Genomic DNA, 57,671 nt, shown 5'->3' with positions numbered 1-57,671 from the left:
CGCCAAGTTCCGCTGGATCAGCCGGCAGGGCGTGAAGAACCTCAACGGCGCGCAGGTCGCGACCGCGTCGTGGAACTATCTGACCGACGATCTCTATGGCGAGATCGCGAAGGGCGATTTCCCCGTCTGGGATCTGATGGTCCAGACGATGAAGCCGTCCGAGTTCGCCAAGCTCGACTATAACCCGTTCGACGATACCAAGGAGTGGCTGGGCGTGCCGTTCCGCAAGATCGGCGAGATGACGCTCAACAAGGTGCCGACCAACTTTTTCGAGTTCACCGAACAGTCGGCGTTCGCGCCCGCCAACATGGTGCCGGGGATCGAGGCATCGCCCGATCGCATGCTCCAGGGGCGGCTGTTCTCCTATTCGGACACGCAGCGGCACCGGATCGGCGCGAACGTGATGCAGCTGCCGGTCAACCGGCCGCTCGCCAGTGTCGTCAACAACAACCAGGACGGCCAGCTCGATCACGCCACGCGGACCTCGGACGTGAACTATTTCCCGGCCGCGACCGCCGCGAAATCGACCGATGCCCGGTACCGCGCCTCGACCTATGCGGTGGATGCGATGGTCGACGCCAAGCCGATCGCGAAGACCAACAACTTTGCGCAGGCGGGTGCGTTCTACCGTGCGCTGAGCGCGCAGGATCGCGCCGATCTCGTCACCAACCTGGCGGGGGATCTCAACGTCGTGACGTCGGCTCGGACGAAGACGATCATGGTCAGCTATTTCTACCAGGCGGACCAGGATTTCGGCACGCGCCTCGCGACCGCGGTCAACGTGCCGATGGCGGACGTTTCGCGCGCCGTCGCGGACTATCGCGCCGCCAATCCGGCGCAGACCACGCGTCGCTAAAGCGGGGCAGGGGGCGCGGCGTGGTCCGTGTCCCCGACCTCGTCGATCAGGAAACGAGACTCACGATGCTGATATTCTTCGCCGCGTTCGCTAGCCTCGCGGCCCCGCAGGCCGCGCCTGCCACCATGCCGGTTGCGCTGCCATCGCCGGAGCGCCGCCAGCAATTGCTGTTCGACGCCGCCCGGCTAGGTCGCACCGACATGATCGATCCGCTCGTCAAGGCGGGTGCGGACATCAACGCCTATGACGATCGCGGTTTCACACCGGTGATCCTGGCCGCCTATAACGGGCAGGCGGCGACCGTCGATGCGCTGATCGCCAAGGGCGCGAACGCTTGCCGCCCGGATCGCGACCAGGGCAACACCGCGCAGATGGGCGTCGCCTTCAAGGGCGAGGACGCGATCGCCGCGCGCCTGCTGAAGGCCGGCTGCGACGTCAATGCGCGCAACACCGCCGGCCAGACCGCGCTGATGATGGCCTCGCTGTTCAACCGCACGCATCAGGTCGACATGCTGCTGGCAGCGGGTGCCGATCGCACGATCCAGGACGCCGCAGGGCGATCCGCCAGCTCGGTCGCGGCGGACCAGGGCAACGCGCTGATGGCGACACGCGTCAAGCGCTGAGCCGCCAAACCCTGCCGCACGTGCCACCGGCACGTGCGGTCTTGCGACGGGGCCGCGGTAGCTGACGGGTATCGACCTCGGGCATGCCGCCGTTGCGATCTCCGGTAACCACGCGCGTTGACAGGGACGCGTAAAGCGCCCCTGTCCGGATCAGTATTTCACGCGCAGGCGCGTGTAGTAGAAGCCGCCGTTGAACCCGAACGGGCCACCTCCACGGGGATAGACCTGACCGTCGGACGTGCCGCCGGTGAGCGGGTAGAGCTGTACCGTGCTGTTCGCGGCGAGCCGGTCGGGATGCTCGTCGGTGAAGTTCTGCGCGCCGATCGACAGCGTGAAATGCTCGGCGAAGGTGTAGCTCATCTCCAGATCGGTGACGAACTTGCCGCCGAAGACCTGGTTGGGCGTCGCCCCAGTCACGACGCCGTTGGTGACGATGTTGGTCACGCCGTAATCCTGCGCCGCGGTGAACGAACTGTAGTAATTCTCGCGGACGTTGAAGCTGAAATTGCCCAGCGCCCAATTGGCGTTGAAGACGATGCGATGCTTCGGCGCGAGGTTTTCCGCATCGATCAGGATCGGGAAGTTGATGACGCGGGCGTCATAGTCGGTGACCTTGGTCTTGTTGTAGTTATAGGCGAGCGTGAAATTGAGCTGCGCCTCGCTCAGCTTGGTGCGGTAGGTGCCGACGACGTCGACGCCGCGGGTCCGCGTCTTGAAGCCGTTGGTGAAATACTGCACCTGCCCGTCGATGCCGACGGCCTGCAGCGAAGGTTGCGCTGCGAGATCCGCGGCGGTGACGATGAACGGCGAGGTCAGGCCGATCCGGTTGCGCAGGTCGATCTGATACCCATCGACCGTGACCGTGAGACCGCGGACCGGCTCCAGGATGACGCCGAGGCCGTAGTTGGTCGATTTTTCCGGGGTCAGCGGCTCGGCCCCGTAATATTGCGCGGGTGCGCTGCCGACCGGATAGGTGCCGGCCTGGAACGCGTTGCCGCCGTTGAACGACGTCGTCACGATCGAGACGTTCGACTGGCCTGGCGACGGTGCGTGGAAGCCGGTGCCGACGCTGCCGCGAACCGAGAAGCCTTCGACGAACTTGTAGAGCGCGTTGACCTTGCCGACCCAGGCGCTGCCGAACGTGTTGTAATGCTCGTACCGGCCCGCCGCGCCGACCGTCAGCGCGTCGGTGATATCGGTTTCGAGGCCGACATAGGCGGCATAGGCCTTCTGGTCGAAACTGCCCGCGGTGGCCGGGCTGGTACCGGCATAGCCGCTGGCGCCGACGCCTTGCGCCGCGGTCGTGCCAGAGAAGGTGTACACCCCCGGCGCGGTCAGCGTGTAGAGTTGCTGCGCGACGGCATAGGGCCCCGCGCTATAGGATTGCAGGTCGCCCGCGGTCTGTTCGTAGGTTTCCTTGCGGAATTCGCCACCTGCCGAGATCGTCAGCGGCGCCGCCAGTCCGACCTCCGCCGCATAGGTGAAGTCGGCGTTGAAGTTCACCTCCTTCTGGATCAGGTCGCCGAAATCGAAGCTCGTCTGCGTCGCCGGCCCGTAGGAGAAGTTGGCCGAATTATACATCGACAGAGACAGCTTGTTGCGCGCCAGCGTGCCCGAGAGGTCGTAGGTGAAGTCGCCGCTCGTGCCCTTATAGCCCAGCACGCCATAGAGTTGCTGAGTCTTGCCGACGAAGCGCGGCGTGAAGCCCGCCGGATACAGCTGCCCGAACTTGAACGTGTTGCCGTCGCGCACGAAGCCGCCGCTCGGGCAGGTCGCGTTGCCGGCGGGGCAGGGGGTGAGGAAGAACGTGTTGTTGAACGCGCCGTTCGCGTTCTGATTGCGCACGACGCCGTTCGTGTCGACCGCGGTGCTGCTCACCGGGGCGCGATAGTTGAAGCTCTGGTTGCCCTTGCTCTCCGCAAAGTTGCCGAAGAAATACAGCTTGCTGTCGGGCGTGACGTTGATCGCCGCGTTCAGCACCGACTTGAAGCCATGCGAGGGCGAATTGCCCCAGATCTGCACCGGCAGCGGATAATTGGGCAGTTGCGATGCCAGCGCGGGGAAGTTCTGCGCGAAGTTCGCGGCCGACGGGCGAGTCCGGCCACGGCTGGTCTGTCCCTCGTCGACATATTCGCCGGTCGCGTTGATGAAGCCCCAGTCGCCCTTGATGCCGGCATTGCCCGCGATCTGGTAGCTTTCGCCGTCGCCCGCATAATATTGGCCGAGGCGCCCGACCAGTTCGATCCCCTGATCCTCTCGCAGGCCGTAGTTCAGCACGCCCGCGATCGCATCGGAGCCATATTGCGCGGTCGCGCCTTCGCGCAGCACCTGCAGATTGCCGATCGCGAGCGACGGGATCGCCGAAATGTCGGGCCCCTGCGCGCCGCGGCCGAGCCCGGTGTCGCTGCCGCCATAGACCTGCACCAGCGCCGATCGATTGTAGCGCTTGCCGTTGAGCATCACGAGCACCTGGTCGCCCGACAGCCCCCGCAGTGAAGGCGAGCGCACGAAGGTCGACGCGTCCGAGATCGAGTTTTGCCCGGCATAGAAGGAGGGGACGATGTTCTTGAGCGCATCGATCATGTTCGCAGCGGGCTGCGTCGTCAGGTCGGCCGAACTGATGATGTCGACCGGCGAGGGCGAGTTGGCGAGCGTCCGGTCGGTGCGTCGCGTGCCGAGGACGAGGATGTCGCCGGCCGGTTCGTCCTCGACGGGTGCGACGGCTTGCGGCGTCGTGTCTTGCGCCGGCGCCGGGACGGCGTCCTGCCCCGCACCTGCGACGGCGGCATAGGCTGGGGATCCGGACAGCAAGGCGACCGCCATTGCGACGGTTGAGGTCGTGTATTTCATTATCCTAAGCCCCTTTAAAAGTAGCCGTCAGGATCCGCCCCTAATGCGACCTCGCTTTGGACCGCCGATTGCGTTCGGCGTGGCTGCGAGTGTCTTTGTAATCGGTGGCGCGCGTGCGGCGCGGCTCGGGCTGCAGCCCAATGAGCCCAGCTGTCCGCGGCAAGGCGCGTGGCAGCGGGCGCTGCACGGAGAGATTTGTCGAACCGGCGGGGCGCGCGGCGGAGCGCACGCGGTCCAGACGCCGATGGATGAGATACCGATGGGTAAAATGGGGATTGCCGGCGGGAATTGCCGTGAGGGTCGCAGACCCGCGCATCAACCCGCCGCGACGCATCGTAGTGCCGGGACGGCGACGGGAAGACAGATGGCAAAGCGCAACTCGAACCCCCTTTTCCGGCATAGCGACGATGCGCTGCGATCCCCACCGAGGGATCACCCGGCGGGAAACAATATTGCAACAATTCGCCATAGTGGGGGTATTATTACAATCTAAAATGCGTCCGGACTGAACGGTTCTGATGTTTTGTTGCAATTTTGTCTCAAGCCGTGGCGCCCGGCAGGCTGCGCAGCCTAGCGCGCCATGCGGTGCGATCGCCTGGGCGCGCAACGAAAAGGGGCTTCCGTCCTGGGACAGAAACCCCTGCGTCACGCTTGCCTATTGCGGTCGCTCGGGGGCGCCGAACTTGGTCGCCCCCGTCAATCACCGCCCGGGTCAGCTGATATGCACGGCCTTGGTGATCAGATGCGCGGCGATGCCTTCGGGACCATCCTCGGATCCGTGGCCGCTTTCCTTCACCCCGCCGAACGGGCTGTCCGGATAGCTCAGCCGGACGTTGTTGATCGCGATCATGCCGGCTTCGATCGCATCACCCAGTATGTTCTGGCGACGACCATTCTCGGTGAAGCAATAGGCCGCCAGCCCGAACGGCAGACGGTTGGCCTCGGCGATCGCCTCGTCGTCGGTTCCGAAGCGGCTGAGCAGCGCGAGCGGCCCGAACGGCTCCTCGTTCATCGCGCGTGCCGACAGCGGCACGTCGGCCAGCACCGTCGGCTGGAAGAAGAAACCACCCTGGCCGCCATATTCGCCACCCGCGAGCAGCTTGGCGCCGTGGCTGGTCGCGTCGCCGACCAGCTCTGCGATCGCATCGGGGCGGCGAGCATTGGCCATCGGGCCCATCTGGCTGGCCGAATCCATGCCGTCGCCGATCTTCAGCCCGCGCGTCCGCTCGGCAAAGCCTGCCGCGAACCGGTCGTAGATGCCGTCCTGGACATGGAAACGAGTCGGCGCGACGCAGACTTGCCCGGCGTTGCGAAACTTGTGCGCGACCAGCGTGTCGAGCGTCTTGTCCAGATCGCAGTCGTCGAACACCAGCACCGGGCCGTGCCCACCCAGCTCCATCGTCGTGCGCATCATCGTATCCGCGGCGAGCTTCATCAGCGCCTTGCCGACCGGCACCGATCCGGTGAAGCTCAGCTTGCGCGTGATCGGCGAGGCGAGCAGCTGGCGCGACACCATGTCGGGCACGCCGAACACGCACTGCGCGACGTCGCCGGGCAGCCCCGCATCCTGGAAGCAGCGCATCACCTCGACCGCGCTGCCCGCGGTCTCCTCGGACGGCTTGATGATGATCGAGCATCCCGCCGCCACCGCGGGCGCGATCTTGCGCACGACGTTCATGATCGGGAAGTTCCATGCGCAAAACGCTGCGACCGGCCCGACCGGCTGGTGCAGCACCAGGCTGCGCGACCCCGACGGGCGCGACAGCACCCGGCCATAGATTCGCTGCGCTTCCGCCGCGTGGAAATCGAGCAGCGCGGCGGCGAACGCGACCTCGCCCTTCGCCTCGGCCTGGATCTTGCCCTGTTCGAGCGTCGCGATCCGCGCGATGTGGTCGCCGCGCTCGCGCAGCAACTGCGCGGTCCGGACCAGGATCGCCGCGCGCTTCTCGGGCGGCACCGCGCGCCACGCGACGAACCCGCGCTGCGACGCCTCGAGCGCGCGGTCGAGGTCTGCGGCGCTCGCGAGCGGCAGTGCCGCCTGGCCTTCGCCGGTCGCGGGGTTGAGCACGTCGCGCGTTTCGCGGCCTTCGCCGCTCAGCCACTCGCCGGCGATATAGAGGCCGAGCTTGGTATCATAGGCCGTCGTCATGGGTCGTCTCCGTGGTTGACGTTGGATCGGATGTCGTTGGCCGGGGTCGCTGCGATAAGCCCCGGCGCGCAGGCTCGGGATCGTGCGTGGCAATCTCCGGACCGGTCGAGCGCGGTGCCATCCGCAGGCTACAGCCCGAGGTCGGTAAGCCCTGGATGGTCCGCGGGGCGAACCCCGGTGCGATCCCAGTGGAACAGCCGGTCGCCCGGCGCGATCGCCACATCGTTGATGCTCGCATGCCGTTCGCGCATCAATCCATCGGCATCGAACGCCCAATTCTCGTTGCCATAGGATCGGAACCAGCGACCCGCGCCGTCCTGCCACTCATAGGCGAAGCGCACCGCGATCCGGTCGTCGGTGAACGCCCAGAGCTCCTTGATCAGCCGATACTCCTGCTCGCGCACCCACTTGTCAGTCAGGAACGCCTCGATCGCCGCGCGGCCGGTGAGGAAGACGTCGCGGTTCCGCCACACGCTGTCGGGCGTGTATGCAGTCGCGACCCGCGCCGGATCGCGACCGTTCCACCCATCCTCCGCCGCGCGTACCTTCTGCATCGCGGTTGCGGCGGTGAACGGGGGTAGTGGCGGCCGAGGATCGGTCATGACGGTTCCCTTTCTCTACAGGCGTCGCTGTATAACGCCTCGCATCGATCGAGCCACCGGTCGCGCGTGAACATCGCCTCCACGCGCGCACGCTGCGGCGCCCGGGGTGCGTGCCGTGCAGCAGCGATCGCCTCGGCGAGTGCCGCGACGTCACCGGTCGGCGCCAACCATCCCGCATCGCCGACGATCTCGCGCACCGCACCGGTGTCGAACGTCGCCACCGGCAGCCCGCACGCCATCGCCTCGACCGCGACCAGCCCGAACGGCTCGTCCCAGCAGGGCGTGAACACGAATACCGACGCCCGCCCGATCGCCGCGGCCAGCGCAGCCGCCTCCAGATGCCCGCCATAGCGGATCCTTCCGTCGAGCAGCGGCACGACGACGCCGTCCCAATAGGCGCGATCCTCGACCGGTCCGAACAGCGTCAGCGGGACCTGCGCGATCCTTGCCGCCTCGATCGCGAGATGCGGCGCCTTGTCGGGGGTCATTCGCCCGCACCACACCGCGCTGCCGTCGCCCTGCGCGACGAACGGCCAGGCGTCCGGCGCGATGCCGTTGTGCAGCACGGAGACCTCGGGCGGCGCGCCGTCCGGCCACCAGGCGTCGCGCTGGCGTGCCGAGGTGGTGGTCAGGCGGTGGTTCGGCGTCGCGCTCGCCTGCACGAACCAGCGCAGCGCATCGTAGGGCGGGACGTGGAGCGACGTCACGGTCGGCACCAGCGCGGTCCCCGCCGGCTCGAGCGGAAAGCGATGCAGGCTGTTATTGTGCACCACGTCGAAGCCGCCCGTAGCGATGCGGTCGCACGCCGCTGCATAACCGGCATCGAGATGCGCGATGAGTGGCGCGAAACCGCGATGCTCGGCGTCGGGGAAGGTCTTCTCGTAATGCTCGGCAATGACCGGCTGAATCGAAAACCGCGGATCGCTGTCGCCCGAGGCGAACAACACGATGTCGTGCCCGCGCGCCTGAAGCCCCGCGGCCAGATGCCAGCACTGAGACTCCATACCCCCGGCAAAGGGCTGCGCGATCGGCTGGCGGACATGGCAAAGGATCGCAATCCTCATTCGGCGGCTGCAGCTTTCTCGGTGGCTGCGAGCCGGTCTTCGAGCAAGCGGATGACGGTCGCGGTATTGGCATAGGGCTGGTGGCTCTGCTGCCCGGTCAGCGCGAGATCGGCCGCGTCAGGCCGCCGCAGGATGCGGATCGGCCGCCCCGGCGTCATGTCGATCAGGTCCATGAGGCGGAAGGCATGGAGCCAGTGGCCCATCGTCCGATAGCCCCATTTGCTCTCGAACAGCTCGGCGTTGCGCACGACGCTGTCGAGATGGTGGACCGGCGGCATGTGGTGGGGGTGGTATTGGTGATAGGCCAGCGCGCCCTTGACCCAGGCGATCGGGATGCCCGCCGCGTCGATCGCCTTGCCGAAATCGGTATCCTCACCGCCATAGCCGACATAGCGTTCGTCGAAACCGCCCAGCCCGAGGAACGTCGCGCGCCGCATCGCGAAGCTCAGCGACCAGAAGCAGCGATAGTCGGTGCAGATCTCGATGCCCTGGGGCGGGGGGCCGCGACGGTCGGAATGCTTGACCGAGACCTCGGCGAACCGGTCATACGACCAGTCGCCAGCGGTCGCACCGCCCGGCAGATACAGCACCTCGCCCATCAGCAACCCGTCGAACCCGGCGAGGAACCCGGCATAGTCCGCGACCAGAGTCGGCGTCGGGATGCAATCCATGTCGAGGAACACGATCACCTCGCCGGTCGCGACGCGGGTGGCGGCGTTGCGCGCCGATGCGAGCGGGAGCAGGTCGGCGACGATCTGGATCTGGCGGATCGGAAACGGCGCGTCGGGAAGCACGTAGAGCTCGTCCTGCATGACCGCGACGATCAGCTCGGTCGGCATCAGCGTCTGGCGCGTCAGGCCAAGCACGACGTTGACGAGATGGTCGGGGCGCCCCTTGCCGAGGGTGACGACGGAAACTTCGGTCATGGCGGTAGCTCTGCTTGAGTAGGATAGGGTGGCCTGCGCCACGGTAGGTCGGTGACCAGCACGACAGCGGCACGGGCGGTGGCCCGTCGGGTTTCGCAGTTGATCTGTTCGGCATCGAAAACGACGCGATGGCCGAGATGGTTGCGGCGGGACGCTGCAACGCGTGCGATACGCCGTTTGCCCGCCGGCAAGCGGCTATAGCGCTTTCGGTCGAGCGCGATCAGCGGCGGGGTGCGGCGGTGCTGGCGCGGACGATCAGCGTGTGGTCCAGCGTGACCTGTCGGGCCGTGCTGTCGCCGCCGCGCAGGATGTCGACGAGCAGCTCGACGGTGCGGCGGCCGATCATCCCCTTGGGCTGCGCGATCGTCGTCAGCGGCGGCTGGAAATAGCGCGCGAGCGGCAGGTCGTCGAACCCGATCACCGAGATTTCGCCCGGGCAGGACAGCCCCGCATCGCCGATCGCGCTGAGTGCCCCCATCGCCATCTCGTCGCTGAAGCAGAAGATCGCGGTGACGCCCTGCGCGATCAGGTCGCGCGTGTGGTCGATGGCGGACCCTGCGGAATAGTCGCCGACGGCGATGTGCAGCCTGTCGCGCAGGCCCGCGCGCTCCGCCGCGGCGATCGCGCCGGCGAGGCGGTCGCGGCTGATCGGGCTGATCTCGGGGCCGGTGACGACGCCGATCGACCGGTGACCCAGCCCGATCAGGTGGTCGATCGCATCCGCGCTCGCGGCGGCATTGTCGATATGCACGCTCGGGACGCCGAGATCGGCGCTGTATTCGCAGCCGTTGACGATCGGCGCGGCGGTCCCTTTGCGCGCCAGCAGCGGCGCGAGGCGAGCAGGCAGGCGGTGGCCGAGGAAGATCAGCCCGTCGACCTCGCGGCGCGAGAGCATGTCGGCATATTGATCCTCGACCTCGGGATCGTGCCGCGTGTCGCCGACGACGACCGAATAGCCCGCATCGCGCGCGGCTTCCTCGGCACCGCGGATGACAGTGGCGAAGAACGCGTTGGAGATGTCGGGGACGGTCAGCAGGATCTTGGCGGCGCGCAACGTCCGCAGGCTGCGCGCGGCGACGTTAGGGGTGTATCCCGACGATTGCACGATCGCGAGCACGCGCAACCGGGTCTCCTCCGACACCTGTTCGGGGCGGCTGAGCACACGCGACACGGTGGCGGTTGAGACGCCCGCTAGTGCGGCCACTTCGATGATCGTCGGCATCGAGCCGTCATGGATCGGCGCGTCGACCCTGTCGATCTATATCCGATGTAATCCTTTACATTCGTTTCGCGGCTCCGTAGCTTCGAGGCCGACAAGCAGTAAAACTGCGATCGGAGAGGAAATCGGATGGCCGTTGCAGATGATGGATCAAAGGCCATGACCGGGCCCCTGCTGACTGGCCGCCTGAGTGCCATGATGTTCATGCAGTTCTTCACCTGGGGCGCCTGGACCGTAACTTTGGGCCTCGTCATGCAGACCGTCGGGATCGGCAATCTGATCGGCAACGCCTTTTCGGTCGGGCCGATCGCGTCGATCGTCGGCTCGTTCCTGCTCGGCATGGCGGCGGCGCGCTACGTCAGCCCGCGGATGCTGATGGTGATCCTGCACCTCGTCGGCGGCGTGATCCTGTTCGCGCTGCCCTCGTTGATCACACCCGAGGCTGGCAGCGGGTTCGTCTGGCTGCTGCTCTGCTACATGATCCTCTACATGCCGACCGTCGGCCTGGCCAACACGATCGCGCTCAAAAGCTTCGGCGAGCGGACTGACAAGTTTCCGTTCGTCCGCGCGTTCGGGACGCTCGGCTGGATCACCGCCGGCCTCATCATTGGCTGGGCGGGCCTGTCGGCGAGCCCGGAGATCTTCCGCGTCGCGGCGGTCGTCTCGATCGCGCTGGGACTTTACAGCTTCACACTGCCCAACGTCGCCTCGGACGCGCCGCGCGACGAGAGCGTGCTCCGCCAAGTGTTCTGTGTCGAGGCGTTCGGGCTGCTCAAGCAGCGCTCGTTCCTGATCTTCATGACGTGCGCGACGCTCATCTCGATCCCGCTGGCGATGTATTACGCCTATGCCTCGCCCTATGTCGGTGCGACCGGGATCAGCAATGTCGGGGGGACGCTCGCAATCGGGCAAATGTCCGAACTCGTGTTCATGTTCTCGATGCCGTGGCTGTACCGCCGCTTTGGCGTGAAGCCGCTGCTGCTGGTCGGCATGGCGGCGTGGGCATTGCGCTACGCCTTGTTCGCGATCGGCGACGGCGGTGCGTCGCTCTGGGCGGTGTATCTCGGCGTGGCGCTGCACGGCGTGTGCTATGATTTCTTCTTCGTCGCCGGCGCGATCTACACGGGTACGATCGCGACCCCGAAGGGCGTCAACGCGCAAGCCCAGGGCATGCTGACTCTGTTCACTTACGGCGTCGGGATGCTGCTCGGGTCGCAGATCGGTGCGCTGCTCTACGCGCAGCTGCCCGCGTCGCCTACCATCGCCGACTGGCAGCATATGTGGTGGTATCCCGCGATCGCCGCCGCGGTGATCGCACTGCTGTTCCAGTTCACCTTTCGCGACGACACCAGGAAGATCGCAGCATGACCGGCATGAAGGGCCCCGGGATATTCCTCGCCCAGTTTCTTGGGGATGAGGCTCCGTTCGACACGCTCGACGGGCTGGCGAAATGGGCAGCCGGGCTCGGCTATGTCGGCGTGCAGATCCCATGCAATTCGCAGCTTATCGACCTGAAACTTGCCGCCGAGAGCATGACCTATTGCGATGAGCTTCGTGGCGGGTTGACCAGATACGGCATCGAAGTCACCGAATTGTCGACGCATCTGCAAGGCCAGCTCGTCGCGGTCCACCCCGCCTATGACACGCTGTTCGACGGCTTCGCGCCGCCCGAAGTCCACGGCAAGCCTGCCGAGCGGCAGCTATGGGCGGTCGAGCAGGTCAAGCTCGCCGCGCGCGCCAGCGCCAATCTCGGCCTGTCCGCGCATGCGACCTTCTCGGGCGCGCTGGCATGGCCCTATGTCTATCCCTGGCCGCAACGCCCCGCCGGGCTGATCGAGGAGGCCTTCGCCGAACTCGCGCGTCGCTGGACCCCGATCCTCGACGTGTTCGAGGAGGCGGGCGTCGATTGCGCGTTCGAAGTGCATCCGGGCGAGGACGTCCATGACGGCGCAACCTGGGAGCGGTTCCTCGCCGCGGTCGACAACCATCCGCGCGCGCGGCTGCTGTTCGATCCGTCGCACTTCGTGTTGCAGCAGCTCGATTATCTCGACTTCATCGACCGCTATCACGACCGGATTTCGTGCTTCCACGTCAAGGATGCCGAGTTCAACCCGACCGGGCGAACGGGCGTGTATGGCGGGTATGAGAACTGGGTCGACCGCGCGGGCCGGTTCCGCTCGCTGGGCGACGGGCAGGTCGACTTCTCCGCGATCTTTAGCAAGATGGCGCAATATGGCTATGACGGCTGGGCGGTGCTCGAATGGGAGTGCGCGCTCAAGCGGTCCGAGGACGGCGCCCGAGAAGGCGCACCGTTCATCCGCGATCACATGATCCGCCGGGGTGACCGCGCGTTCGACGACTTCGCCGCCAGCGGCGTCGACCGCGAGGCGATCCGCGCGCTGCTCGGGCTGTCGGGGGACCGGTCGTGAGGCGGCTGCGGCTTGGCATGGTCGGCGGCGGGGAGGGGGCGTTCATCGGCGCGGTCCACCGCATGGCGGCCGCGCTCGACGGCGACTGGGACGTGGTGGCGGGTGCGTTCAGCACCGATGGCGGGCGTAACGCGCGGACCGGGGAGCTGCTCGGGCTCGAGCCGCAGCGCGTCTATCCGTCGCTCGACGCGCTGATCGCACGCGAACGGTCATTGCCATCGGACCAGCGGATCGACGCGCTCGCGATCGTCACGCCCAACCATCTGCACGCGCCGATGGCGATCGCGGCGCTCGACGCCGGCTTCCACGTCTTCTGCGAAAAACCGATGGCAATGAGCGTCGTCGAGGCCGAGGCGATCGCCGCCGCCAAGGCGAGTGGGTGCCGGTTCGCGCTGGCGTTCACATATAGCGGCTATCCGCTGATCGAGGAGGCGCGCGCGCGGGTCGCACGCGGCGACTTCGGCGCGATCCGGCTCGTCCAGGTCGAATATCTGCAGGGCTGGCTCAGCCGAGCGATCGATACCGACGGCAACAAGCAGGCCGAATGGCGCACCGATCCCGCGCGCGCCGGGCTTGGCGGGTGCCTCGGCGACATCGGCACGCACGCATTCCAGCTTGCCGAGCATGTCTCGGGGCTGTCGGTGCACTCGGTGTCCGCCGATCTGACCACGCATGTCGAAGGCCGCCGGCTCGACGATGACGTAAGCGCATTACTCCGGTTCGAGGGCGGCGCGCGCGGCGTGCTCAAGGCGAGCCAGGTTGCGGCTGGCGAGGAGAACGGGCTGCGGCTGCGCATCCACGGCGAGCGCGGCGGGCTCGACTGGGCGCAGATGGAGCCCAACACGCTGACGCTACGCTGGCTCGATCGTCCGGCCGAGATCGTGCGGACCGGTGGCCCCGGACTGCACGACGGCGTGGCCGCGTTGACACGCACCCCCGCGGGGCATCCCGAGGGCTATATCGAGGCGTTCGCCAACCTGTACCGCGCCTTCGCCGCGGCGATCCGCGGCGATGACGATCGCTGGTGTCCGGGCGTGACCGATGGCCTGCGCACGATGCGCTTCATCGAGGCGGTGATCGCCAACGCGGGATCGGACCAGAAATGGACTTTAGTGACTCCGGGAGAGAATGAATGAAGCTGCTCATGGCTCTGGTTGCGGGAAGTATCGCGGCGGTTGCCGCGGTCACGGTGTCCGCGCCGACCACCGCCCAGTCGACCGCGACCTCGCCGCCCGCGTTCGCCGCGTGCCGCGCCTGCCACACCGTCGTGAAGGGCGGCCGCAACGGCATCGGCCCCAATCTCTACGGCGTGGTCGGTCGTGCCGCCGCAGCGGTACCCGGCTTCAACTATTCGCCCGCGATGAAGGCGTCGAAGCTGCGCTGGGACGAGCAGACGCTGAACGACTATCTCGCCGCGCCTCAGAAGAAGGTGCCCGGCACGCGCATGCCGATCGCCACCCCCGATCCGGCGAAGCGCGCGGCGATCATCGCGTATCTCAAGGCAGAGGGCTCGAAATGACGGTGATAGTCGCATGACGCTCTCGCGCAGGACGTTGCTTGGCGCCGCCGCCGCCGCGCCGCTGGTGCCGGGGATCGCCGCGGGGCAACGCCGCAGCAGCAATGCGGCGCGCTTCTCGCTGGCCTATGCGCCGCACGAGGGCAGCTTCGCCAGTCGCGGGGGGCGGATCGAACAGATCGCCTATGCCGCTGATCAGGGCTTCACCGCGTGGGAGGATAACGAGGCGGCGACGCGGTCGGTGGCCGAGCAGGAGCAGATGGCCAGGGCGCTCGCGCAACGCGGCATGACGATGGGCGTATTCGTCGCCAGCATGCCCAAATGGTCGCAGTCGCGGCCGTTGTTGGGGGCCAATGACGGCGCCGAGCGCGAGGCGTTGCTCGCGGATATCCGCGCTTCGCTCGACGTCGCCAAACGTCTCAACGCGACGCGGATGACCGTCGTCACCGGCTTCATGGACCCGAAGCTGCCGGTCGATATCCAGACCGCACGCGTGATCGACGTGATGCGGCGCGCGGGCGATATCGTCGCGCCATCGGGTGCGGCGATGGTGATGGAGCCGCTCAACACGCGGACCAATCACCCCGGCGTCTATATGCAGACGGTGTCGCAGGGCTATGCGGTCGCGCGCGGCGCCAACAGCCCGGCGGTCAAGGTCCTCGCCGACCTGTATCACGAGCAGATCCAGTCGGGGAACCTGATCGCGACGCTCGAGACGTGCTGGAGCGAGATCGGCTATATCCAGTTCGGCGACAATCCCGGCCGCAACGAACCATCGACCGGCGAGATCAACTTCGCCTCGATCGTGAAGTGGCTGAAGGCGAAACGCTACACCGGCGTGATCGGCATGGAACACGGCAATTCGATCGCCGGCCGCGCGGGCGAGGATCGCCTGATCGCCGCCTATCGCGAGATCGACGCGACATGAGGGGGAAAAGCATGAAGAGGTGTGTGAGGACGGGCGTCATCGCGGCGATGGCGCTGACGATGACGGGGCCCGTCGCGGCGCAGGACAAGCCCGGCTTCAAGGACACGCCGATGCTGCCCGGCGGTCAGTGGCGCGTCCATGATGCCGACCGGCCCGCGCCGATCGTCGTCACGCCCGCCGCCACCCCCGGCGGCGCGCCCGCCGACGCGGTCGTGCTGTTCGACGGCCGTTCGCTTGATGCATGGAAGCCCGATCGCATCGCCTGGCCGATCGCGAACGGCGCGCTGACCATCCCGTCGCGCGCAAAGAGCGGCGGCGAGAACAACCTCGTCTCGAAACAGAGCTTCGGCGACGTGCAGATGCACCTCGAATTCCGCTCGCCCAACCCGCCGACCAAGAGCTCGCAGGATCGCGGCAACAGCGGCATCTGGTTCATGCAGCGCTACGAAGTGCAGATCCTCGATGGCTCGCAGAACCCGACCTATGCCGATGGGACGGTCGGCGCGGTCTATGGCTGGAAGCCGCCGCTGGTGAATGCCGCGCGCAAGCCGGGCGAGTGGCAGACCTACGACATCGTGTTCGAGCGCCCGCGCTTTGCCGCCGATGGCAGCCTCGTGCGGCCCGCCTATGTCACCGCGCTGCTGAACGGCGTGCTCGTGCAGAACCATCAGGCGATGCTCGGCACGACGATCTGGCGCAAGGTCGCCAGCTACACCGCGCACGCGGATGCCGCGCCGATCCAGCTGCAGGATCACGATTCACCGGTGTCGTTCCGCAACATCTGGGTCCGCCCGCTGCCCGCGGCGGCGATCGCGCAGGATCTTGGAAAGGACGGCAAATGATAGACCGCAGAACTGCACTCGCCGGCGTCGTCGGCATGTTCGGCAGCGCGCTATTCGCGCCGATCGCGCGCGCCGCCGGGGTCGGGCAGGCGCCCGGCGCCGCGGCGGGCATCCCCGTCATCAGCGAAGGTCCACCCAGCGTCGCGGTGTTCACAGCGCCGCAGCGCGCGTTAATGACCGCGCTCAGCGAACGCGTGCTCCCGACTACTGATACGCCGGGCGCGATCGCGGCGGGCGTGCCGGCCTATATCGAGAAGCTGCTCGCCGACTGGGCCGCGCCGGCGGACCGCGCGCCGATCCTCGGCGGGCTCGACGCGATCGAGGCGCGGTGTGTGAAGGACTATAAGGTCCCCGGCGCACGCGCGACGGCGGCGCAGCACGACGCGCTGCTGACGCTCGCGATGAACGACCAGCTTCCGTCGGGCGGCGTGTTTTTCGAGGCTTTCCGGCAGCTCGTGATCACCGGCTATTACACGTCGGAGATCGGCATGACGCAGGAGCGCGAATATCTGCCGGTGCCGGGCGAGTATAACGGCGCATTCCCCTACTCCCAGGTCAACAAGGTGTATTCCGCATGATCCTCAGCCGTAGAACCCTGCTCGCCGGCTCGGGCGCGGCGGCCGCGCTCGCGTTCGTCCCCACCGCCTCGGCCGCACAGTTGAAGGCGATCGGCCTGCAACTCTACACGATCCGCGACATCTTCTCGAAGGATCCGTTCGGGACGCTCAAGCAGGTCGCGCAGATCGGCTACCGCGAGGTCGAATATGGCGGCGGCGGCTTCGAGGGCATGGACCATGCCAAGCTGCGCCGGACGATGGACACGCTCGGCTTGAAAGCGCCGTCGGTGCATATCGGCTATGACGCGCTGCTCCAGCGGTTCGACCAGTCGGTCACCATGGCCAAGACGCTCGGCGCGACGACGGTCGTGCTGCCCTACATGACCGACGAGCATCGCAACGCGGCGGGCTGGGACGCGGCGCTGCCGAACTTCAACCGGTTCGCCACCGACCTGAAAAAGGCCGGGCTGGGCTTTGCCTATCACAACCATGATTTCGAGTTCACCACCAAGCCGGGCGGCGTCAGCCTGTACGAGCGGCTGCTGAAGGAGACCGATCCCGCGCTCGTGAAGCTCGAACTCGATCTCTACTGGGCGCTGCACGCTGGTGAAAACCTGACGACGCTGATCGAGCGCCTGTCGCCGCGCCTCTACGCCTATCACGTCAAGGACATGCGCCCGGACCGCAGCATGGCCGCAGTCGGTGCGGGCACGGTCGATTTCGGTGCGCTGTTCAAGCTGAAGGCCAGCGCCGGCGTCCGGCATTTCTATGTCGAGAACGACCAGGCCCCAGCGCCCTATCTGCCCGACATCACCACGAGCTTCCGGACACTGCGCGCCCTTCGTTTCTGACGGGGCGTTTTTGACAGCTTATTAGGAGAGGAAGATCATGGCCGAGACCAACAGGTTCGACGCGATCGTCATTGGATCAGGCGTCAGCGGCGGGTTCGCTGCGAAGGAACTGACCGAAAAGGGCCTGCGCGTCCTGATGCTCGACCGCGGCAAGATGGTCGAGCATGGCGAGGGCTACACCTATGACGGCAAGCCTGCCTATGAGGTGCCGGCGCGCAACATCATGCCCAAGCCGCTGATGGACAGCGACTATTTCATCGCCAAGAACGGCTATGTCCAGCCGAGCAACCGCGAGTTCCACAATGACGACCGGCTGAACCCCTATGCGTTTGACGAGGGCAGCAAGTTCTACTGGATCCGCTCCGGCGCGGTCGGCGGCAAGTCGCTGATCTGGGGCCGCTGGTGCTTCCGCTGGAGCCCGGCAGATTTCGAGGCGAACAAGCGCGACGGCATCGATGGCGAGTGGCCGATCGGCTATGACGACGTCGCGCCCTGGTACAGCTATGTCGAGAAATATATCGGCGTGTCGGGCTCGCGCGAGAACCTCGCCTATCTGCCCGACAGCGAATTCCAGCCGCCGATGCCGATGAACGTCGCGGAGAAATGGCTGAAACAGGGCCTCGAGACCAAGTTCCCCGGGCGGAAGCTGATCAACACGCGGCTGTCCAACATGACCGAGGACAAGCCCGACCAGAACCGGACGAAATGTCAGTTCCGCAACCAGTGCGGCAATGGCTGTTCGTTCGGCGCCTATTTCTCGACGCAGGCCGTCACCTTGCCCGCCGCACGCGCGACCGGCCGGCTGACGCTGAAATCGGACTCGGTCGTCACCAACCTGGTCTACGACGCCAAGCGCAAGAAGGTCACCGGCGTCCGCTACATCGATGCGAAGACCGGCCAGGCCGAAACCGTGCAGGCCGATCTCGTCTTCCTCTGCGCCTCGACGATCGCCTCGACACAGATCCTGCTCAACTCGCGCGCGCCGGGCAGCGACCGCAGCTATTTCGACGATAGCGGGACGCTCGGGCGCTACGTGATGGATCACATCTTCCGCGTCGGCGTCGAGGGCGACATTCCGGGGATGGAGGAATTCATCGAATTCGGCCGCCGTCCGGGCGGCGTCTATATCCCGCGCTTCCGCAATATCGGCGGCACCGAGGATGTCGGCTTCAAGCGCGGCTACGGCTATCAGGGCAGCGCCTTCCGCAATCCTGCCGCGCCGGTCGGGTTCGGCGCATCGATGAAGCAGGGCATGCGCAAATACGCGCCGTGGCGGTTCAGCATGGGCGCGTTCGGCGAATGCCTGCCCTATGCCGACAACAAGGTGTCGCTGCACGCATCGAAGGTCGACCGGTTCGGTGTCCCGCTGGCCCGCTTCGACGTGACCTTCCGTGACAATGAACTGAAGATGATGGCGGATGCCCGGACTCAGGGCGAGGCGATGCTCAAGGCCGCGGGCCTGACCAACGTGAAGAGCAACGAACGCGAACACGTCCCCGGCGACGCGATCCACGAGATGGGTGGCGCACGCATGGGCCGCGATCCGCGCAAATCGGTGGTCAACGAGTGGAGCCAGGCACATGCCGCGTCCAACCTCTACGTCACCGATGGCGCGCAGATGGCGTCGATCTCGTGCGTGAACCCGTCGCTGACCTTCATGGCACTGACCGCGCGTGCGGCGGATCACGCGGTGAAGCAGCTGAGGAAGGCCTGACCAGCTCGCGGTGCTGATCCGGGGGCTCGACGGCCTTACCGGATCAGCACCGCGGCGTCCGGTGCCGATCCGGTCGCGAAACCCCCGACGACTTGCCAGGCGCGCAGGTCGACGATCGCGACCCGGTCGGTCTGCAACGCGGCATAGAGCGTGTCGCCGACGACCGTCAGGCCGGGCGCCGCCGCTGGCAGCGAAAGATAGTCCTCCTCCGCCAAGGTCGTGGGGTTCAGCCGCGACAGGCTCTTGTCCTGCGTGTTCGACACGATCAGCCGGCCATCGGTCTGCGTCACGATCCGGACGGCTTCGCCGCGCATCGTGCGCTGCATCCGCGGGGCCAGCGACGTCGCATCGAGCGCGTGCAGCGTGCCGCTTGGCCGGTCGATCACGAACAGCGTGCGTTCGTCGCGGCTCAACGTCATTGCCTCGGGCGCGACGCCGATGTGCCGCCGGACCGGCGCCACGCTCATGTCGTCCGGATCGACCATGATCACCCCGCCGCTCAGCGTATCGGCGACATAGGCGCGCGTGCCGTCGCGGCGAATGACCAGATAGTGGCTCCGCACGCCGGTGACCGGCACCAGCCGCGACGGCGAATCGTCCGTCGCCGGCGCATCGAAGCGCGCCAGCACGCTGTCCTTCTCCGACAGCACATATAGCCGCCCGCGCGAGTCCATCCTGACGGCGTGGAGCCGGCCATAGGGCGCGAGGTCGATCGACCGCACCAGCGTCTTCTTCTCGAGATCGATCACCCAGATCCGGTGGCCACCCGCGCCCGGCGCCTTCCAGCTCTCGACACCGTAATCGCCGACGAACGCATATCGCCCGGCGGGATCGGCAACGATCTCGTGCGGCTGCGTGCCCAGCGGGATCACGCCGACGCGCTTCCCGCTCGGCACCGCGTAGAAGGCGACGCGGCCTTCGTTCTTCTCGATCAGCGCCAGCGTCTGCACCGTGGGTTTGGGCATGGCCTGCGCCACGGCGCGCGTGCCGATCACCGTCGCAGCGACGACGCCCCCTGCGAGCGTCCAGAGACCTTGGCGGCGGGTAATCAACGACATGGCAAAACTCCTTGCTGTCGTCCCAAAGACTTTAGCGACGCTCGGGTTCCGCCGGTGCCGGCGATGGCTCGGCCCGTCCCATGTCATCAATCTGCACCAGTATCGTCACGATCGTGAAAGGCGGCGTGGCTAGCTCGCTCCCGAACCGGCGGATCCAGTCCGGCAACCCCAGGGGCATCATGAAATTCATCACCGGCAGCGCGCTGGTCGCGCTGATCGCTAGCTCGTCCGCCTTTGCCCAGACGGTGCCGCAGCCCGGCGACGATGCGAACGCGGCGGACAGCCCGATCGTCGTCACCGGCACGCGCGATCGCTCGCGGACCCAGTTCGACACGCTGGCCCCGGTCGACGTGCTGTCGCGCGACGCGGTGCGATCGAGCGTCTCGGGCGACCTGTCGGACACGCTGGCGCAGCTGCTGCCGTCGTTCAACGTCCAGCGGCTCCCCGCCGCCGATGGCCAGGCGTTCGTCCGCCCGGCCACGTTGCGCGGCCTGTCCGCCGACCAGACGCTCGTGCTCGTCAACGGCAAGCGCTACCACCGCTCGGCACTGCTCGGCACACGCGGTGCACAGGCCCCCGATCTTGCGGGAATTCCCTCTATGGCGATCAAGCGTATCGAAGTCCTCCGCGACGGCGCCTCGGCCCAATATGGCTCGGATGCCATCGCGGGCGTCTTCAACATCATCCTCGACGATACCGCGGGGATGGAGGCGTTCGGCCAGGTCTCGCAATATTACAAAGGCGACGGCAACGAATATCAGACCGGCGCGCGCGGCGGCGTCGCGCTGGGCGATCGCGGCGCGATCGTCGTCACCGGCGAATATGATCATTCGGAGGCGACGTCGCGCACCCGCCAGCGCCCCGATGCGCTCGCGTTCCAAGCCGCCAATCCTGGCCTGGTCGTCCCCAACCCGGTGCAACGCTGGGGGCAGCCCGACGAAGAGCGGATCCGCGGTGCGATCGACGCGCATTATGCGCTCGCCGACGCCGCCACGCTGTATCTGTTCGGCACCGCGCAACAGGGGGAGGGCGTCACCGACTTCAACTGGCGCAACCCGGCCGGCACCAGCACGGTGTACAATCCCAGCAGCGCGTTTCCCGGTTTCTCGTTCCGCAGCGTCTATCCGGTCGGCTTCACCCCGCGCTTCGGTACGACGTTCAGCGATTACCAGGGCGATGGCGGGCTGCGGGGCGAGCTGAGCGATCGGTTCAGCTATGATCTGAGCGCGGCGGTCGGCCGCAGCCGCATCGCCTACACGCTCGACGAAAGTCTGAACGCGTCGCTCGGGCCCGCCAGCCCGAGCAGCTTCTATCTGGGCCAGCTCGAACAGCGCGAATTCAACCTCAACGCCGACTTCGTCTATCGCCTGCCGGTCGGCACCGCGCATCCGGTCAACGTCGCATTCGGCGCGGAACGGCGTCGCGAGACGTACGAAGTCTCGGCGGGCGATCCCGCCTCCTATGCGATCGGTGCGGGTGCGGCGACGGGCCTCGCGCCCAATTCCAACGGCTTTCCGGGCTTCAGCCCGAGCCTTGCGGGCGTGTTCGATCAGACCAGCTATGCGGGCTATGTCGATCTCGAATGGCAGCCGGTCGAGACGGTGACGCTGGGTGCCGCCGGCCGGTACGAGGATTTCTCCGCATTCGGCGACACGTTCAACTACAAGCTGTCCGCCCGGTTCGAACCGATCAAGGGGATCGCGGCACGCGGGACCTACTCGACCGGCTTCCGCGCACCGACCCCGGCGCAGCTCAACACGTCGCAGACCACGCAGGGACTCGACACGACGACGTTGCAGGTTTTCAACCAGGGCCGCGTGTCGCCGAGCGATCCGCTGGCGATCGCCTTTGGGGCCAAGCCGTTGACGCCGGAGACGTCGAAGACCGGTACCGCGGGGTTGACGTTCGAGACGCACTTCGGGCTTACCGGGTCGGTCGATGCGTATCAGATCGATGTCGACAACCGCTTCAGCCAGTCGCAGACCTTTGCCGTGCCGGCGACGTTCGCCAACCCGCAACGCTTCACGGCAGTGTCGTACTTCACCAACGATTTCGACACGCGCACGCGCGGGATCGATGCCGTGCTGTCCTACGCGCATCGCGCCGGACCGGGTCGCGCCAGCCTCAGCCTCGCCTATAACTACAACCAGACCAAGGTGCGCAGCGGCGTCAGCGCGGCGATTCCGAACGAGACGCAACGCCGCATCTTCGAGGAGCGGTTGCCCCGGCATAACGGCACCGCGACGCTCGGCTACGATATCGGCGCGGTCTCGTTCCTCGCCCGCGCCCGCTATTACGGAGCCTGGACGGACGTCACGGGCAACGCGACCGGCGAACTGTTCCAGCAGTTCGGTTCGATCGCGTTGTTCGACGTCTCCGCCAGCTATCGGTTCGGCGGGCATTTCACCGTGCGCGCAGGGGCTGAGAACGTCGCCAACACCTATCCGGCGGAGGCGACGAACCAGGCGGTTCGTGGCTTGATCTACTCGCGCAACGCACCCTACGATACCGATGGCGGGCAATATTACGTGCGCGTGGGGATGAACTTCTGATGCGGCATGTCGTCGACCGCCGTCTGTTTCTCACCGGTGCCGCGGTGTTGCCGATCGCGCGCGCCAGTGCGTCGCCGGCCGGTCCTTCGTCGCAGGGCGCGGCGGCGGGGGATGGGCTCTTCTGGAAGCACGTCGCGTCGCAGTATGACGTGACCCGCGACGTCATCCAGCTCGAGAACGCCAATTGGGGGATGATGGCGCGCCCCGTTCTCGAAGCCTATCAGGCGAATGTCGCACGCGTGAACCGCGACACGAGCTATTACACGCGGCGTGGCATGCTCGCCGACTCGCGCGCGGCGCGCGATGCGCTGGCCGCCGAACTGCACGTCGCGCCCGACGAAGTGGCGTTCACGCGCAACGCGACCGAGGCGCTCAAGGCGCTCATTCTCGGCTATAACCGGCTGACGCCGGGCGATGCAGTGCTCTACGCCGATCTCGATTACGACAGCATGCAGGCGTGCATGGAAAGCTTGAAGGCGCGCCGCGGCGTGTCGGTGCTGCGGATCGCGCTGCCCGAGCCGGCAACGCGGACGTCGCTGATAGAGGCCTATGCGCAGGCGATGGCCGCGAACCCGCGGCTCAAGCTGATCCTCCTGACGCAGTGCAGCCATCGGACCGGCCTCGTCCTGCCGGTCCGCGAGATCGCCGCGCTGGCGCGCGCGCGCGGTATCGCGACGATCGTCGATGCCGCGCATAGCTGGGGCCAACTCGACATGACGCTCGCCGATCTCGACTGCGACTATGTCGGCATCAACTGCCACAAATGGCTTGGCGCACCGCTCGGCGTCGGCGCGATCCACATCAGGCGTGCGGCGCTTTCGGCGATCGATCGGGACGCGGCAAACCCCGCCGCGGACCGCGACACGATCGAGGCGCGTATCCACACGGGCACGGTCGATTTCGCCGCGCCGTTGACCGTGCCTGCCGCGCTCGCGTTCCAGGCCGGGATCGGCCGCAAGCGACGGGCGTATCGCCTGGCCGCGCTGCGCAACCGCTGGGTGGACCAAGTGAGATCGTTCCCCGGGGTCGAGGTGCTGACGCCCGCCGATCCGGCGTTGCACGGGGGCATCACCTCGTTCCGTCTAGCCGGCAAGACGAGCACGGCCGACAATGTAACGCTCGCGCGGACGCTGCTCGACCGCTTCGGCATCTTCACGGTCCACCGCGAAGGCTTGGCCTCCGGAGCGTGCGTGCGCGTGACGCCCGCCTTGTTCAACACGATGGCCGACATGGACGCGTTGGCGAGGGCGGTGCGGGCCCTGGTCTGACGCGCGGACTGGCGCTTCATTCAGGCGCCAACGCCGCGCTCATGCGCCCAGACGATCGCGGCGCTGCGTCGGTTCACGCCGATCTTGGCGTATAAGCGCGCGACGTGATTGCGCACCGTGTTGCGCGACAGCTCGAGCCGCTCCGCGATTGCTGCATCGTCCATGTCCTGGCAGATCAGGTCGAGCACCTCGCGCTCGCGCTTGCTGAGCTCGACTGCGGGGGCAGGGGCCTGCGTCTGCGATCGCGGATTTCGCAGCGTCGCCAGCTTGTCCATGATCGACCGGCTCAGCCAGTTGGCATCCTTCATCACCGCATCGATCGCCTCGACCAGCGCGAGTTCGCCGCGTCGGCGCGCGGATATGTCCTGATACAGCCACAGCACGCACGGCGTCCCGTCGACGCTGATCCGCTCGGCGGACACCAGGCAGTCGATCGTCGCGCCGGTCTTGTGTAGCAGCTGCACGTCGCGGTTGCGAAACCCGCTCCGCGCGGCGATTTCGGCCTCCAGCTCTTGGCGCTGCGCGGCGTCGTTCCACAGCTGCAGGTCGTCCGCGACGCGCCCCGCCACGGCCTCGTCATCATACCCCGTCAGCGCCCGGAACGCGGCATTGATCTCGAAAATCCGCCCCTCCACCTCGGTCACGACCATCGCGACCGGGGCCATCGCGAAGACCGACGCGAAGTGGCGCTCGCTCGCCTTCAACGCATGTTCCGCACGCCGTCGCGGTTCGAGATCGGCGAAGGTGAACAACAGGCAGTCCTGATTGGCGACCTTGATCGGCTGGCCCGCGAGAATGACGAGGGTCGTTTCGCCGTCGGCGAGCGGCAATTCCGCTTCGAGCTGAGGGATCGTCTCGCCCGCTGCGACCTGCGTTTTCACGAACGGCTTGCGTTTGACATCGGCGAGGAAGTCGAAGTCGAACAGCGTCTTGCTGACGATCTGGTCGCGGGTATAGCCCGACAGGTCAAGAAAGCCCTGGTTGACGAGAACATAGCGCTGGTCGGCGACGCGCAGGATCAACGCGGGGGCCGGGTTGGCGTGGAACATCGCCTCGAACCGATCCTCCGCATCGAACCGTTCGGACACGTCGTTGATGACCAGACCCAGGCAGTCCGGCTCGCCGCCATCCTCGTCCATGACGATGTCGCGGACCTGATGCACCCCGCACGGCTGATCCGCGTCGACCGGCGTGACTTCGACAATGAGATCGGGGAAGCTCTCTCCCTTCAGCAGCCGCATCAACGGATAGTCGCGGCGCGGCAGCGTGCGGCGATCGCGGTACCGCAGGCGGAATCGCGAGGCATAGGCATCGGCGGTGTCACCGAGATCCTCGACCGCTTTGACGCCGTGCATGGCGAGCGCGGCTGGGTTCGCGCTGAGGATCACCCCGGTCGGATCCATCAGGATCACGCCCTCCAGCAACCCGGTCATGAGCTGTTCGAGATGGTGCAGCGTTGGTGCGTGCAGCGGCTTTGCGGAGGGCTTGATCATGCTCGCTCAGCGTCGCGCGGGGCGCTACGGTTCCACACGTCGTGGCAGAAATATACCAATTGCACTGGTATCGGTGCACCAATCTGGAAATCGGGTCGGTGCGCGCAAAGTGAACGTATTGGGCGGTGTGGGGGTTGATACCTTCGTACCATCATCGTCCAGGAGCGCTTTCAATGAACCTCATCATCCTTCTCGTCGTCGGCGGCCTCATCGGCTGGGTTGCCAGCATGATCATGCGGACCGACGCGCAACAGGGCATCTTCCTCAACATCGTCGTCGGCATCGTCGGCGCGCTGCTCGCCGGCTTCCTGATCACGCCGCTGATCGGTGGCGCATCGATCATGGACGGCGCGATCAACATCCAGTCGATCCTGATCTCGCTCGTCGGCGCGGTGATCCTGCTGGCGGTTGTCAATATGGTTCGTCGCGGCACGGCGCGTTGATCCCAAGGGCGGCCGGTTCACTACCGGCCGCCCTATCTGCCTTCCGCGGTCGAACTGGACGAGAGCCAGGGCCGATTGCACTATCTCCGACGCGGCGCGATAAGCGGGTCGATCGGAGATTTCATGCGTTTAGCTTTAGCCCTCGCCCTGCTTCCCGCCGTCCCGCTGCTCCAAGCCAATCTCGCCGCGCCGCAAGCGCCAGCGCAAGCGGTCACGCAGGACGCAGCGCTGCTCGCGTTTCTCGATCGGGCATATGACGAGCAACTCGCGCTGAGCCCGGAATCGCAGACGCAGCTCGGCCTCAAGACCAACTATGACCGGCTCGACGACTATACCGACGCTGCATCGCTGCGCGCCGAGGCGCTCGCCGAGCGGCAACTGGCGGCGATGCACGCGCAGTTCAAACCGGCGGACCTGGGCGAGAGCGCCCGCGTAAGCTACCGCCTGTTCGAATATGAGGTCGAGCGCGGCCGCCAGTCGCTGCAGTTCCGCAAGCTGCGGTTTCCCGTATCGACCAACGGCAGCCCGGCGGGCGAGATCCCCGTCCTCCTCATCAACAACCACAAGGTCGATACGGTCGCCGATGCGACGGCTTATGTCGCGCGCCTTCGCGATACCGAACGTGTCATGCGCGAGGTAGCCGCGACGATGCGGACGCAGGCGGCGGCGGGCATCATTCCGAACAAGGTCAATTTTGCCCCCGCGCGCGCTGACGCCAAGGCGATCGTGACCGGCGCGCCGTTCGATACCGGCGCGGATTCGAGCGTCTGGGCGGACTTCCGCAAGAAGGTCGGCGCACTGTCCGCACCCGCCGCGGTCAAGGCGAAGCTGCTGGCCGACGGCCGCGCGGCACTCACGGGGCCGTTCCGCACCGGCTACGGCGTGCTGCTTGCCGCGCTCGACGAGATCGAGCCGCAGTCGAAGGGTAATTTTGGCGCCTGGAGCCTGCCGAACGGCGTGGCCTATTATGCCGACCGGCTCAAGACATCGACCACGACCGATTTGACTGCGGACCAGATCCACGCGCTGGGCCTCAAGCAGGTCGCTGCGATCCGTCAGGAGATGGAAGCGATCAAGCGCGAGGTCGGGTTTACCGGTACGCTCGAGGCGTTCTTCGACCGGATCCGCACCGATCCGAAGTTCAAATATCCCAATACCGCGGCGGGCCGTGAACAGTATCTGGGCGACGCGCGCGGCGTGATCGCCTCGGTCATGGCCGCCGCGCCGCGCTATTTCAGGACGCTGCCCAAGGCACCGCTCGAGGTTCGCGCGGTGGAGAAGTGGCGCGAGGGGACCGCGTCGACCGCCTTCTACAATCCGCCCTCTGCCGACGGCGCGCGCCCCGGCATCTATTATGTCAATCTGGTCGACATGAACCAGACGCAGAAGGTGCAGGTTGCCGGCATCGCCGCGCACGAGGGGGCGCCGGGCCACCACTTCCAGATCGCGCGCCAGCAGGAGCTCGTCGGCATTCCGAAGTTCCGCAAGTTCGGCGGCTATGGCGCGTATGTCGAAGGGTGGGGGCTGTATTCGGAGCGGCTCGCCAACGAGATGGGCGTGTACAAGACTCCCTATGACCGGTTCGGCATGCTGTCGCTCCAGGTCTGGCGCGCGATCCGGCTGGTGCTCGACACCGGCATTCATTCGCAGCGGTGGACCCGCGAACAGGCGATCGCGTATTTCAAGGCGAACAGCTCGGTGTCGGAGACGGATATCGGTCGCGAGGTCGATCGCTATTTTAACTGGCCGGGGCAGGCGACCAGCTACATGGTCGGCCAGCTCAAGATCACAGAGCTGCGCGATCGGGCAAAGCGCGAGCTCGGCGACCGCTTCGACATTCGCGACTTCCACGAGGCGATCCTGAGCCAAGGCGCGCTGCCGTTGGATGTGCTCGATGAGCAGGTCAATCGGTACATCGCCGACCGTCGCCGCTAGGATTGGCGGCGGTCAGACCGCCAGGTCGTGCGCCTCGACATGCTCGGCGATCGCGCCTGCCGTCGTCCACCAGATCCGTGGATCGTTCGCCTCGCGCAGCTCCTGCAATATGCCGGCGAGCGCGGGGACGCGGTGCGCCTGACCCATGATATACGGATGCAGCGCGATCCCGAGGACCGAGGGGCGGCGGTCGCTTTCTGACAATAGTTGCGTGACTGCCGCTCGGATCATCCTCGCAAATCCGTCGGCTTCCTGATGGCGCTGGATCACGGCGGGCAGGTCGTTGATCTCCTGCGAATAGGGGATCGACAACAGGCCGCCGTGCGCGGTGGCGAGGCGGGTCGGCTGATCGTCATGCGCCCAGTCCAGCACATAGCGATACCCCGCTTCGGCGAGCAGGTCGGGCGTATCGTTGCTTTCCGAGATCCAGGGGCCAAGCCATCCCGTCGGACGGACGCCAAGCGTCGCCAGCCGCTGTGTGACATCCGCGATCATGCTGCGTTCGTCCGACAGCGACATCGTGCCCTGCGCTACGGCGTTGGTCCGGCCATGCGCCGCAATTTCGTCGCCGCGATCGCGACAAGCTTCGGCGAGGCCCGGACAGCGATCGAGGATGTCGGCGTTCAGCAGCGCGGTCGTGCGCAAATCGAGTCTGTCGAACAGATCGAACAACCGCCACGCGCCGACCCGGTTGCCGTAATCGCGCCACGCATAATTCATGACATCGGGGTCGGTCTGCGACGGCGCGAGCTCCGCACCCAGGCTGCCGCCAAAGTCGAAAACCTCGTGATTGACGCCGAGGTAGATCGCCAAACGCTTGCCTTCGGGCCAGTCATAGTCGGCGCGATCGGTGATCGGGCGGTAGGGATATCGGACTTCAGCTTTGTGGCTCATGCCGTGGTAACGTATCGACGCGCCATGAGATGCGCGATGGCGCGACGAATTTGCGTTCGGACAGAAACCGCCGGACCGAGAAGATATTCAGCGATGTCTGCACGTTGCATCGCCCACGTTGGCAGTCTGTGGACCCCGCGCCAAGCGTCGTTAGCGCGGGGGTTTTCCAGCTAGATACAGGTCGGTCGGCACAGCGTCCGGAACCACCAGTTCGGGGCCCGAACGCGTGGCGGCAGCGTGCAGCCATGCGGGGCCATCGGTGCGGTGGCGGGTCGATCCGTCCGACCGGGTCGGCACCTTGCCGTAGATGGCAGGCCCGTCCTTGCCGGGCGATCCACCGCCGAACGACGACGCGATATTGCCATAGGTGGAGGGATCGCGGCCATCCAGGCTGAGCCGGTCGTTCAGATAGCATGCCGTCGCCCAGGCGGTCTGCGGGTTGGGCGTCATCGCGATGATCCGCTTGCCCCAGTACATCCGCAGATTGTTGTGCATCCACCCATCGACGAGGAACTGGCGCTGGCAGGCGTTCCAGCTTTCGTCGCGCGTCTCGCCGTGCAGCAGCGCGTCGAGCGTCTCGACCTCCGGCCGCGGGTCCGTGGCGTGCGCCTTCAGCGTATCGCGCGCCCATCCCGAGATCCGGTCATACCCCTCCGGCGCGACCAGCGCGCGCGCCTGGTAATGAAACCATTCGCGCCACGTCAGCAGCTCGTCGGCGAGCTTTTCCTTGGCGCCTGCGGGGGCGTCTGCGGCCGCGACCGTCGCCATGATCTCGCGCGGGCCGACGATGCCGAAATGCAGATAGGGCGACAGCGTGCTCGCGCCGGCCGGGTTGGTCGCATCGTTGCGCACGGCCGCGTAGGTCGGCAGCACCGCGTCCATCAGGCGTTCGAGTTTCGCGACCGCGCCGTCACGACCGAGCGGGAACATCGCGCTCGGCGGCAGCGAATGGTCGATGTCGGCCGCGGCGACCAGACGGTCGATCTCGGCATCCGTGCTGGTGCCAAGCCGATCGGGCGTAAACGGGAGAGGGCCTTCATAGGCGGGGACCGTCGGCCTCATGTCCGAAGCCCTCAGCCAGTCCGCGCGGACGGCCTCATGACGTCGCCGAAATGCGCTGGTCGAGCCGATATCGTTGCCCAGAAGCGCAGGCGGCACCAGGCAGGCGGCGTTGACGGCGAAGACCGCGCGATCGCTGCGCGCGGCGAACCGCGCCGACTGCCAGCGAGCCACGAAGGTCGGCTGATCCTCGACCAGCACCGCCGCGCTGTCCGCCGCCAGGCGATAGACGAGCCCCTTTTCGCGCATCGCCGCGCGGTCGACATGGTGGACGCTGGCCAGCCCACGCTGGCGACATTCGCGCGCGAGATCGCGGCTCGCCCCCAGGATGAACCGATGCAGGCGATCCGATGCGTAAGGGTAATCCTCGCGCAGCCCGTGATAGACGAGCACGGGAAGCCCCAGATCGTTCCCTAGGCAGATCGCGGCGTCGATCACCGGGTTGTCGCGTGCGCGCAACGCCTGTTGCAGCCAGCACAGGACATAGCGTGCCGCCGGGCGGACATCGTGCGCGTTCAGCGATCGTACGCGCGCGGCCTCTGCCCAGGCGGCCAGCGCGCCGGGAAAACGCGCGGTCATGGTCGCCCTGCCGTCGACCCGGCGAAACACCGGGCGAGCGCTGCATCGCGCGCTACCGTCAGGTCAGCCGGCGATGTCGCGGCAAGATCGAAGCGGAGTTCGTGCATGTCCATGCCGGAGCGATAGCCGCCGGGCCAGACGCTGGTCAGTTCGAACCCGCAATGCTGGAAGAAGGGCGAGACCTGCGGCGACGTATCGACGGTGACATAGCGCGTGGCCAGTTCGGCGCTGGTCGCGACGTGGAGCAGCCGCTCGAACAGCAGCAGCTTGCCGATACCCGAGCCGTGGTGCGCGCGTGCGACCATGCCCCAGAACAGCAGCGCCTTGTCGTAATGCTCCCAGATCTCGTAGCCGCCGAACGCGCCGGGGACACCGTCGACGTCGACGACGAAGGCGGGGCCATCGGGATCATCGAGCGTCTCCTCAAGCCATTCGCGGTCGCCTGCACCGAAATAGTCGGGGAGGTTGGAATCGAAGATGGCGAGGACGGCGGCGCGGTCCTTCGCTTCGTAGCGGCGGGTCAGGATCATGGTCACTCAACGGCTCCAGAGTGCGACGGTTTCGATCGCGTCGCCGGTTGAACGGCTCCAGCAGTGCGAGGTGCCTTCGAAACGCGCCACGGCGTTGACCGGATCGCGGACGATCGTCTCGATCGCTTCGGGGCGGATGCGGCGCGGATCGCCGATGAGCTTGGCGTGCGCTTCCTTGATCGTCCAGCGCCTGAGCCATTCGCGCGGTTGCGAAGAGGAGTGCAGGCGGCGGAGGTCGTCGGCTTCGGTCGAGGTGAGCATGTCCCAAAGCGGCGCGTGGTCGTCGACGACTTCGCGATCGACCGCGATCGGCTCGCGCGCGACGCCGATGAGGCAGTGCTCGCCGCGGCTGGAAAGGCTCAGATGCCAACCCTCCGGCGCGGTAACGACGGGGGCGCCGGCGGTGGTGCGGGTCAGCCGAACAGCGACGGTTCCAACGGCGAGCCTGCCGATCAGCGACCGGGCGAGGCCGTGCCGGATCGCGCGGGCGTCGCCGTCAAGGCCAGCGGCGAGTGGCCCCGTCTCGGCGACGCTCCACGCGACCGCCGACCGCCCATCCCAATCGAGGTGGCAGAGTGGGCCGTCGTGCCAGATCGGAGTCACGCCGCGACCGATATCCGTGCCGGACTCCCGTCCCAGCTGGTGCCGTCGGGCAGCGTCTCGCCCTTCATCACCACCGACAGGTCGCCGAGCTGCGCGTCCGCACCGATCTCGGCGTCGTAGAGCACGATCGCGAGCGAGCCGATCGTCGCGCGGTCGCCGACACGGATCGCCCCGACCTTCATCACCCGGTCCTCGAACAGATGCGTCTGCAGGCCGGCAAAGTCGTTGAGCGCGACGTCGTCGCCGATATCGACGAGGTCGTGCTCGGTCAGGTCGGTCGTGTCGATGTAGCAGCGCTTGCCGATCCGCGCGCCCATCAGCCGCAGGTACAGCGCGATCCACGGCGTCCCGCGCAACGGCTCGAGCAGGTTGGCGACCGCGAGATTCTCGTAGGTCGCGGTGACCAGCTCGGTGCGCCAGACGAAGGTGCTCCAGAGCGGCGCGGTGGTGACCTTGTAGCGGCCGACGACCACCCACTTAAGCGCGAGCACGAAGATCCCGCAGGCGAGGCAGAAGCCGACATACAGGAACGGGAAGCTGGCCGCGATCACCAGGCCGCCATTATCAAACTCGTCGAGATCGCCGACCACCGACAGCAACAGGCTGAAGAAGACGAGGAACGCGGTCAGCGACAAGGTGGTGCGGACCGCCTCGATCGACAGGCGCGTGGCGATCAGCGCGCGCGACGGATTGAACCGCGCGCCCTCGTCGAACATCGTGTTGACCTGTCGCACGGGCAGCTTGATCGCGGGCGAGCCGAACCAGGTGCTGCCCGCCTCGGTCGCGAGTGCCGGATCGCTCGGCGGCTTCGAGAGGACGCCGACGAGCACCTCGTCGCCGATCTGCGTGCCGCTTGGCAACAGCGCGGAATTGCCGATGAAGCTGCGGCGGCCGATTTTGGTATGCGCGAGTTCGATCGTGCCGTGGCCGATCCGCGCAGCGCCGAAGATCACCGAATCCGCGATAAAGCTCTCCTCGCCGATCTCGACCAAGTCCGGCACGATCGCGCTGGCGGTCGAGATTTCGGCGCGACGGCCGACCTTCACGCCGAGCGCGCGGTACCAGGGCACCACGTACAGCGTCGCGAAGATCGGGTGGAGCAGCCGCAGCGCGAGGTCGTTGATCTGCTGGACGAACCAGTAGCGGACGTAGAATCCGCTGTTCAGCGCATAGGTCGCGGGCGCAACGCGGCCGAGGATCAGGCGTTTCGCCGCCACCGTCAGCACGCACATCATCACGACATAGGTGACAGCGAGCAGCGGCGTGATCGCGATATAGGCATAGCCGCTGGTCGCCCAGTCGATCTCCATCAGCGTGATGAGGCCCGGCGCGATCGGCAGGATCGCGACGAGCGGCAGGATCAAAGCGCACAGCAGCAGGCCGATCGCCGGGCCGAGACGGCGCGGGGCGGGGGTGGCCGGGCGACGTGGCGCGTCGCCGTCATGCGCGGCGGGCGAGCCGGCCCAGCGCTGGCCGGCCGGGATCACGGTATCGGCGGGCAGCGCGGACAGGTCGTCGAGCATCGCATCGTCGCCAAGCGCGGCGTTGCGGCCGACCACCGCCATCGATCCTACGAACGCCCCCTTGCCGAGCGTGACCGTACCGAGGCGGAGCAACCCGCGCTCAACCGAGCTGGTCGACAGCACCGATTGGTCGCTGATGATCGAATCGTCGTCGGCGTGCAGTAGGTCGGCGGTATCGATGATCCCGGTGCCGATATGGACGCGCTTGCCGATTGTCGCGCCGAGCATCCGGTAATAGCCGCGGATCATCGGCGTGCCCGCGAGATACGGCGTCGCGGTGACGCCGATGATCCGGCGGACCAGCCACCAGCGGAAATAATAGCTGCCCCAGAGCGGGTAATCGCCCACCTTGAACCGCCCGACGATCAGCCATTTGAGCGCGATCGACAGGATCATCGACGCGATCGGTACGACCGTGAAGAACAGCCCGCTGAGGATCAGCGCGTCGACCCGCGGCATGTCGCCGGCAAGATGCGTGTAGGCGAGATAGGGCGAGAACCACTGGAGCCCCGCCAGCGTGTAGATCGGCAGCAGCGCGAGCGTCTGTGCGGCGACGCACAGCCGGCGCTTCCACGGGGCGATGTGGTGGAAGCTGGTCTCGTCTAGGATCGCGACCGGCGTGGTGCCGCCGATGCGGAGCGCCAGCGCGCGGATGGTGGGCGCGGCGTAAACGTCTTCGAGCGAGAGCCCTTCGAGCCCGCGGACCTTGCGTGCCGCCGAGACGAGCCGCGCGGCCTTGAGCGAATGACCGCCGAGATCCTCGAACAGGTCGTCGAGCACCGAGACGGGCTGCGGCGCGAACGCCTCGCTCCAGACGCGGTGCAGGCTTTGCTCGATCAGGGTGGCGGGCGGCACCATCTCGCGGTCCGAGGTCACAGTGATCTCGGGTTTCACCAGCGCCTTACGGTCGACCTTACCGGAGGCGGGGAGCGTCGGCAGGTGCGACAGCAACTGATAGCCCGCAGGGCGCATGTAATTGGGGAGCCGCTCGGCGACGCGCGCCTTGAGGCCGACAAGGTCGATCTCCTCGGCCGGGCGCGCGATCAGGAAGGCGGCGAGGAACTCCGCGCCGTCGTCATCGGTGAAGAGCTGGACGACGGTCTGTGCGACGCCCGGCCATTCGCCGATCACCGCCTCGATCTCGGCGAGTTCGACGCGGAAGCCGCGGATCTTCACCTGCGTGTCGATCCGGCCGACGAAATCGATGTCGCCCGCCGCGTCGAGCTTCACCAGATCGCCCGACCGGTAGATCCGCGCCGGCGCGCCCGAGGGGCCGTCGAACGGAGTCATGATGAACTTCTCGGCAGTCAGATCGGGGCGGTTGACGTAGCCGACGCCGACGCCCGGGCCGCCGATGACGAGTTCGCCCTCCTGGCCATCGGCGACCGGCTGCATGTGCTCGTCGACCACCCAGGCGGTGTAGCCGGGCAGCGGTTTGCCGATCGTGATTCGCTTGCCGGGAAACACCTCGGTCCAGGTCGCGGTGACCGACGTCTCAGTCGGGCCATAGGTGTTGAGCAGGCGGAGGCCGGGGCGCGCGAGCCGGCGCGGCAGATCGGCGGGGCACGCCTCGCCGCCCATGTTGAGCAGCCGCAGCGTCGGCACCGGATGCTCGACAAGCGCGATCAGGGAAGGGACGACGTGCCAGATCGTCGTGCCCGCCTCGGCGAGCGCGATCGCGACATCGGGGCCGCTGGTCGCCAGCGCTTCGGTCGCGACCAGCACGACGGCGCCCACGAAGAACGCGCTCCACATCGTCTCGACAGACATGTCGAAGGCGAGGCTGAACCCGCCGAACACGATGTCGGCAGGGGTGAGATCGAGGATCGCGCTTTCGGAGCGGACGAGGTGGCACGCATTGCCGTGCGTGATCATCACGCCCTTGGGCCGGCCGGTCGTGCCCGAGGTGTAGATGATGTAGGCAAGGTCCTGCGGCGTGGCCTGCGTGACGTCGCGGCCGATCGGTTCGGAGGGTTCCGCTGCCAAGTCGCCAAGTGCCGCGTCGAGCGCGAGCGTGGCGCCCTTCAGAGTGCCGACGCGGCTGGCGACGGTGATCGTGAGCGCGGCCTCGCTGTCCTCGACGATGAAGTCGATGCGGTCCTGCGGATAGCCCCAGTCGACAGGTACATAAGCGGCGCCGGCGCGCAGCACGCCGAGGATCGCCATATACTGGTCGAGCCCGCGCGGCAGGCACAGCACGACGCGGTCGCCACGGCCGATCCCCATCGCGCGCAGGCGATGCGCGAGCCCGAGGCTGCGCGTCGCGAGATCAGTGTAGGTCCAGCGCGTCTTGCGGTCGTGTTCCTCGTCTGCGCCGATCAGCCGGAGCGCAACGGCGTCGGGATCCGCGGCGCGCGTAGCGTCGAAAATCTCGTGCAGCAGTTCGTCGCGGGCATAGGGTTCGGCGGCGCGCAGCGCCGGCGCGGGGGCGATCGACGCAATGCCACGCTGCGGCAAAGTTGCATGATCCGAGGGGCTTACCGAAGTGTCCTGCTGCATGAATTGGCCTTAGCCGAACTGTCGCGGGATTTGCTACCTGTGTTGATGCCCAAGTGATCCTATCAGGATCGAGTGCAATAGTTGGCTGCGGGTCGCCTCATGCATAGCGTTCGCAGACGGGCGGGGTATCGTTCGACCGGGGGTTCGACGTAACTAAGCTTGGCTTCGGGGCGGGGTCGGCGCTAACCGCGCGGTCATGGCTGCGCCCTCGATCCTCATCGTCCTCCATGATTTCGCGCTGGGCGGCACCGAGCGCGTCGCGGTCCGTCTCGCCGCCGCGTGGGCGGAGCGTGGAGCGGCGGTGACGATCTTCGCTGGGGCGGACACGGGGCCGCTCCGCGCCTTGGCGGGCGACCGGGTCGAGATCATTCTCGCCGAACCGCCGATACCGCGCGGCCGGGGTTCGCGGACTCGCTTGGCCCGCGCGGCGCGCGCGTTAGTTGCGTGGCGTGCGTTCGACGGCGTGTTCATCCCCGGCAATTTTCACTGGCCCGTCGCTGCCGCGCTGGGCGGCTCGGGCATCCCGATCGTCGCGCAGGTGAGCGCCGCACTCGACAAGCCGCAACGCGGACGGCTGCGGCAATGGGCGTTCGAGCATCGGATGCGCTATCTGCTGCGACGCGTGCAGGCGGTCGTGACGCTGTCCGATGTCGCGCGCGATCAGGCCAACAGGATCCTGCGCAACGCTATCGCGACCACGATCGCGCTGCCCGCGCTGGCGGATGGCAACCCGCCGCCGACGCCGATCCCCAATACCCGGCCACCGGTCGTGCTGGCGGCGGGTCGGCTGGTCCCCGAAAAGGGGTTTGCGCGCCTGATCGCAGCGTTCGCCGCGCTGCCCGACGGGTCGGGGCGGCTGGTGATCGTCGGTGACGGCCCCGAGGCGGATGCGCTCCGGCGCCAGGCCGACGCGCTGGGGATCGCCGACCGTGTCGAGCTGGCGGGCTATGTCGCCGATATCCGGCCTTGGCTCGATACCGCGCGGCTGTTCGTGCTGGCATCCGATTTCGAGGGGTATCCCGCGGTGCTGGTCGAGGCGCTGGCGGCGGGGCGGCCGGTCGTCGCGACCGATTGCACCCCGGCGACGCGGTTGCTCGACTTGGCCGGAGCGGGCAGCGTCGTCGCGCTTGGCAACACCGCCGCGCTCGCGGAGGCGATCGCACGAATGTTGGACCAATCGCCTCCCGATCCGGGGCAGCTCGCAGCGTCGGTCGCGCACCACCGGATCGGCGCGGTCGCCGAAGCGTATCTCGACCTGTTCGCGGTGGTGCGGGCGTGAGTTCGGCCCCGATACGGATCGCCTATGTGATCAATTCGGTCGAAGGCGGTGGTGCGGCATCGCCGGTGCCCGCGGTGCTCGGCGTGTTGCGCGACGGCGGCGCGGAGGTCGTGGTGTTCGCGCTGACCGCGCGCGATCGACGCGGCGAGACGGCGATACGCGCGGCGGGGTTCGACGTGCATGTTCGCGACGGCGGCGAGACCGATCACGCCGCCGCGCTGCGCTGGCTCGACGCGAGCTTGCGGCACTGGGCGCCGACGCACCTGTGGACGTCGCTAACGCGCGCCACTTTGCTCGGCCAGATCGTCGGCCTGCGACGCGGCTGGCCGGTGGTGAGTTGGCAGCATGCCGCGTTCCTCAAGCTCGCCAACCGGATCCTGCTGCGCGCGATGCAGCGTCTCTCGCGGCTGTGGGTCGGCGACTCCGCCGCGGTCACCGCGCTCACCGCGCAGCGGTTGCACGTGCCGCCCGACCGCCTCATCCTCTGGTCGATCTTCCGCGCCGATCCCGCCGCTCGGCAGGCGCTGCCGTGGCGGGAAGGCCAGACGGTCCGGATTGGCAGCCTGGGCCGGCTCCACCGGGTCAAGGGCTATGACGTGCTGATCGAGGCGCTGGCGCTGGTCGAGACTCGCACGCGCTACGAGGTGGTGATCGCCGGCGACGGTGCGGAGCGCGCCGCCCTGAGCGCCCGCGCGCAGGCGCTTGGCGTGACGGCGCTGCGGTTCGCCGGCTATGCCGCGGACCCGGCGGCGTTCCTGGCGGACTGTCACGTCTATGTGCAGCCGTCGCGATCCGAAGGGCTGTGCGTCGCCGCGCACGAGGCGATGCAGGCGGGGTTGCCGGTCGTCGCCTCGGCGGTCGGTGAACTCCCCGGCAGCATTGTCGAGGGCGAGACCGGCTTCACCGTTCCGCCCGGCGATCCGGTCGCGTTGGCAAACGCACTGTCAAGATTGTTGGCCGATCCGCCACGCCTGGCCGCAATGGGGCAGGCCGGCCGCGCCCGGGTGTTGGCGACGTTCGGGCCCGAACGGTTCGCGGCGACCGGGCGCGCTATCCTCGAGCGGATGCGCGCGTTCGGATCGCGCGGCCGAGCTTCCTGACCTCACGCACCGCTTCGATCGAGAGGCCGTGGAGCGACAATTCGGTCCGCTTCATGTCGACCAGCGTCACCGGCCCCGCAGCGGCCAGCGTGTGCAGCCCTTCGACGAACGGCGCGCACGATGCCGGCGCGACCAGCGCGTCGCCGACCTCCGCCGAGAACGCCTCGGTCGTCAGCACGGTCATCGTCAGCGGCCGGATCGCGCCGCCATAGGTGTGGCTGCAATCCTGCACCGGCAGAACGATCCGCCCGTCTATCACGCGCGGCATCCCCCCGGGTCGCGCGCTCGCGACATCGACGCGCACCGGGTTTGCCGGATGCGGCGTCCACGGCCCCGCCAGCCGCTCGGCATGCGCGACGTGGAGCGCGGTCATCTTGTCGGGTTCTCGGTCGGCTGATGTGTAGAATAGCCACCACTTCCCGTCGTGGAAGACCGGGGTTGCGTCGACTGCGACGTGATCGAGCTCGATTATGTGCGCGGGTTCCCACCGGGTCGGGAAATCGACCGCGCGGTACAGCGTCAGCTGGTTCGAGCGATGCGCCTCGGGCAACATCCACGTCTCGCCCTCGGCCTCGAAGACCAGCGGGTAGGACAGATGCCACGGCTCGGCCAACACCGGCTGGCGGTCGACCAGGCGGAAGTCCGCATCATAGACGAGCACCTCAATCGCACCGATCCGCACGCGATAGTCATAGGTCTCGACGAACACGTAGAGCCGCCCGTCGCGCCACAGCCCGAACGGGTCGGCGAGGAACTGGAAGCTGCCCATCGGCGGCAGCCACATCAGCGGAAAGCCCGCGATCGACCCCTTGGCGATGATCGCCTCCGCGGTCGCCATCACGATGGCGGGGCGCCAGATATCCTTGCGTAGAGCCACGGCGTTCGGTCGATCCTCGATCGGCGCCGGAGCGTGGCGCCTGAAAGATCCGCCTTGTCGCGGCGGTTCAGGCCACGCGCAACCCCTGCGTTCCGGTGATCGTCTCCGGTTCGCGCTCGGGCAGCACGCTCGGGGTCGCATCGCCGAGCACGCTCATGACCGCGCGTGCGGCGCGCACCGCGGAGCGTTCGGCGGTCAGTTCGAAGCTGCGCTGGAACAGCGCGCGCTGGACCGGGCGATAGCGATCATGCTGCGCCACCGCGCGATCGAGCGCATCGCCGAGACCGTCGCTGCCGGTCAGCACCTCGCCCGCCTGCCAGTGCGCATAGTTCGCATCGCCCTCCCACGGCGTCGCATGCGCGTCGAGGAACAGGCACGGCCGCGGCGTGTGTAGGAACTCGTAGACCTGGCTGCTGACGTCGCCGAGATAGATGTCGGCGGCGGCGGTGTAGGTCATGTCGGTCGACGCCGCGCTGCCGAGATCGACATGGATGTTGGGCGCGTCGAGGAACCGCTGGTCGATCACGCCTGCGCGATCGATCCGGAACTTGTCGATCGTCAGCACGAACTTGCGGTGGAACAGCATGACGTGCGGCGCGAAGATCAGATTGTAGCGATCGTCGTGCAGGAAATGCTCGAGCACCGCGCGGCCCTGCGCGTACCAGGACGAGAGATGCGGCGACGGGTGCGGGTTGTAGAGCACGGTCGGCTTGCCGTTGGCCTGGAACGGCAGGCGCGGCGCGGGCTCCGGCATCAGATCGAACTTGGGGTAGCCGATCAGGCTCATCTTGTTGAACGGGACGCCCGCCTCGCGGTGGAGGCGCTGGCGGATCTTGGTGCCCGAGACCAGCACGTGATCGAACGTCGCACTGTGGGCGTTGAAGCCGATCGCGCGGTCCCCGGCGCCGTGACGCGTATGGATGATCTTGAGATCGTCGAGCCCGTAGCGCGTCTTGAGCAGCAGCGACGTCTTCTCGGCGACGACCAGCGCGTCGAGCGAGCGGAAGAAATCGAGATTGTCGCGGTAGATGCCGATCTTGGTGACCGGCACCGCCCATTCGAGCGTGCTCGCCAGTGCGCGCGTCGAGGTGCGGCGCAGGCCGAGCTGCTTCAGCGTCACCGTGACACCGAGACGATCGCAGAGCCTGCGGACTTCGGCGGTGAGGCGATCGTTGGTGGTCGCCACGACGATCTCGGCATGCGGATAGCCCTGCGCCATCGCCAGCGCGGTCGGGAGGGCGTGCGCGACCTGGTGGACCTGGTCGTGGTTGAACAGAAAGCCGATCTTCATGGCCGGTAGACGTCACGACTCCGGGGTGCCCTCACTAAATATTTTGTCATCGCGTACGATTGATGGAACTTTCCAGTCGTCGCTGCATCGGGGTGCGCCTAAGGGGCGTCGATGCGATCGTTGCTTCGTCCTCTTCCCACCGCGCAAGGTGACGCTGTGCAGGCGCGTTCGGGCGTGATGCTGGTGCTGGCCAACCTTGGCCACCTGCTCGGCGGCAAGGCCGCGGCCGGGGTGATGAGCCTGATCTATCTCGTCCTCGTCACGCACCGGCTCGGCGCGGCGGACTATGGCGTACTCGTGCTGGTCAACGCCTATGCGGTGCTGGTCGGCAGCGTGCTGGCCTTTTCGGGGTTCCACGGCGTGGTCCGCTATGGCGGGATCGCACTGGAGCGCGGGGATCACGCCGGGTTCGCGCGGATCGTCCGGTTCCTGGCGGTGATCGAACTCGGCTGCGGGATCGTCGCGATCCTCGTCGCGGCGCTGCTGGTGCCGCTGATCGGCCCGCGGCTCGGCTGGTCACCGGACACGATCGCGATCGCCATCCCCTACAGCCTTGCGGTCCTCGCGACGGTGCGCGCGACTCCGCAGGGGCTGCTCCAGATCGCCGGGCGGTTCGATCTGATCGGGCTGCACCAGGCGGTGTCGCCGCTGATCCGGCTGGTCGGTGCGCTGGGGGTGTGGTTCGCCGGGGGGGGGCTGATCGGGTTCCTCGCGGTCTGGCTGGTCGCTGCGGTCGTCGAGGGGCTGGCGATGTGGGGGTTCGGGCTCGTCGCGTGGCGTAGGCTGGCCAAGGGGGCGCCGGTGCGCGGGCCGTGGCGCGGTGCGGCACGCGATACCACAGGACTGACCCGGTTCATCCTGATCACCAATTTCGACATCACGGTGCGCGAACTGGCGCCCAATCTCGCGCCGCTGACGGTCGGCTGGCTGCTCGGTCCGGCGGCGGCGGGGCTGCTGGCGCTGACGCAGCGCGCGACCGCGCTGCTGGCGCAGCCGACCGTGTTGCTCAGCCAGGCCAGCTATGCCGTCCTCGCCGCGCAGGTCGCGCGTGGTGACCTCGCCGGGTTGCGGCACACGGTGTGGCGCAGCGCGGGAATCGCACTGGCGGTCGCGCTGCCGATCGTCCTGATCCTGGCACTGGGGGGCAACCGACTGCTCGTGCTGCTCGGCGGGGCGAGCTTCGGCGGTGGGACCGCGCTGTTGATCCTGATCGCGGGCGCACGCGCGGCTGGGCTGGCGGGCGCGCCGCTCGCGTCCGGGCTGACTGCGCTGGGGCTTCCCGGACGGTCGATGACGGTCGGGCTGGTCACCAGTCTTGCGCTTTATCCACTGCTGCCGCTGCTGCTGTGGGCGTTCGGCACCGATGGGGCCGGGTGGCACGCGCTGCTGCAGAACGGGGTTGCGATCCTGGCGCTGGCGGCGATGTTCCGCAGCGATGCCCGGCGCGCGCCGGCATGACGCTGGGCGGGCTTCGCGCGGTGTTCCTCGCCGAGCGGGCGATGCTGTTGCGGCTGCTCGTCGCCCGGCTCGGCAGCGTGGAGGAGGCCGAGGACGCGTTGCAGGACCTGTGGCTGAAGCTGGAGACGGTGACCGGCGGCCCGATCGCCGAACCGGTCGGCTATATCTGCCGGATGGCGAACAACATCGCGGTCGACCGACGCCGTCGCGCAGTGCGCCGCGTCGATCGCGATACCGGCTGGATGGAAACGCAGTCGGGGGCCGACGAACAGCCCGATGCGGAACGCGCGCTGATCGCGCGCGAACGGCTGGCCCGCGTCGAGGCGACGCTCGCCCGGTTGCCCGACCGCGTCGCGACGGCGTTCCGCCTGTACCGGTTCGAGGACCTGCCGCAAAAGGCGATCGCCGAGCGGATGGGGATCACCGTCAGCGGCGTCGAGAAGCTGCTGCATCGCGCCTATCTGAGAATTCACGTGCAACGGCCTGATTCCGGTGCGGATGTCGCGCGGGCAGGACGTCTTCCACATGAGGAGGACCAGCGCGATGGTCGATGAGTGGACCGGCCAGACCAACGTCGATGCCGCGGCGGACGAGGCCGTGGCGTGGCTTCTTCGCCTGCCGAGCGCGGGCGCTGAGGAGTGGCGCGCGTTCACCGACTGGCTCGAGGCGGATCCCGCGCATGGCGACGCCTATGACGCGCTGGCCCGGGCCGATGCCGAACTCGACGATGCGCTGACGCCGCCCGACTGGTCCGACACGATGCCGCTCGCCGCCGCCAACGACGATCGTGCCGCACCGCGCCGCCGCTGGGCGCTCGCGGCATTCGGGGGGCTTGCCGCCGCGGGGATTGGCGTCGTGATGCTGCCGCTGGAGACTGATCGCGCGATGCGGATCGTCGAGACGCCCAGCGGCGTGCGGCGCGCGGTGGTACTGGCGGATGGCAGCCGGATCGAGCTGAATGGCGGCACCAAGCTCGCGATCGACGACGGCGCCGCGCGCCTGGTCACGCTCGAGCGCGGCGAGGCAACCTTCCACGTGACGCATGACGCCGCGCACCCGTTCGTCGTGCAGTCCGGGACGATGCGGTTGGAGGACGTCGGCACGGTCTTCAACGTCGCGCGCGTTGGTCCGCATCTCGGCGTGCAGGTGGCGGAGGGCGCGGTGATGTTCCAGCCCGAGCAGGAGCGGATCATGCTGACCGCGGGGGCAGCGTTGTCGCATCTCGACGGCGAGGCGCCGCGGCTGTCGGGCGTGGCGGTCGGTGATGTCGGCGGCTGGCGCAACGGGCGGCTCGTGTTCCAGCGGACGCCGGTCCGTCTCGTCGCCGCCGCGCTGGAACGCAGCACGGGCGTTGTCGTGCAGGTCGCGCCGGGGTTGCTCGAGACTCCGTTTACCGGGTCGATCGGCGTCACCGGGGGCGCCGATCGCCTGATCCCGCGCGCGGCCGCGTTGATCGGCGCGCGTGCGGAGCAGGTCGATGGCCGCTGGCGTCTGGTGGGAGGCCATGCCGGTCCTTAATTTCCGCTTTGCCGTTTCGCTGCTCGCCGTGTCGTCGTTTGCCGTGCTGCCGTCCGCTCCCGTCCACGCGGCGGTGCGGCGGTCGATCGCGGTTGCGCCGGGGCCGCTCGACCGTGCGATCGCGGTGCTTGCGCAACAGGCGGGCGTCGATATCGGCAGCGCGGAGCCCGGGCTCGAACAGGCCAGGGCGGCCGGGGTAAAAGGCGTGTTGTCCGCATCCGACGCGCTCGATCGGCTGCTCGCGGGGACTGGCTATGCCGCGCAACGCCTCGGCCCCGACAGCTTCAGGATCGTTCGTCGCCGCATTGCGCCGCGCCCCGTCCGGGCTGTGCCGAAGCCCGTCGTCCTGGTGGTGGCGCCGGTCGTGCCGGACACGGAGCCGGCGCCGGATGTCGTCGTGACGGCGACGAAGCGCGCGACCTCGCAGCTTCGCTTTCCGGGGGCGCTGACGATCTTTCGGGCGGACGGCATCGCGCGTGTGGGAGCCGACGCGGCCAACGGAATGGACCGCGCGATCGCCGCGACGCCGATCCTCCAGGGCACCGCGCTTGGTGCGGGCCGCAACAAGCTGTTCATCCGCGGGGTCGCCGACAGCAGCTTCACGGGGCCGACCCAGTCGACCGCCAACGTGTATTTCGGCGAGGTGCCGGTCGCGTATAACGGCCCGGATCCAGGGCTGAACCTGTACGACGTCGAGCAGGTCGAGATACTCGAGGGACCGCAGGGGACGCTCTATGGCGCGGGCGCGATCGGGGGCATCGTCCGGCTGGTCCCGCACCCGGTCGACCTGGCCCGCCGCTCCGCCACCGTCTCGGGCGGGATCAGCACGACCCGGTCGGGCGCGCCGGGTGGCGACATCGCCGGGATGATCAACCTGCCGCTTCTGCGCGATGCGGTCGGCGTGCGCCTGGTCGCGTATAACCTGGTCGAGGGCGGCTATATCGACGACGTCTTGCGAAAGCTGCGCAACGTGAACCGGGTCTCGACGACCGGCGGGCGGTTCGACGTTCGTGTCGCGCCGGCGCACGGCTGGACGATCGATGCCGGGATCGTCGCGCAGCACGTGTCCGCACCCGATCTCCAATATGCCGAACGCGGCGCCGGGTCGCTGGCGCGCGCGTCGTTGCTCGCGCAGCCGTTCGAACAGCAATATCTCCTGGGGCGCATCGTCGTCGACCGGCGGTGGGAGGACGGGCTGCACCTCGTGTCCGCGACCGGTCTGGTCCACCGCGATGCCGATAGCCGGTTCGATGCGACCAGGCCCGGTCGGCCGAATGTCCCGATCGCCTACGACACGGACGAGCGCAGCCGGCTGTTCTCGCACGAGACTCGGCTGTCGCGGACGGGCAAGGACGGTGGCGGGTGGCTGATCGGGATGGCGGTGATCCATGCGCGCGACGCCTATGCGCGGATGTATGGCGCACCGAACCGGTTGCGCGACATCGTCGGCGTCACCAACCGCACGTTCGATGCCGCGCTGTTCGGCGAGGGGAGCGTGGCGGTCACGCCGGCGCTGACGATCACCGCGGGCGGACGATTGACGCACCAGCGCACCGATGGCGATCCGATCGCCAGCCTGAAGACCACCAACTTCATCCGCGGCCGCAGTTCGACGCGCGTCGATCCGACGCTTGGCGCGTCGTGGCTGCTGACGCCGTCGCTTGCCGTCTATGCGCGCTACCAGTCCGGGTTCCGGACCGGCGGGATCACCGTGGCGGCCGGTGTCGGGCGGGTCGCCGATCTCGTCCCCGACAGCATCCATGTCGGCGAGATCGGCCTGCGCAAGGAGCGTCGCGGGGCGACCGGGTTGGCCGGATCCGTCGGTCTGTCGGTGACGGACTGGCGCCATATCCAGGCCGATCTGGTCGATCGGACCGGCTTCCCGTTCACCACCAATCTCGGCAACAGCCATATTCGCGGGGTCGAGGCCAGCGTCGACTGGGTGGTGCTGCCGGGCTTGCTGCTCGACGCGGCGATGTTCCTCAACGATACGCGCGTGTCCGATCCCGATCCGGCGCTGCGCCGTCAGGTCGGAACGCGACTACCCAACACGCCGCCCTTCGCGGCATCGGGCAGCATCGGCTATGCGTGGGCGCTGGGCGGCGAGGCGCGGATGAGCGTCGATGGCGGGTGGCGCTATGTCGGCCGGTCGACGGTCGGCACGCAGGCGCCGCTCGACGTATCGCAGGGCGATTACGGCGCCGCGCAGCTCGGGACGACATGGTCGAAGGGGCGGGTAAGGCTGACCGGGACGATCGACAATGTGTTCGACGTCAGGGGCGATCGCTTTGCGGGCGGCAACCCCTTCGCGCTGGCGGCACGCAACGAATACACGCCGCTGCGGCCGCGCACCCTGAGGCTCGGCGGGGCGGTGGCGTGGTGAGCGCTAGCGGATCGGCTTGATCGACCCGCCCTGGAGATAGGTGAGCGTGACCGGGACGATCGTCGTACCGTTGCCGACCCTGACCTGGACGGTCTTCGGATCGGGCTTGCGCGAGAACAGCATGTCGAACAGCGTCACATGCGGGTTGCCCGAGGCGCCACCGCCATCGTTGCGATCGGTCTTGCCGTTCGCGTTATAATCATGGCGCACGTCGACGGCGTACACGCCAGGCTGCGCGACGGGCATGCAGACCGCGACGGTCCCGTCGCGCGGCACCGCGATCTCGGTCCGGAGCAGCGCGGTCTTCTTGTCGAAATATCGCGATGGCGCGCCGCCGAAGACGCGCACGCGGACGGTGCCGGCGCGGTTCTTGAAGCCCGTCACGTCGACCAGAAGCGCGGGATGGGAACTCCCCGCGGCGCACTTCGCCGCATCGGGGCCGATTGGATGGACCGACGCGGTCGGCGCCGACAGCAGGGCTGCCAGATACAAGCTTATCATGGTCACGGACGTAGGGCGTCGATCGCCCCGCGCAAGGTTTGCCCAGGGACACCGGCCCGGTGGACACGCGCCCTACGCAAGCGGGGTGCGCCGCCGGAACCGGCGACACACCCCGCTTTTCGTTACCCTGGAGTCGCTTAGAAGGTGACGCGGCCACCCAGCGACAGCACGACTGCCGATGCGTTGCGCAACGCACCCGAGGTCAGGATATTGGTTTGCGCCGCGGTGCCGACATAGGCCGCGGTGATGCGGTCGATCGTCGTGTTCGCGAAGTCGACATATTGCGCGCCGGCGTCGAGCGCGATGTGCGACGACAACTGGTACGAGCCACCGGCGGCATAGGTCCAGCGATCGGCGTCGGGGACGCGCGCGTCGCGCTGGCCGTCCTGGGTCGGCGACTTGGTGCGCTGCACGCCGCCACGCACGGTGAGCTTTGGCGTGACGTCATAGTCGAGGCCGCCCGCGAGGCTCCAGCTGTCCATGTAGTTTTCGGGGATCGCGGTGTTGAGCGGCGCGCCGAGATCGATCGTGTCGAACTTGCTCCAGCTATATGCGACAACCTGTGCGTTGAGCGTCAGCTTGTCAGTGCCGCGGAAGCGACCAGCGACGATCACCTGACCCGGCGTGTTGAACGCGGCCTTGGCACCCGACACGGTCATGTTCGACGATGCTAGCGGACCGACGAGGCCGCTGACGGTGAGGTCACCCTTCAGGTTATGCCGGATGCTCGACTTGTAGCTGATGCCGACGGTCGCGAAATCGTTGTGCAGCTGCACACCTGCGGTCCAGCCGAAATCCCAGCCATCGCCCTTCAACTCCTGGATGCCATCCGGCAGCGCTGCGGACAGATTGGGGAGCGCGTTGCTGAGGCTCGCATCGGTGTATTCGACGTTGAGAGCACCGCCGACGCGGAGCCAGTCGGTGACCACGACGCCAACCGAAGGCTGGATGTCGATCGTGCGCAGCCGCGTCTTGTCCGCGCTGTAGCGTGCCCAGCTGTCGCCGTCATAGTTGGTCGTGAAGCTGAACGGCGAGGTGACCGCCAGGCCGACCGCGATCCGGTCGTTCAGCGGATAGGCGATCGAACCCGACGGCACGACGCCCTTGTTGATCGGATCGCGCGAGTTCGACTGGCCGCTGATGCCCGTGCAGGCCTGGCCCGGGCGGCAGATCCGCGTGCCGGTGTCGACGACGTCGCCCTTGGGCAGGATCGCGGTTGCGCTCAGCGTCGCGCTGCCGTCGCGGATACCGGCGATCGCCGCCGGGTTCCACCACAGCGAGTCAGGGCCGGTATCGGCACCTTCGCCCGAGAACGCACGGCCTGCGCCGCGCGCCGACTGCGCCTGGAGGTAAAAGGCGTCGGCATAGGCGGCGCTGGCGAAGCCGACGGTGCCGACGAGCGCGGAGGCGAGGAGAAGCGGTGCTTTGATACGCAGGGACATGAAGCAGACTCTGTACTGGAGATCAGGGAAACAGGCAGTGTGGTGGCGGCGCCTCAGCGCACGCGCGTCCAGGTCTGCGTCTTGCAGAGCGGGAAGAAGACGCAGCCGCGCAGCTTGAGCTGGTTCGCGCCGACGGGCGTGATCTTGCCGCTATAGGTCTTGCCGTCCTCGGCATTGTAGACCTGGCCGCTGCTCCAGACGCCGTCCTTGTCGGCCTTGAAGCCGCTCAGCATCTGCATGCCCTGGATCGGACGGTTGCGCAGCGCGGTGTTCGCGTTGTTCGCGTCCTTCATCGAAGGATTGGCACGCAGCGCGTCGGAGGTCAGGATCTTGCCGCAGATCGACGGGCCGCAGCGGGCGATCTCGACGATGGCGTTGTGGGTTTCGGTCTTCCAGCGACCGATCACGGTCTCCGCCGTAGCGGGCGCACCGGCAAGCATGGCGGCGATGATCAAAAGGGACATCTTCTCTCCTCTCCTAAAATTGTCGGTCCGCCGTATATGTACGGTCGTTAATCTCTCGTAAGGCCAGCGACGTTAGCGCGACCTTGTTGCCGTATACGGCAGTTATTGAACCGCCCTAGTTTCGTCGGAAGACAAGTCAAGTCTTCTTACTGATCTGAGTGTGTGAAATCGTGGTCATGAACAGCAAATGGTCAGTCCCGCGGAGACGGGGACCCGTAGTGGCAGACGTCGCGACCATGCGCACGAGTCAGCCACTATGGGTTCCCGCCTGCGCGGGGATGACGGCGGTCAGTTCCGCAATGGCTTGCCCGTCTGCAGCATGTGGACGACGCGCGCCTGGGTGCGCGGGTCCTTCACGCTCGCCATGAACGCCGCCCGCTCTAGGTCGAGCAGCTGGTCCTCGGTGACGGTATCGACCAGATCGGCCTCGCCACCCGTCAGCACCTCGGCAAGACGATCCGCGACGACGAGGTCGTACTCGGTCGCCATGCCCTTCTTGTGGAAGTCCGCGACCGCCATGCTCAGCCCCGTACGGCCGCTTTCGCCCGCCAGCCGGAAGGTCGGCGCCTCTGGTGCGACATAGCCCTCGACCAGCGACAGCGCCTTGGCCTTGGCGTCCGCGAGCAGCCGGTCGCGGTTCATCGTGATGCCGTCGTCCTTGCGCAGGATCATCATCTCCTTCGCCTCCGCCGCCGACTTGGCGACCTGCGCGGTGGAGACCGCCTGGAACACCTTGGTCAGCACCGGCATCGGGCCCTTGGGCAGCGTACCCGACTTGGTCCAGCGATCGAGCATCTCGCCATTGCCGCCCCAGCCGGGGACGAGCCCGACGCCGCATTCGACGAGCCCTGCATAGGTCTCGGCATGCGCCTGCACCGCGTCCGAATGGAGCAGCACCTCGCACCCGCCGCCGAGCGCGAGGCCCGCGGGCGCGCTGACGACAGGGAAGGGCGCGTATTTGAGCGCCTTGTACGCCTGCTGTCCGCCTTTGACGCTGGCCTCGACCATGTCCCACAGGCCCGCGCCGACCGCGAACATCGCCGCGCCGAGATTCGCGCCCGCCGAGAAGTTCGACGCTTCGTTATACACCACCAGCGCCTTGAAGCGCTCGCGGACGACCGGGATCGCCTCGTTGATGAGCGCGACGACCTGATCGTCGAGCGCGTTCATCTTGGTGTGGAATTCGAGCGCGGCGACACCGTCGCCGACATCCCAGAGCGACGCCGACAGGTTCTGGAGGATCGGCTGCGACCGCAGCTTGATGTCCTCGAGCAGTTCGACGCCGTCCGCACGCGGCACGTCGGCATAGTCGCCGCCCGTCGTGAGATACTGGCGCTGGCCATTCTCGACGCGGTAGAACGGACGATCGCCCGCGGTCGTCAGGATCGCGGGAACGTCGCGGCCCTCGTCGGCGAGGCGCGCAGCGAGAACGCCCGGTCCCATCCGGTCGATCAGCTCGAACGGCCCGTATTTCCAGTTATAGCCGAGCTTCATCGCATCATCGATCGCGACGATATCGTCTGCGGCTTCGCCGACGAGCATCGCCGCATAGGACAGCGTGTTGCCGAGGATCGTCCAGGCATAGGTGCCGATCTTGCCCGGCTCGGCGATCAGCGCGGCGAGATCCTTGCCCGTCTTGCCGGGCAGTTCCGCGGGCTTGGCCTCGGGCCGATACTCGCCGGTCGCGAGGTCGAGCGACAGCTTGGTGCGCGTCGCCTTGTCGAAGCGGTAGAAACCACCCTTGCCCTTGCGGCCGGTGAACCCGTCGGCGATCATCTTGTCGACCAGCGGCATGTCGCGGACCGTATCGAAATACGGATCGCCGGCGGGCAGCGTGGAGGAGAGGCTCTTCGACAGCAGCGGCATCAGGTCGACGCCGACGAGATCGACGAGGCCGAAGATGCCGGTCTTGGGCACGCCCATCGGGCGGCCGCCGATCTGGTCGGCCTCCTCGACGGTCAGCCCCTGGTCCATCGCCGCGTTGATCGCGATCGCCAGCCAATAGGTGCCGATGCGGTTGGCGATGAAGCCCGGCGTGTCTTTCGCGCGGACGATCCGCTTGCCCATGAAGCGATCGACGAAATCCTCGACCTTCTCGGCGACCGCGACGTCGGTGTGCGCACCGCGGACGATCTCGACCAGCCGCATGTAGCGCGGCGGGTTGAAGAAGTGCGTGATCAGGAAGTCGGCCTTGAACTGGTCCGAGCGGCCCTCGACGAGGTTGCCGAGCGGGATCGTCGAGGTGTTCGACGAGACCGCGGTACCCGGACGCTTCAGCGCCTCGAGCTTGGCGTAGAGCGCCTGCTTGATGTCGAGCCGTTCGACGATCGCCTCGACGATCCAGTCGCACTCGGCGACCCGGTCGAGATGATCGTCGATATTGCCCGTCTCGACCAGCTTGGCCGCGCGCTTCGACATGAAGGGCGCGGGGTCGGTCTTGAGCATCTTGGCAACCGCGCCCTTGGCAACCGCATCGCGGTCGTCACCCTCGCGGGGAACGATGTCGAGCAGCAGCACGGGAATGCCGGCATTGGCGACCTGTGCCGCAATACCCGCGCCCATCACGCCGGCGCCGATGACGCAGACCTTTTTCACCTGATCGACCATCATGCGCGCTCCAACACCGTTGCGATGCCCTGACCGCCGCCGATGCACTGCGTCGCGAGCGCATAGCGGCCGCCTTCGCGGGCCAGCAGCGCGGCGGCCTTGCCAACGATCCGCGCGCCGGTCGCGCCGAGCGGGTGGCCGATCGCGATCGCGCCGCCATCGAGGTTGATCGTCTCGTCCTTCAGCCCGAGATCGCGGATGCACGCGATCGCCTGGCTGGCGAACGCCTCGTTGATCTCGACCACGTCGAGGTCGGCGACGGTGATCCCGGCACGCTCGAGCGCCTTTTTCGACGCACCGATCGGGCCGAGCCCCATCGTCTCGGGCGCGCAACCCGAGACGCCGATCGACTTGATCCGCGCGAGGATCGTCAGGCCATGCTTCTTGGCGAACTCTTCCGAGGTGACGAGCACCGCGGACGCGCCGTCGGTCAGCGGCGACGACGTGCCGGCCGTGACCGAACCTTCCGCGCTGAACGCGGGCTTCAGGCCGGCGAGCGCTTCGGTCGTGGTCCCGGCGCGGATCGTGCCGTCCTGGCTGACGGGGCCTGCCTTGGTCTGGATCGTCACGATCTCATCCGACAGCCGGCCATCGGTGCGCGCCGCAGCAGCCTTGTCCTGGCTCTTTACCGCGAACGCATCCTGTTCGGCGCGCGTGATCTGGTATTGGCGCGCGACGTTCTCGGCGGTTTCGCCCATGCCTATATAGGCGCCGGCGCTCTTCTTCGCGAGTGCGGGGTTGGGCAGGGGGTTGTAGCCGCCCATCGGCACGCGGCTCATCGACTCGAGGCCCGCACAGATGAACGCCTCGCCCGCGCCGACCACGATCTGGCCATAGGCGATGTGGATCGCGCTCATCGACGAGCCGCAGAACCGATTGACAGTCATGCCGCCGACCGAGATCGGCAGGTCGGCGATCTGCGCGATCAGCTTGGCGACGTTGAGGCCCTGCTCGCCCTCGGGGAAGGCGCAGCCGAGGATGATGTCCTCGATCTCGGCGGGATCGACGCCGGTCTTGTCGAGCAGGCCGCGAATCGTCTGCGCGGCGAGGTCGTCCGGACGGACGCGGGCGAGCTCGCCCTTGCCGGCGAGGTGGAACGGCGAACGGGCGTACCCGGCGATGACGACGTTGGTCACGATGATCCTCTCATATTGCGGTCGACCCGGTTAACGCTTGCGGGTTACCGTTAAGGTGCGATACCTCACCTTTACGTCAAGGTGAAGCGGCCGACAATATGGCTTACGCACATCGAGTAAGGGAGAGCGAGATGCACGACACTTCAGGTACCGCAGTCGGCATAGCGTTGCCGGGCCAGCCGCGGTTGCTGGGCGACATGCTCGACACCTCGGTCCGCCGGTTCGGGGCGCGCAACGTTCTCGACTTCATGGGGCGGACGCTGACCTATGCCGAGCTCGGGCAGTCGGTCGACCGCGCCGCGCGGGGCCTTCAGGACCTCGGCGTCGTCAAGGGTACGCGGGTCGCGCTCTGCCTGCCGAACACGCCTTATTATCCGATCCTGTTCTTCGCGATCCTCAAGGCCGGCGGGATCGTCGTCAACGTCAATCCGCTCTATGTCGAGCGCGAGCTGGCGCATCTGCTCGAGGATTCGGGTGCGACGATCATCGCCACCTGCGACATCACCGAGATCCATGCGCGAGTCCTCAAGGTCGCCGGGCAGATGGGCGTGAAGCACGTCATCACCTGCCCGATCGCCGGCGCGCTGCCGACGCTCAAGTCGATCGCCTACCGGATCTTCAAGCGCGCCGAGATCGCCCACGCCCCCAGCGACGCGCGCCATTGCACGTTCGACTCGCTGTTGAAGGCGAAGGGCGCGCCGGTGCCGGTCGCGGTCTCGCCGAACGACGTCGCTGTGCTGCAATATACCGGCGGCACGACCGGCGAGCCTAAAGCGGCGATGCTCAGCCATGCGAACCTGGTCGCCAACGCCGACGCGATGGTGGTGTTCGTCGGTGGCGAGCAGCCGCACCAGGACCGCGTGCTGGGGGCGCTGCCGCTGTTCCACGTCTTCGCGCTGACGACGGTGCTGACCTATTCGATCCGGACCGGCGCGGAGATGATCCTGCTGCCGCGTTTCGAGCTGCAGCAGCTCCTCAAGACGATCGCGCGGACCAAGCCGAGCTATTTCCCCGCGGTGCCGACGATCTATGCCGCGATCACCACCGCGGCGGATACGCAGGCGATCGACCTGTCGTCGATCCACGCGTGCATCTCGGGCGGCGCGCCGCTGCCCGCCGAGGTCCGCACCGCGTTCGAGGCGGCGACCGGCGCCAAGCTCGTCGAGGGCTATGGCCTGTCCGAAGCCTCGCCGATCATCACCTGCAACCCGATCGGGGGAATCAACAAGCCGGGCTCGGCGGGTCTGCCGTTTCCGGGCACGACGATCGAGATCCGCGACCGCGAGGATCCGACCCGGCTGCTGCCGATCGGCGAGAATGGCGAGATCTGCGCGCGCGGGCCCCAGATCACACAAGGCTATTGGCACAAGCCCGCCGCGACCGCCGACCTGTTCGTCGACGGCGCGCTGCGCACCGGCGACGTCGGCCATCTCGAGGCGGACGGCTATCTGTTCATCGTCGACCGGATCAAGGACCTCATCCTGTGCGGCGGCTACAACGTCTATCCGCGCGTGATCGAGGAGGCGCTGTATGAACACCCCGCCGTGCTCGAGGCGGTGGTCATCGGCGTGCCCGACACATATCGTGGGCAGGCACCCAAAGCCTTTGTCGTGCTGGCCGAAGGAGCGGTGGCTACCCCGCTCGAACTGCGTGATTTTTTGCGTGACAAGATCAGCAAGATCGAGCTTCCCCGCGAGGTGGAAATCCGCGACACTCTGCCCAAGACGCTGATCGGCAAGCTATCCAAAAAGGAACTTGTCGCAGAAGAGGCCGCCAAGGCAGCAGCGTCGGAGGCGAGGGGAGTGGACGCGTGAACGACCGACAGGACGATCTTACCGGCATACAGGAGGTTTCGCGCATGCTCGGCGTGAGCGCGCGCACGCTCAGATTCTATGAGGACAAGGGGCTGATCGAGCCGTGCCGGATCGGCACGACACGCGTCTACACGCGGCGCGAGGTGGCGCGCATGCAGTTGATCCTGCGCGGCAAAAGGCTGGGATTCACGCTGCGCGACATCGAGGAGTTCCTCGACCTGTACGACGCCGATCCGCAGCATGTCGAACAGATGCGCGCGCTGGCCGAACGCTGCCGCCAGCGGATCGACCTGCTCGATGCGCAACGCGAGGCGATCGTCCAGACGCGCGACGAACTGGAGAAGATCGAGCAGGAAGCGCTTGCGCGGATTCCCGACGGGGCGGTCTAGGACCTTAGAAGCGCTACCCCGCCGAGAGTTGCACCACCCCGGCGGAGGCCGGGGCCCAGTTGGAAAGGTTGCAGTAACACCGCGCTGCACTCAGTTGGCGACGTCCCCCAATTGGACCCCGGCCTTCGCCGGGGTGGTGAAGGGTGAGAGAGCGTCAATCCTCCCCCGCTAGGGGGAGGTTGCTGGCTCTTGCCAGACGGAGGGGGCGGTCAGCGACGACCGTCGTTCCGCGTCCCCCCCTCCGTCGCCTACGGCGCCACCTCCCCCTGGCGGGGGAGGATTTGGGGCGAGGCTTAAAGCCCCACCACGCCGCCATCGTTCTTCGTGATCACGATCGTCGCCGACCGCGGACGCGAGGGCGTCGTCACCGTGCCCGCCTGGTTCGCCGGCCAGCTGCTGGTGATATTGGTCGGGCCGCCATTCTCGCCCGGATGCTGGATGTTGACGAACAGCGACCGCCCGTCCGGTGTCGTGTGGATGCCGGTGATCTCGCACTCCTTCGGCCCGACCAGGAAGCGGCGCAGTGCCGCCCCCGGCGTCTTACCGATCCGCGTCGTCACCGAGCCGGTCGCCGCACCGATCGTGTTGGTCACGGTCCGCGTCCCGCCGTCGTTGACGCTTCCCGGCACCGAGGCGAGCAGCATGCAGTTGGTGACGTCGGTATAGGCGCCGTCGTCGGTCTCGATCCACATCACCGGCGCGATCGTCCCCGAGGCGTTGCTCGGCAGGCCGAACCACAGACCGTCGGGCGACGAGAAGTCGTTGGTCGGATCGAGACCCGACAGGTTGATGTTGGCCGCATCCAGATCGGATCCTGCGCCGAACGCGTAGATGTCCCAGGCGAAGGTCGTTGCCTCGGACGTGTCGCCGGTCTCGCGCAGGCGGATGATATGCCCGTTGGCGTTGCCGGTGGTCTGCCCGCCGGTGGTCTTGGGATCGACATAGGCGCGCGGGTTGGGCGCGTCCGCGGTCGCGACGGTGCGCGACGAGTTGTTGGTGAGCGTGCAGTACATCTCGCCAGTCGCAGGATTGACCGCGGTCCACTCCGGCCGATCCATCCGCGTCGCACCCAGCGCATCCGCGGCAAGGCGCGTGTTGATCAACACGTCGACCTGGCTGGCGAACGGATAGGCCGCATTGGCTGAGGTGAGGGGGCCCTGACCGAACACCAGCGGGAGCCACTGGCCGCTACCGTCCGCTGCAAACTTCGCCACGTAAAGCGTTCCGGTATCGAGATACTTGTCGCCGATCGCGAGACGGTTCGCCGCGGTGGCATCCGCCGTCGCCCAGGGCGTCGCCGACACGAACTTGTAGATATACTCGTTCTGCGCATCGTCGCCCATATAGAAGGCGGGCTTCACGCCAGCGATCGTCCGGCCGATCTGGCACCCCTCATGGTTCATGCGACCCAGCGCGGTCCGCTTGCGCGGCGTCGAGGCGGCATCGAACGGATCGATCTCGACCACCCAGCCATATTGGAAGATCTCGTTGCGGAAATCGCCCGTGCCATCGGCGGGTGCACCGGTCTGAGCGGTGATGTTCCAGCGCGAATAGAGCGTGCTGGTGGTGTCCGCCGGCGTGACCGTCGACCAGCCATAATTGCCGCCGGTGTTGCTCTCCGTCTTGCCGTAGCGCGTCAGCGACGTGTTGGCCTTCACGCCGACCGCGCCGGTTGCCGCGCGCCGCGCCGCATCGCCGACTTCGCGCTTGAAATAGCCGACCCAGTTCTCTTCGTTCGTCAGATACGTGTTCCAAGGCATTGTGCCGTTTGCACAATTGTTGATCGTGCCGCGCCCCGTGGTCGCATCGGGCGAATAGCGCGTCTTGAGGCTGTCGGCACCGCGGACGGGGCCCGAGAAGCTCATTGGCGTCAGCGGGGTGATCCGGCGGTTGAACGACGAGGTCGGCGCATAGGCCCAGCTTGCGGAGCGGTTGACCTCGATGACCGACACGCCGTGGCATTCCATTTCCTTGAGCGCTTCGGCCTCGGGGCGCACGCCGCCGGTCGAGGTGGCGCCGTTCGGATGAAGATAGGCCTGCGTGATGTTCTCGTGGTTGAGGACGAGCAGACCGCGCGCGTTGCCGTTGGCGTCGGGCGTGCCCGATGCCGACAGGCCGAAATAGCTCATGCCGTCATGGTGATCGCCGGCGCGCTTGGAAAAGGTCGTGTCGGTACCATCATTGGTATAGGCGCCGACTCCGCTGCCGATCGGATCGCCAAGCCGGTACAGGACGGTGACGGCATATCCGGTAGGCACTGCAACGACATCGGCGAGGCTCTTGGCAACCGCCGTGAAGCCGAGCGACGCGGCGCCGACCGTAACGCTGGTGGTCGCGGTCACCGAACCGCCGGCCGATACCGCCGTAAACAGGAAGCTCAGCACGGTGCCGGCCGCCGCGCCCGGGACGATGAAGGTTGCCGTCGACGTGTTCGCACCGGCGAGAGTCACCGTCGGTCCAGCGGTCTGGGTCCAGTTCACGCTGTCGACCTGGCCGATCGCCGCACCGGTCAGCGTCGCGACGCGACCGGCGGACGAGCTGCCGCCCGCGGTCGCGGTTGCGGTCACGGGATCCGAGCCGCCGTCATTGTCGTCGTCGCACCCGGTGAGCAGCATCCCGCCGAACACCGCCGCGGCGGTGGCCGACATGCCGCCCATCAGCGTCTGGCGCCGCGAGTAGCGGACGTCGATCAGGTCGTTCAGATGCGGGTTGCTGGTCGGATTGGTGTCGATATCGCCGTCGGTATAGATGGTCTCGAACGTCATGCTTGGTCCCCCCGGGGATGGTTGCGCGGTATGTAACGACTGCGTGGAAGTCAGAATTTCGCGCCCAGCTCGACGCCGTAGAAGCGCGGCTCGCCGGCGATGTAGGTCGGGATGCCGAAGCCGCCGCCGGTGTTGCCCGCGTCGATCAGGTAGCGCTTGTTGGTCGCGTTGCGGACGAAGCCACCAACGCTGTACTTGCCCGCTGCAAATTCGAGCCCGGCGCGCAGATTGACGAGCGTGTAGCCCGGCGTGCTGATCGCGGGGTTGTTCGGCAGTTCGAAGAACACTTTCGACTTATACGTGATGGTAGGCGTGGCGTAGACCGTCGCACCGCCCACCGGCACGCGCAGCGTCGCGCCGCCCGATGCCGTGGTATCCGGCTGCAAGCGGAAGCGATTGCCCGCGAACACGCCGTTCTCCGCCTCGTCGCCGATGCCGCCATCGATATAGGCGAACGTCGCGAATACGGAGAGGTACGAGGCAAGCTTGAGATTGCCTTCAAGCTCGACGCCAAGGTTCTTGGCCGACCCTGCGCTCTGCGTCGTCGTGACCCCGTTGTTCGTTACCGACACCTGGAAACCGTCATAGGTCTGGTAGAACACCGATGCCGCGCCGCTGAACGGCCCGACGCGACCCTTGATCCCACCTTCGTAGTTCCAGACATTCTCTTGCGGAACGACCTGGAGATTGGGGCCGACGCCGAACGCGGTGCGCTGGGCGGCAAGCTGGACCACAGGCGAGCGGCGTCCCTTGCTGATCGTCCCGTACAGATTGAGATCGTCGTTGAGCTTCAGCAGCGCGTTGAAGCGTGGGAGGATCGCCATGAAGCTCTTCTCCGCGACGAACTTGTTGCCGTTGGTGTTCGCGGTGCCGAGTAGGCTCGACTGGATGCCGAGCGACGCGAGGATCACCGAGTTTGGCTGGACCGAGGAATAGCCCGACTGGCGATCCTCGATCAGGATGCGCGCGCCCGCGGTCAGTTCGAGTGCAGGGACCGGGATGTAGGTCGCGTCGGCGAACACCGAATAGGTGTCGTTGTTGCCGAAGTTGGTGAACACCGACGAATAGGGGATCGCGGTTGCGCG

At 67.3% G+C, this 57,671-nt stretch carries 45 protein-coding genes (2 of these 45 cut by a window edge); 23 read left to right on the top strand and 22 right to left on the bottom strand.

Annotated features, from left to right (window positions below):
• Together C8J26_RS14695 and C8J26_RS14690 are read left to right on the top strand one after the other, a co-directional pair.
• A protein-coding gene (locus C8J26_RS14695) for a catalase (protein WP_425275413.1) crosses the window boundary here: on the top strand, positions 1 to 856 show its 3' portion. 821 nt of this gene lie to the left of the window's left edge; only the last 856 of its 1,677 coding nucleotides appear in the window; its start codon lies beyond the left edge, outside the window; it ends in the stop codon at positions 854 to 856.
• Positions 857 to 921: 65 nt separating this feature from the next.
• Entirely contained in the window at positions 922 to 1,479 is a 558-nt protein-coding gene (locus C8J26_RS14690) for an ankyrin repeat domain-containing protein (RefSeq protein ID WP_107959025.1), read from the top strand.
• Between the two features lie 150 nt (positions 1,480 to 1,629).
• Here the strand turns inward: C8J26_RS14690 and C8J26_RS14685 are convergent, their stop codons facing one another.
• The 6 genes from C8J26_RS14685 to C8J26_RS14660 all read right to left on the bottom strand — a co-directional run bounded on the left by C8J26_RS14685 (position 1,630) and on the right by C8J26_RS14660 (position 10,292).
• Complete coding sequence (locus C8J26_RS14685) at positions 1,630 to 4,329, bottom strand: TonB-dependent receptor plug domain-containing protein (protein WP_244185328.1); 2,700 nt, start codon at positions 4,327 to 4,329, stop codon at positions 1,630 to 1,632.
• A 712-nt stretch (positions 4,330 to 5,041) separates the two neighbouring features.
• Positions 5,042 to 6,478: an NAD-dependent succinate-semialdehyde dehydrogenase gene (locus tag C8J26_RS14680; RefSeq protein ID WP_107959023.1), complete on the bottom strand. Its 1,437-nt coding sequence runs from the start codon at positions 6,476 to 6,478 to the stop codon at positions 5,042 to 5,044.
• A 128-nt stretch (positions 6,479 to 6,606) separates the two neighbouring features.
• Entirely contained in the window at positions 6,607 to 7,080 is a 474-nt protein-coding gene (locus tag C8J26_RS14675) for a nuclear transport factor 2 family protein (RefSeq protein ID WP_107959022.1), read from the bottom strand.
• On the bottom strand, positions 7,077 to 8,144 hold the full coding sequence (locus C8J26_RS14670) for a glycosyltransferase (RefSeq protein WP_107959021.1): 1,068 nt from the start codon (positions 8,142 to 8,144) through the stop codon (positions 7,077 to 7,079). The genes C8J26_RS14675 and C8J26_RS14670 overlap by 4 nt, the downstream gene beginning before the upstream one ends.
• Positions 8,141 to 9,070 (bottom strand): galactosyltransferase-related protein, encoded by a 930-nt coding sequence (locus C8J26_RS14665; RefSeq protein ID WP_107959020.1) that lies wholly within the window; start codon positions 9,068 to 9,070, stop codon positions 8,141 to 8,143. Before C8J26_RS14665 ends, C8J26_RS14670 begins: the two co-directional genes overlap by 4 nt.
• 220 nt (positions 9,071 to 9,290) lie before the next feature.
• The gene (locus tag C8J26_RS14660) at positions 9,291 to 10,292 is read right to left on the bottom strand and encodes a LacI family DNA-binding transcriptional regulator (RefSeq protein ID WP_107959019.1); all 1,002 of its coding nucleotides are present in this window, start codon (positions 10,290 to 10,292) and stop codon (positions 9,291 to 9,293) included.
• A 156-nt stretch (positions 10,293 to 10,448) separates the two neighbouring features.
• Here C8J26_RS14660 and C8J26_RS14655 point away from each other — a divergent pair, with 156 nt between their 5' ends.
• Genes C8J26_RS14655 through C8J26_RS14615 form a run of 9 tightly spaced genes read left to right on the top strand, consistent with a single transcriptional unit; the run spans position 10,449 to position 19,126 of the window.
• Positions 10,449 to 11,657 (top strand): MFS transporter, encoded by a 1,209-nt coding sequence (locus C8J26_RS14655; RefSeq protein ID WP_235516843.1) that lies wholly within the window; start codon positions 10,449 to 10,451, stop codon positions 11,655 to 11,657.
• On the top strand, positions 11,654 to 12,718 hold the full coding sequence (locus tag C8J26_RS14650; RefSeq protein WP_107959018.1) for a sugar phosphate isomerase/epimerase family protein: 1,065 nt from the start codon (positions 11,654 to 11,656) through the stop codon (positions 12,716 to 12,718). Before C8J26_RS14655 ends, C8J26_RS14650 begins: the two co-directional genes overlap by 4 nt.
• 17 nt (positions 12,719 to 12,735) lie before the next feature.
• Positions 12,736 to 13,854 (top strand): Gfo/Idh/MocA family protein, encoded by a 1,119-nt coding sequence (locus C8J26_RS14645; RefSeq protein ID WP_107959192.1) that lies wholly within the window; start codon positions 12,736 to 12,738, stop codon positions 13,852 to 13,854.
• Entirely contained in the window at positions 13,851 to 14,237 is a 387-nt protein-coding gene (locus C8J26_RS14640; RefSeq protein WP_107959017.1) for a c-type cytochrome, read from the top strand. Before C8J26_RS14645 ends, C8J26_RS14640 begins: the two co-directional genes overlap by 4 nt.
• A 13-nt stretch (positions 14,238 to 14,250) precedes the next feature.
• Positions 14,251 to 15,162, top strand: coding sequence for a hydroxypyruvate isomerase family protein (locus tag C8J26_RS14635; protein ID WP_107959016.1), 912 nt, complete (start codon positions 14,251 to 14,253; stop codon positions 15,160 to 15,162).
• A gap of 11 nt (positions 15,163 to 15,173) precedes the next feature.
• On the top strand, positions 15,174 to 16,004 hold the full coding sequence (locus C8J26_RS14630) for a 3-keto-disaccharide hydrolase (protein ID WP_107959015.1): 831 nt from the start codon (positions 15,174 to 15,176) through the stop codon (positions 16,002 to 16,004).
• On the top strand, positions 16,001 to 16,582 hold the full coding sequence (locus C8J26_RS14625; RefSeq protein ID WP_107959014.1) for a gluconate 2-dehydrogenase subunit 3 family protein: 582 nt from the start codon (positions 16,001 to 16,003) through the stop codon (positions 16,580 to 16,582). The genes C8J26_RS14630 and C8J26_RS14625 overlap by 4 nt, the downstream gene beginning before the upstream one ends.
• Positions 16,579 to 17,412, top strand: a complete 834-nt coding sequence (locus C8J26_RS14620; RefSeq protein WP_107959013.1) for a sugar phosphate isomerase/epimerase family protein — start codon at positions 16,579 to 16,581, stop codon at positions 17,410 to 17,412. Before C8J26_RS14625 ends, C8J26_RS14620 begins: the two co-directional genes overlap by 4 nt.
• 37 nt (positions 17,413 to 17,449) lie before the next feature.
• Positions 17,450 to 19,126, top strand: coding sequence for a GMC family oxidoreductase (locus C8J26_RS14615; protein ID WP_107959012.1), 1,677 nt, complete (start codon positions 17,450 to 17,452; stop codon positions 19,124 to 19,126).
• Positions 19,127 to 19,161: 35 nt separating this feature from the next.
• Here the strand turns inward: C8J26_RS14615 and C8J26_RS14610 are convergent, their stop codons facing one another.
• Positions 19,162 to 20,184 (bottom strand): outer membrane protein assembly factor BamB family protein, encoded by a 1,023-nt coding sequence (locus tag C8J26_RS14610; RefSeq protein WP_107959011.1) that lies wholly within the window; start codon positions 20,182 to 20,184, stop codon positions 19,162 to 19,164.
• 179 nt (positions 20,185 to 20,363) lie between these two features.
• On the opposite strand from C8J26_RS14610, the gene C8J26_RS14605 reads away from it, so the two are divergent.
• Complete coding sequence (locus C8J26_RS14605; protein WP_107959010.1) at positions 20,364 to 22,736, top strand: TonB-dependent receptor plug domain-containing protein; 2,373 nt, start codon at positions 20,364 to 20,366, stop codon at positions 22,734 to 22,736.
• Positions 22,736 to 24,004 (top strand): aminotransferase class V-fold PLP-dependent enzyme, encoded by a 1,269-nt coding sequence (locus C8J26_RS14600; RefSeq protein ID WP_107959009.1) that lies wholly within the window; start codon positions 22,736 to 22,738, stop codon positions 24,002 to 24,004. Before C8J26_RS14605 ends, C8J26_RS14600 begins: the two co-directional genes overlap by 1 nt.
• Before the next feature lie 20 nt (positions 24,005 to 24,024).
• On the opposite strand, the gene C8J26_RS14595 is transcribed toward C8J26_RS14600, so the two are convergent.
• The gene (locus tag C8J26_RS14595; protein WP_107959008.1) at positions 24,025 to 25,497 is read right to left on the bottom strand and encodes a helix-turn-helix transcriptional regulator; all 1,473 of its coding nucleotides are present in this window, start codon (positions 25,495 to 25,497) and stop codon (positions 24,025 to 24,027) included.
• Between the two features lie 173 nt (positions 25,498 to 25,670).
• Here C8J26_RS14595 and C8J26_RS14590 point away from each other — a divergent pair, with 173 nt between their 5' ends.
• On the top strand, positions 25,671 to 25,940 hold the full coding sequence (locus tag C8J26_RS14590; RefSeq protein WP_107959007.1) for a GlsB/YeaQ/YmgE family stress response membrane protein: 270 nt from the start codon (positions 25,671 to 25,673) through the stop codon (positions 25,938 to 25,940).
• A 123-nt stretch (positions 25,941 to 26,063) separates the two neighbouring features.
• Positions 26,064 to 27,875 (top strand): DUF885 domain-containing protein, encoded by a 1,812-nt coding sequence (locus C8J26_RS14585; protein ID WP_208631404.1) that lies wholly within the window; start codon positions 26,064 to 26,066, stop codon positions 27,873 to 27,875.
• A gap of 12 nt (positions 27,876 to 27,887) precedes the next feature.
• Here the strand turns inward: C8J26_RS14585 and C8J26_RS14580 are convergent, their stop codons facing one another.
• From C8J26_RS14580 to C8J26_RS14560, 5 genes are all read right to left on the bottom strand, one after another.
• Positions 27,888 to 28,769, bottom strand: coding sequence for a polysaccharide deacetylase family protein (locus C8J26_RS14580; protein WP_107959006.1), 882 nt, complete (start codon positions 28,767 to 28,769; stop codon positions 27,888 to 27,890).
• A gap of 150 nt (positions 28,770 to 28,919) precedes the next feature.
• Positions 28,920 to 30,407: a deoxyribodipyrimidine photo-lyase gene (locus C8J26_RS14575; RefSeq protein WP_107959005.1), complete on the bottom strand. Its 1,488-nt coding sequence runs from the start codon at positions 30,405 to 30,407 to the stop codon at positions 28,920 to 28,922.
• Complete coding sequence (locus tag C8J26_RS14570; protein ID WP_107959190.1) at positions 30,404 to 30,937, bottom strand: GNAT family N-acetyltransferase; 534 nt, start codon at positions 30,935 to 30,937, stop codon at positions 30,404 to 30,406. The genes C8J26_RS14575 and C8J26_RS14570 overlap by 4 nt, the downstream gene beginning before the upstream one ends.
• A 6-nt stretch (positions 30,938 to 30,943) precedes the next feature.
• Positions 30,944 to 31,540 carry a 4'-phosphopantetheinyl transferase family protein gene (locus C8J26_RS14565; RefSeq protein ID WP_107959004.1) on the bottom strand — a complete coding sequence of 199 codons (597 nt, stop codon included), beginning with the start codon at positions 31,538 to 31,540 and terminating at the stop codon, positions 30,944 to 30,946.
• Positions 31,537 to 35,562, bottom strand: coding sequence for a Pls/PosA family non-ribosomal peptide synthetase (locus tag C8J26_RS14560; protein ID WP_107959003.1), 4,026 nt, complete (start codon positions 35,560 to 35,562; stop codon positions 31,537 to 31,539). The genes C8J26_RS14565 and C8J26_RS14560 overlap by 4 nt, the downstream gene beginning before the upstream one ends.
• 196 nt (positions 35,563 to 35,758) lie before the next feature.
• Here C8J26_RS14560 and C8J26_RS14555 point away from each other — a divergent pair, with 196 nt between their 5' ends.
• The gene (locus C8J26_RS14555) at positions 35,759 to 36,841 is read left to right on the top strand and encodes a glycosyltransferase (protein ID WP_056415388.1); all 1,083 of its coding nucleotides are present in this window, start codon (positions 35,759 to 35,761) and stop codon (positions 36,839 to 36,841) included.
• On the top strand, positions 36,838 to 37,941 hold the full coding sequence (locus tag C8J26_RS14550; RefSeq protein WP_244185327.1) for a glycosyltransferase family 4 protein: 1,104 nt from the start codon (positions 36,838 to 36,840) through the stop codon (positions 37,939 to 37,941). Before C8J26_RS14555 ends, C8J26_RS14550 begins: the two co-directional genes overlap by 4 nt.
• Here C8J26_RS14550 and C8J26_RS14545 read toward each other — a convergent pair.
• Together C8J26_RS14545 and C8J26_RS14540 are read right to left on the bottom strand one after the other, a co-directional pair.
• Positions 37,892 to 38,818, bottom strand: coding sequence for a glucosamine inositolphosphorylceramide transferase family protein (locus C8J26_RS14545; RefSeq protein WP_107959002.1), 927 nt, complete (start codon positions 38,816 to 38,818; stop codon positions 37,892 to 37,894). The two genes, C8J26_RS14550 and C8J26_RS14545, sit on opposite strands and share 50 nt — an antisense overlap.
• Before the next feature lie 67 nt (positions 38,819 to 38,885).
• A complete protein-coding gene (locus tag C8J26_RS14540) occupies positions 38,886 to 40,109 on the bottom strand; it encodes a hypothetical protein (protein ID WP_056415385.1) in 1,224 nt (407 codons plus the stop codon).
• Positions 40,110 to 40,265: 156 nt separating this feature from the next.
• On the opposite strand from C8J26_RS14540, the gene C8J26_RS14535 reads away from it, so the two are divergent.
• Genes C8J26_RS14535 through C8J26_RS14520 form a run of 4 tightly spaced genes read left to right on the top strand, consistent with a single transcriptional unit; the run spans position 40,266 to position 45,468 of the window.
• Complete coding sequence (locus C8J26_RS14535; protein ID WP_244185326.1) at positions 40,266 to 41,567, top strand: lipopolysaccharide biosynthesis protein; 1,302 nt, start codon at positions 40,266 to 40,268, stop codon at positions 41,565 to 41,567.
• Positions 41,564 to 42,121, top strand: a complete 558-nt coding sequence (locus C8J26_RS14530) for an RNA polymerase sigma factor (RefSeq protein ID WP_056415380.1) — start codon at positions 41,564 to 41,566, stop codon at positions 42,119 to 42,121. Before C8J26_RS14535 ends, C8J26_RS14530 begins: the two co-directional genes overlap by 4 nt.
• Positions 42,093 to 43,085 (top strand): FecR family protein, encoded by a 993-nt coding sequence (locus tag C8J26_RS14525; protein ID WP_167398853.1) that lies wholly within the window; start codon positions 42,093 to 42,095, stop codon positions 43,083 to 43,085. The genes C8J26_RS14530 and C8J26_RS14525 overlap by 29 nt, the downstream gene beginning before the upstream one ends.
• A complete protein-coding gene (locus tag C8J26_RS14520) occupies positions 43,045 to 45,468 on the top strand; it encodes a TonB-dependent receptor (protein WP_107959000.1) in 2,424 nt (807 codons plus the stop codon). The genes C8J26_RS14525 and C8J26_RS14520 overlap by 41 nt, the downstream gene beginning before the upstream one ends.
• A gap of 3 nt (positions 45,469 to 45,471) precedes the next feature.
• Here C8J26_RS14520 and C8J26_RS14515 read toward each other — a convergent pair whose 3' ends face one another.
• The 5 genes from C8J26_RS14515 to C8J26_RS14495 all read right to left on the bottom strand — a co-directional run bounded on the left by C8J26_RS14515 (position 45,472) and on the right by C8J26_RS14495 (position 51,618).
• A complete protein-coding gene (locus C8J26_RS14515) occupies positions 45,472 to 45,969 on the bottom strand; it encodes a DUF2141 domain-containing protein (protein ID WP_107958999.1) in 498 nt (165 codons plus the stop codon).
• A gap of 137 nt (positions 45,970 to 46,106) precedes the next feature.
• Entirely contained in the window at positions 46,107 to 47,411 is a 1,305-nt protein-coding gene (locus tag C8J26_RS14510) for an OmpP1/FadL family transporter (RefSeq protein WP_107958998.1), read from the bottom strand.
• 53 nt (positions 47,412 to 47,464) lie between these two features.
• Complete coding sequence (locus C8J26_RS14505) at positions 47,465 to 47,875, bottom strand: DUF2147 domain-containing protein (protein ID WP_056415369.1); 411 nt, start codon at positions 47,873 to 47,875, stop codon at positions 47,465 to 47,467.
• Positions 47,876 to 48,163: 288 nt separating this feature from the next.
• The gene (locus C8J26_RS14500; RefSeq protein ID WP_107958997.1) at positions 48,164 to 50,482 is read right to left on the bottom strand and encodes a 3-hydroxyacyl-CoA dehydrogenase/enoyl-CoA hydratase family protein; all 2,319 of its coding nucleotides are present in this window, start codon (positions 50,480 to 50,482) and stop codon (positions 48,164 to 48,166) included.
• Positions 50,482 to 51,618, bottom strand: a complete 1,137-nt coding sequence (locus C8J26_RS14495) for a thiolase family protein (RefSeq protein WP_107958996.1) — start codon at positions 51,616 to 51,618, stop codon at positions 50,482 to 50,484. Before C8J26_RS14495 ends, C8J26_RS14500 begins: the two co-directional genes overlap by 1 nt.
• A gap of 131 nt (positions 51,619 to 51,749) precedes the next feature.
• On the opposite strand from C8J26_RS14495, the gene C8J26_RS14490 reads away from it, so the two are divergent.
• Positions 51,750 to 53,432: a long-chain-fatty-acid--CoA ligase gene (locus tag C8J26_RS14490; protein ID WP_244185325.1), complete on the top strand. Its 1,683-nt coding sequence runs from the start codon at positions 51,750 to 51,752 to the stop codon at positions 53,430 to 53,432.
• On the top strand, positions 53,429 to 53,821 hold the full coding sequence (locus C8J26_RS14485; RefSeq protein ID WP_056415358.1) for a MerR family transcriptional regulator: 393 nt from the start codon (positions 53,429 to 53,431) through the stop codon (positions 53,819 to 53,821). The genes C8J26_RS14490 and C8J26_RS14485 overlap by 4 nt, the downstream gene beginning before the upstream one ends.
• A 293-nt stretch (positions 53,822 to 54,114) precedes the next feature.
• Here the strand turns inward: C8J26_RS14485 and C8J26_RS14480 are convergent, their stop codons facing one another.
• A complete protein-coding gene (locus C8J26_RS14480) occupies positions 54,115 to 56,586 on the bottom strand; it encodes a PhoX family protein (protein ID WP_107958995.1) in 2,472 nt (823 codons plus the stop codon).
• A 50-nt stretch (positions 56,587 to 56,636) separates the two neighbouring features.
• Positions 56,637 to 57,671, bottom strand: partial view of a TonB-dependent receptor gene (locus C8J26_RS14475; protein WP_107958994.1) — the end only. It continues 1,353 nt past the right edge of the window; 1,035 of the gene's 2,388 nt are visible here — the last part of the coding sequence; its start codon lies beyond the right edge, outside the window; its stop codon occupies positions 56,637 to 56,639.

The organism is Sphingomonas aurantiaca, assembly GCF_003050705.1.
GTDB lineage: Bacteria > Pseudomonadota > Alphaproteobacteria > Sphingomonadales > Sphingomonadaceae > Sphingomonas > Sphingomonas aurantiaca.
This window is presented reverse-complemented; position numbering and strand designations above follow the sequence as displayed.

Bases quoted from the DNA above. Each gene is read 5' to 3' on its own strand.
- C8J26_RS14690 (WP_107959025.1), top strand. From the start codon at position 922: ATGCTGATATTCTTCGCCGCGTTCGCTAGCCTCGCGGCCCCGCAGGCC.
- C8J26_RS14685 (WP_244185328.1), bottom strand. From the start codon at position 4,329: ATGAAATACACGACCTCAACCGTCGCAATGGCGGTCGCCTTGCTGTCC.
- C8J26_RS14680 (WP_107959023.1), bottom strand. From the start codon at position 6,478: ATGACGACGGCCTATGATACCAAGCTCGGCCTCTATATCGCCGGCGAG.
- C8J26_RS14675 (WP_107959022.1), bottom strand. From the start codon at position 7,080: ATGACCGATCCTCGGCCGCCACTACCCCCGTTCACCGCCGCAACCGCG.
- C8J26_RS14670 (WP_107959021.1), bottom strand. From the start codon at position 8,144: ATGAGGATTGCGATCCTTTGCCATGTCCGCCAGCCGATCGCGCAGCCC.
- C8J26_RS14665 (WP_107959020.1), bottom strand. From the start codon at position 9,070: ATGACCGAAGTTTCCGTCGTCACCCTCGGCAAGGGGCGCCCCGACCAT.
- C8J26_RS14660 (WP_107959019.1), bottom strand. From the start codon at position 10,292: ATGCCGACGATCATCGAAGTGGCCGCACTAGCGGGCGTCTCAACCGCC.
- C8J26_RS14655 (WP_235516843.1), top strand. From the start codon at position 10,449: ATGACCGGGCCCCTGCTGACTGGCCGCCTGAGTGCCATGATGTTCATG.
- C8J26_RS14650 (WP_107959018.1), top strand. From the start codon at position 11,654: ATGACCGGCATGAAGGGCCCCGGGATATTCCTCGCCCAGTTTCTTGGG.
- C8J26_RS14645 (WP_107959192.1), top strand. From the start codon at position 12,736: ATGGTCGGCGGCGGGGAGGGGGCGTTCATCGGCGCGGTCCACCGCATG.
- C8J26_RS14640 (WP_107959017.1), top strand. From the start codon at position 13,851: ATGAAGCTGCTCATGGCTCTGGTTGCGGGAAGTATCGCGGCGGTTGCC.
- C8J26_RS14635 (WP_107959016.1), top strand. From the start codon at position 14,251: ATGACGCTCTCGCGCAGGACGTTGCTTGGCGCCGCCGCCGCCGCGCCG.
- C8J26_RS14630 (WP_107959015.1), top strand. From the start codon at position 15,174: ATGAAGAGGTGTGTGAGGACGGGCGTCATCGCGGCGATGGCGCTGACG.
- C8J26_RS14625 (WP_107959014.1), top strand. From the start codon at position 16,001: ATGATAGACCGCAGAACTGCACTCGCCGGCGTCGTCGGCATGTTCGGC.
- C8J26_RS14620 (WP_107959013.1), top strand. From the start codon at position 16,579: ATGATCCTCAGCCGTAGAACCCTGCTCGCCGGCTCGGGCGCGGCGGCC.
- C8J26_RS14615 (WP_107959012.1), top strand. From the start codon at position 17,450: ATGGCCGAGACCAACAGGTTCGACGCGATCGTCATTGGATCAGGCGTC.
- C8J26_RS14610 (WP_107959011.1), bottom strand. From the start codon at position 20,184: ATGTCGTTGATTACCCGCCGCCAAGGTCTCTGGACGCTCGCAGGGGGC.
- C8J26_RS14605 (WP_107959010.1), top strand. From the start codon at position 20,364: ATGAAATTCATCACCGGCAGCGCGCTGGTCGCGCTGATCGCTAGCTCG.
- C8J26_RS14600 (WP_107959009.1), top strand. From the start codon at position 22,736: ATGCGGCATGTCGTCGACCGCCGTCTGTTTCTCACCGGTGCCGCGGTG.
- C8J26_RS14595 (WP_107959008.1), bottom strand. From the start codon at position 25,497: ATGATCAAGCCCTCCGCAAAGCCGCTGCACGCACCAACGCTGCACCAT.
- C8J26_RS14590 (WP_107959007.1), top strand. From the start codon at position 25,671: ATGAACCTCATCATCCTTCTCGTCGTCGGCGGCCTCATCGGCTGGGTT.
- C8J26_RS14585 (WP_208631404.1), top strand. From the start codon at position 26,064: ATGCGTTTAGCTTTAGCCCTCGCCCTGCTTCCCGCCGTCCCGCTGCTC.
- C8J26_RS14580 (WP_107959006.1), bottom strand. From the start codon at position 28,769: ATGAGCCACAAAGCTGAAGTCCGATATCCCTACCGCCCGATCACCGAT.
- C8J26_RS14575 (WP_107959005.1), bottom strand. From the start codon at position 30,407: ATGACCGCGCGTTTTCCCGGCGCGCTGGCCGCCTGGGCAGAGGCCGCG.
- C8J26_RS14570 (WP_107959190.1), bottom strand. From the start codon at position 30,937: ATGATCCTGACCCGCCGCTACGAAGCGAAGGACCGCGCCGCCGTCCTC.
- C8J26_RS14560 (WP_107959003.1), bottom strand. From the start codon at position 35,562: ATGCAGCAGGACACTTCGGTAAGCCCCTCGGATCATGCAACTTTGCCG.
- C8J26_RS14555 (WP_056415388.1), top strand. From the start codon at position 35,759: ATGGCTGCGCCCTCGATCCTCATCGTCCTCCATGATTTCGCGCTGGGC.
- C8J26_RS14540 (WP_056415385.1), bottom strand. From the start codon at position 40,109: ATGAAGATCGGCTTTCTGTTCAACCACGACCAGGTCCACCAGGTCGCG.
- C8J26_RS14530 (WP_056415380.1), top strand. From the start codon at position 41,564: ATGACGCTGGGCGGGCTTCGCGCGGTGTTCCTCGCCGAGCGGGCGATG.
- C8J26_RS14525 (WP_167398853.1), top strand. From the start codon at position 42,093: ATGAGGAGGACCAGCGCGATGGTCGATGAGTGGACCGGCCAGACCAAC.
- C8J26_RS14520 (WP_107959000.1), top strand. From the start codon at position 43,045: ATGGCCGCTGGCGTCTGGTGGGAGGCCATGCCGGTCCTTAATTTCCGC.
- C8J26_RS14515 (WP_107958999.1), bottom strand. From the start codon at position 45,969: ATGATAAGCTTGTATCTGGCAGCCCTGCTGTCGGCGCCGACCGCGTCG.
- C8J26_RS14510 (WP_107958998.1), bottom strand. From the start codon at position 47,411: ATGTCCCTGCGTATCAAAGCACCGCTTCTCCTCGCCTCCGCGCTCGTC.
- C8J26_RS14505 (WP_056415369.1), bottom strand. From the start codon at position 47,875: ATGTCCCTTTTGATCATCGCCGCCATGCTTGCCGGTGCGCCCGCTACG.
- C8J26_RS14500 (WP_107958997.1), bottom strand. From the start codon at position 50,482: ATGGTCGATCAGGTGAAAAAGGTCTGCGTCATCGGCGCCGGCGTGATG.
- C8J26_RS14490 (WP_244185325.1), top strand. From the start codon at position 51,750: ATGCACGACACTTCAGGTACCGCAGTCGGCATAGCGTTGCCGGGCCAG.
- C8J26_RS14480 (WP_107958995.1), bottom strand. From the start codon at position 56,586: ATGACGTTCGAGACCATCTATACCGACGGCGATATCGACACCAATCCG.